This is a genomic window from uncultured Aquimarina sp., assembly GCF_947492965.1.
In the GTDB taxonomy this organism is placed as follows: domain Bacteria; phylum Bacteroidota; class Bacteroidia; order Flavobacteriales; family Flavobacteriaceae; genus Aquimarina.
On sequence record NZ_CANLOZ010000012.1, the window covers coordinates 1 to 57,671 of the forward strand.

Annotated in this window: 48 protein-coding genes and 1 tRNA gene (1 of these 49 running past the window's edge); 20 read left to right on the forward strand and 29 right to left on the reverse strand. The window is 33.3% G+C overall.

Annotated elements, in window-relative coordinates:
• Positions 1-232: 232 nt before the first annotated feature.
• From Q1B37_RS21480 to mce, 3 genes are all read right to left on the reverse strand, one after another.
• Positions 233-535: a GIY-YIG nuclease family protein gene (locus tag Q1B37_RS21480; RefSeq protein WP_299902383.1), complete on the reverse strand. Its 303-nt coding sequence runs from the start codon at positions 533-535 to the stop codon at positions 233-235.
• Positions 536-595: 60 nt separating this feature from the next.
• Positions 596-669 (reverse strand) — tRNA-Ile (locus Q1B37_RS21485).
• A 57-nt stretch (positions 670-726) separates the two neighbouring features.
• Positions 727-1,128 carry a methylmalonyl-CoA epimerase gene (gene mce, locus Q1B37_RS21490; protein WP_299606334.1) on the reverse strand — a complete coding sequence of 134 codons (402 nt, stop codon included), beginning with the start codon at positions 1,126-1,128 and terminating at the stop codon, positions 727-729.
• 125 nt (positions 1,129-1,253) lie between these two features.
• Here mce and rbfA point away from each other — a divergent pair, with 125 nt between their 5' ends.
• Together rbfA and Q1B37_RS21500 are read left to right on the forward strand one after the other, a co-directional pair.
• Entirely contained in the window at positions 1,254-1,646 is a 393-nt protein-coding gene (gene rbfA, locus Q1B37_RS21495) for a 30S ribosome-binding factor RbfA (protein ID WP_299604782.1), read from the forward strand.
• Between the two features lie 92 nt (positions 1,647-1,738).
• Positions 1,739-2,944 carry an FtsX-like permease family protein gene (locus Q1B37_RS21500; protein WP_299902386.1) on the forward strand — a complete coding sequence of 402 codons (1,206 nt, stop codon included), beginning with the start codon at positions 1,739-1,741 and terminating at the stop codon, positions 2,942-2,944.
• 12 nt (positions 2,945-2,956) lie between these two features.
• On the opposite strand, the gene dusB is transcribed toward Q1B37_RS21500, so the two are convergent.
• Positions 2,957-3,949, reverse strand: a complete 993-nt coding sequence (gene dusB / locus Q1B37_RS21505) for a tRNA dihydrouridine synthase DusB (protein ID WP_299604786.1) — start codon at positions 3,947-3,949, stop codon at positions 2,957-2,959.
• Between the two features lie 336 nt (positions 3,950-4,285).
• Here dusB and lepA point away from each other — a divergent pair, with 336 nt between their 5' ends.
• On the forward strand, positions 4,286-6,082 hold the full coding sequence (gene lepA, locus Q1B37_RS21510) for a translation elongation factor 4 (RefSeq protein ID WP_299604788.1): 1,797 nt from the start codon (positions 4,286-4,288) through the stop codon (positions 6,080-6,082).
• Positions 6,083-6,381: 299 nt separating this feature from the next.
• Here lepA and Q1B37_RS21515 read toward each other — a convergent pair whose 3' ends face one another.
• Positions 6,382-7,188, reverse strand: a complete 807-nt coding sequence (locus Q1B37_RS21515; protein ID WP_299604791.1) for an HAD family hydrolase — start codon at positions 7,186-7,188, stop codon at positions 6,382-6,384.
• A gap of 99 nt (positions 7,189-7,287) precedes the next feature.
• Between Q1B37_RS21515 and Q1B37_RS21520 the strand changes: the two genes are divergently transcribed.
• The gene (locus Q1B37_RS21520) at positions 7,288-7,710 is read left to right on the forward strand and encodes a secondary thiamine-phosphate synthase enzyme YjbQ (RefSeq protein WP_299902389.1); all 423 of its coding nucleotides are present in this window, start codon (positions 7,288-7,290) and stop codon (positions 7,708-7,710) included.
• On the opposite strand, the gene Q1B37_RS21525 is transcribed toward Q1B37_RS21520, so the two are convergent.
• The 10 genes from Q1B37_RS21525 to uvrC form a co-directional block, all read right to left on the reverse strand.
• Positions 7,707-8,144, reverse strand: a complete 438-nt coding sequence (locus tag Q1B37_RS21525; RefSeq protein WP_299902390.1) for a hypothetical protein — start codon at positions 8,142-8,144, stop codon at positions 7,707-7,709. The two genes, Q1B37_RS21520 and Q1B37_RS21525, sit on opposite strands and share 4 nt — an antisense overlap.
• A 90-nt stretch (positions 8,145-8,234) precedes the next feature.
• On the reverse strand, positions 8,235-11,462 hold the full coding sequence (locus Q1B37_RS21530) for a TonB-dependent receptor (RefSeq protein ID WP_299604798.1): 3,228 nt from the start codon (positions 11,460-11,462) through the stop codon (positions 8,235-8,237).
• A gap of 174 nt (positions 11,463-11,636) precedes the next feature.
• Positions 11,637-13,274, reverse strand: a complete 1,638-nt coding sequence (gene pgi / locus Q1B37_RS21535; protein ID WP_299902392.1) for a glucose-6-phosphate isomerase — start codon at positions 13,272-13,274, stop codon at positions 11,637-11,639.
• A gap of 4 nt (positions 13,275-13,278) precedes the next feature.
• Positions 13,279-14,535, reverse strand: coding sequence for a peptidoglycan DD-metalloendopeptidase family protein (locus Q1B37_RS21540; protein ID WP_299902395.1), 1,257 nt, complete (start codon positions 14,533-14,535; stop codon positions 13,279-13,281).
• Positions 14,536-14,543: 8 nt separating this feature from the next.
• A complete protein-coding gene (locus Q1B37_RS21545) occupies positions 14,544-15,509 on the reverse strand; it encodes a tryptophan 2,3-dioxygenase family protein (RefSeq protein ID WP_299902397.1) in 966 nt (321 codons plus the stop codon).
• Positions 15,509-16,285, reverse strand: coding sequence for a DUF3108 domain-containing protein (locus tag Q1B37_RS21550; RefSeq protein ID WP_299604807.1), 777 nt, complete (start codon positions 16,283-16,285; stop codon positions 15,509-15,511). Before Q1B37_RS21550 ends, Q1B37_RS21545 begins: the two co-directional genes overlap by 1 nt.
• A gap of 403 nt (positions 16,286-16,688) precedes the next feature.
• Complete coding sequence (hppD, locus tag Q1B37_RS21555; RefSeq protein ID WP_299902399.1) at positions 16,689-17,828, reverse strand: 4-hydroxyphenylpyruvate dioxygenase; 1,140 nt, start codon at positions 17,826-17,828, stop codon at positions 16,689-16,691.
• A gap of 150 nt (positions 17,829-17,978) precedes the next feature.
• Positions 17,979-19,136, reverse strand: a complete 1,158-nt coding sequence (locus tag Q1B37_RS21560; protein ID WP_299902401.1) for a homogentisate 1,2-dioxygenase — start codon at positions 19,134-19,136, stop codon at positions 17,979-17,981.
• A gap of 178 nt (positions 19,137-19,314) precedes the next feature.
• On the reverse strand, positions 19,315-21,564 hold the full coding sequence (locus Q1B37_RS21565) for a patatin-like phospholipase family protein (RefSeq protein WP_299902404.1): 2,250 nt from the start codon (positions 21,562-21,564) through the stop codon (positions 19,315-19,317).
• A gap of 43 nt (positions 21,565-21,607) precedes the next feature.
• A complete protein-coding gene (gene uvrC / locus Q1B37_RS21570; protein ID WP_299902407.1) occupies positions 21,608-23,407 on the reverse strand; it encodes an excinuclease ABC subunit UvrC in 1,800 nt (599 codons plus the stop codon).
• A 162-nt stretch (positions 23,408-23,569) separates the two neighbouring features.
• Between uvrC and Q1B37_RS21575 the strand changes: the two genes are divergently transcribed.
• The 4 genes from Q1B37_RS21575 to Q1B37_RS21590 are packed head-to-tail and all read left to right on the forward strand — an operon-like array spanning position 23,570 to position 26,435.
• A complete protein-coding gene (locus Q1B37_RS21575; protein ID WP_299604819.1) occupies positions 23,570-24,001 on the forward strand; it encodes a RimK/LysX family protein in 432 nt (143 codons plus the stop codon).
• Positions 23,998-24,870 carry a 30S ribosomal protein S6--L-glutamate ligase gene (rimK, locus tag Q1B37_RS21580; RefSeq protein ID WP_299902410.1) on the forward strand — a complete coding sequence of 291 codons (873 nt, stop codon included), beginning with the start codon at positions 23,998-24,000 and terminating at the stop codon, positions 24,868-24,870. The genes Q1B37_RS21575 and rimK overlap by 4 nt, the downstream gene beginning before the upstream one ends.
• 6 nt (positions 24,871-24,876) lie before the next feature.
• Entirely contained in the window at positions 24,877-25,857 is a 981-nt protein-coding gene (locus Q1B37_RS21585) for a succinylglutamate desuccinylase/aspartoacylase family protein (RefSeq protein WP_299902413.1), read from the forward strand.
• A gap of 5 nt (positions 25,858-25,862) precedes the next feature.
• On the forward strand, positions 25,863-26,435 hold the full coding sequence (locus Q1B37_RS21590) for a 5-formyltetrahydrofolate cyclo-ligase (RefSeq protein ID WP_299902416.1): 573 nt from the start codon (positions 25,863-25,865) through the stop codon (positions 26,433-26,435).
• 42 nt (positions 26,436-26,477) lie between these two features.
• On the opposite strand, the gene Q1B37_RS21595 is transcribed toward Q1B37_RS21590, so the two are convergent.
• From Q1B37_RS21595 to ileS, 8 genes are all read right to left on the reverse strand, one after another.
• On the reverse strand, positions 26,478-27,089 hold the full coding sequence (locus tag Q1B37_RS21595) for a lipoprotein signal peptidase (protein ID WP_299902419.1): 612 nt from the start codon (positions 27,087-27,089) through the stop codon (positions 26,478-26,480).
• Positions 27,090-27,132: 43 nt separating this feature from the next.
• Positions 27,133-27,753, reverse strand: coding sequence for a hypothetical protein (locus Q1B37_RS21600; RefSeq protein ID WP_299902422.1), 621 nt, complete (start codon positions 27,751-27,753; stop codon positions 27,133-27,135).
• Between the two features lie 118 nt (positions 27,754-27,871).
• Positions 27,872-28,573: a DUF4097 family beta strand repeat-containing protein gene (locus Q1B37_RS21605; protein WP_299902425.1), complete on the reverse strand. Its 702-nt coding sequence runs from the start codon at positions 28,571-28,573 to the stop codon at positions 27,872-27,874.
• Positions 28,574-28,606: 33 nt separating this feature from the next.
• Complete coding sequence (locus Q1B37_RS21610) at positions 28,607-29,365, reverse strand: DUF4097 family beta strand repeat-containing protein (RefSeq protein WP_299604837.1); 759 nt, start codon at positions 29,363-29,365, stop codon at positions 28,607-28,609.
• A gap of 32 nt (positions 29,366-29,397) precedes the next feature.
• Positions 29,398-30,189 (reverse strand): HEAT repeat domain-containing protein, encoded by a 792-nt coding sequence (locus Q1B37_RS21615; RefSeq protein ID WP_299902429.1) that lies wholly within the window; start codon positions 30,187-30,189, stop codon positions 29,398-29,400.
• 10 nt (positions 30,190-30,199) lie between these two features.
• Entirely contained in the window at positions 30,200-30,733 is a 534-nt protein-coding gene (locus tag Q1B37_RS21620) for an RNA polymerase sigma factor (RefSeq protein WP_299902432.1), read from the reverse strand.
• Positions 30,734-30,856: 123 nt separating this feature from the next.
• The gene (locus Q1B37_RS21625; protein WP_299604843.1) at positions 30,857-31,240 is read right to left on the reverse strand and encodes a TraR/DksA C4-type zinc finger protein; all 384 of its coding nucleotides are present in this window, start codon (positions 31,238-31,240) and stop codon (positions 30,857-30,859) included.
• A 4-nt stretch (positions 31,241-31,244) separates the two neighbouring features.
• Positions 31,245-34,649, reverse strand: a complete 3,405-nt coding sequence (gene ileS, locus Q1B37_RS21630) for an isoleucine--tRNA ligase (RefSeq protein ID WP_299902435.1) — start codon at positions 34,647-34,649, stop codon at positions 31,245-31,247.
• Positions 34,650-34,869: 220 nt separating this feature from the next.
• On the opposite strand from ileS, the gene Q1B37_RS21635 reads away from it, so the two are divergent.
• Positions 34,870-35,331, forward strand: coding sequence for a hypothetical protein (locus tag Q1B37_RS21635; RefSeq protein WP_299902438.1), 462 nt, complete (start codon positions 34,870-34,872; stop codon positions 35,329-35,331).
• A gap of 45 nt (positions 35,332-35,376) precedes the next feature.
• A complete protein-coding gene (locus Q1B37_RS21640) occupies positions 35,377-36,177 on the forward strand; it encodes an amidohydrolase (protein WP_299902441.1) in 801 nt (266 codons plus the stop codon).
• Here Q1B37_RS21640 and Q1B37_RS21645 read toward each other — a convergent pair.
• Both Q1B37_RS21645 and Q1B37_RS21650 read right to left on the reverse strand, forming a co-directional pair.
• Positions 36,152-37,765 carry an Ig-like domain-containing protein gene (locus tag Q1B37_RS21645; RefSeq protein ID WP_299902444.1) on the reverse strand — a complete coding sequence of 538 codons (1,614 nt, stop codon included), beginning with the start codon at positions 37,763-37,765 and terminating at the stop codon, positions 36,152-36,154. The genes Q1B37_RS21640 and Q1B37_RS21645 overlap by 26 nt on opposite strands.
• 58 nt (positions 37,766-37,823) lie before the next feature.
• Positions 37,824-38,504 (reverse strand): ComF family protein, encoded by a 681-nt coding sequence (locus Q1B37_RS21650; protein ID WP_299902447.1) that lies wholly within the window; start codon positions 38,502-38,504, stop codon positions 37,824-37,826.
• A gap of 78 nt (positions 38,505-38,582) precedes the next feature.
• On the opposite strand from Q1B37_RS21650, the gene Q1B37_RS21655 reads away from it, so the two are divergent.
• From Q1B37_RS21655 to Q1B37_RS21665, 3 genes are all read left to right on the forward strand, one after another.
• Positions 38,583-39,464 (forward strand): hypothetical protein, encoded by an 882-nt coding sequence (locus tag Q1B37_RS21655; protein WP_299604856.1) that lies wholly within the window; start codon positions 38,583-38,585, stop codon positions 39,462-39,464.
• 139 nt (positions 39,465-39,603) lie between these two features.
• Positions 39,604-41,139: a glycine--tRNA ligase gene (locus tag Q1B37_RS21660; protein ID WP_299902450.1), complete on the forward strand. Its 1,536-nt coding sequence runs from the start codon at positions 39,604-39,606 to the stop codon at positions 41,137-41,139.
• Positions 41,140-41,453: 314 nt separating this feature from the next.
• Positions 41,454-44,438 (forward strand): GEVED domain-containing protein, encoded by a 2,985-nt coding sequence (locus Q1B37_RS21665; RefSeq protein WP_299902453.1) that lies wholly within the window; start codon positions 41,454-41,456, stop codon positions 44,436-44,438.
• Here the strand turns inward: Q1B37_RS21665 and Q1B37_RS21670 are convergent.
• Together Q1B37_RS21670 and Q1B37_RS21675 are read right to left on the reverse strand one after the other, a co-directional pair.
• Positions 44,435-44,803 (reverse strand): hypothetical protein, encoded by a 369-nt coding sequence (locus tag Q1B37_RS21670; protein ID WP_299604865.1) that lies wholly within the window; start codon positions 44,801-44,803, stop codon positions 44,435-44,437. The two genes, Q1B37_RS21665 and Q1B37_RS21670, sit on opposite strands and share 4 nt — an antisense overlap.
• Before the next feature lie 48 nt (positions 44,804-44,851).
• A complete protein-coding gene (locus tag Q1B37_RS21675; protein WP_299902456.1) occupies positions 44,852-48,268 on the reverse strand; it encodes a hypothetical protein in 3,417 nt (1,138 codons plus the stop codon).
• Positions 48,269-48,426: 158 nt separating this feature from the next.
• Between Q1B37_RS21675 and Q1B37_RS21680 the strand changes: the two genes are divergently transcribed.
• The 4 genes from Q1B37_RS21680 to Q1B37_RS21695 all read left to right on the forward strand — a co-directional run bounded on the left by Q1B37_RS21680 (position 48,427) and on the right by Q1B37_RS21695 (position 54,068).
• Positions 48,427-48,855, forward strand: coding sequence for a cytochrome c oxidase assembly factor Coa1 family protein (locus Q1B37_RS21680; RefSeq protein ID WP_299902459.1), 429 nt, complete (start codon positions 48,427-48,429; stop codon positions 48,853-48,855).
• An 81-nt stretch (positions 48,856-48,936) separates the two neighbouring features.
• The gene (locus tag Q1B37_RS21685; RefSeq protein WP_299902462.1) at positions 48,937-52,218 is read left to right on the forward strand and encodes a CHAT domain-containing protein; all 3,282 of its coding nucleotides are present in this window, start codon (positions 48,937-48,939) and stop codon (positions 52,216-52,218) included.
• 11 nt (positions 52,219-52,229) lie between these two features.
• A complete protein-coding gene (locus tag Q1B37_RS21690; protein WP_299604871.1) occupies positions 52,230-52,994 on the forward strand; it encodes an exodeoxyribonuclease III in 765 nt (254 codons plus the stop codon).
• Between the two features lie 114 nt (positions 52,995-53,108).
• The gene (locus Q1B37_RS21695) at positions 53,109-54,068 is read left to right on the forward strand and encodes an OmpA family protein (protein ID WP_299902463.1); all 960 of its coding nucleotides are present in this window, start codon (positions 53,109-53,111) and stop codon (positions 54,066-54,068) included.
• Positions 54,069-54,139: 71 nt separating this feature from the next.
• Here the strand turns inward: Q1B37_RS21695 and Q1B37_RS21700 are convergent, their stop codons facing one another.
• Complete coding sequence (locus Q1B37_RS21700) at positions 54,140-54,547, reverse strand: hypothetical protein (RefSeq protein WP_299902466.1); 408 nt, start codon at positions 54,545-54,547, stop codon at positions 54,140-54,142.
• 331 nt (positions 54,548-54,878) lie between these two features.
• Between Q1B37_RS21700 and Q1B37_RS21705 the strand changes: the two genes are divergently transcribed.
• Positions 54,879-55,499 carry a hypothetical protein gene (locus Q1B37_RS21705; protein ID WP_299604877.1) on the forward strand — a complete coding sequence of 207 codons (621 nt, stop codon included), beginning with the start codon at positions 54,879-54,881 and terminating at the stop codon, positions 55,497-55,499.
• 134 nt (positions 55,500-55,633) lie between these two features.
• Positions 55,634-55,930 carry a hypothetical protein gene (locus Q1B37_RS21710; RefSeq protein WP_299604878.1) on the forward strand — a complete coding sequence of 99 codons (297 nt, stop codon included), beginning with the start codon at positions 55,634-55,636 and terminating at the stop codon, positions 55,928-55,930.
• Positions 55,931-56,239: 309 nt separating this feature from the next.
• Here the strand turns inward: Q1B37_RS21710 and Q1B37_RS21715 are convergent, their stop codons facing one another.
• Positions 56,240-56,458 carry a hypothetical protein gene (locus Q1B37_RS21715; RefSeq protein WP_299902469.1) on the reverse strand — a complete coding sequence of 73 codons (219 nt, stop codon included), beginning with the start codon at positions 56,456-56,458 and terminating at the stop codon, positions 56,240-56,242.
• 489 nt (positions 56,459-56,947) lie between these two features.
• On the opposite strand from Q1B37_RS21715, the gene Q1B37_RS21720 reads away from it, so the two are divergent.
• On the forward strand, positions 56,948-57,671 hold the 5' portion of the coding sequence (locus Q1B37_RS21720; protein WP_299902472.1) for an aldo/keto reductase. Its footprint extends 308 nt past the window's final position; 724 of the gene's 1,032 nt are visible here — the first part of the coding sequence; its start codon is at positions 56,948-56,950; its stop codon lies beyond the right edge, outside the window.

Below are 57,671 nucleotides of genomic sequence, written 5' to 3' on the forward strand. Positions count from 1 at the left end.
TACTTGAGCAACTACTGATAATTTAAAGCCTAAATTATAATCTCGTTGTGTACGCTTCTTCCTTGGTTCTTCTGAATATGTCATAAATAAGTCTAAATTACGTCAACTTATTTCAGGACGAGACAATATAAAAACTAAAAAAGCCCTAGTTTTCACTAAGGCTTTTGGGTGGTCCCACTTGGGCTCGAACCAAGGACCCCTGTCCCGATAGCTATCGGGAGAGTCAGGTGTTCTATTTAGATTTCATGATTTTTTCAATCATTTCAGGATACTTCTTAAGGTTTTCAATGTACTTCCTGCTTTTCATAGATTTTATTTTGCGTTCTATTGCTAGTGCTTGCTGATGATTGGCTGCAGGAATAAATAGATATAAAGTCCAATTATTATCAATAATCGTATAACTCTTTTTACCATAAAAGCCGTTGTTGTGTTTGTCTATTCTTTCAGATAAGTTTTCTTGCGTTACTCCGATATAGTATTTATTTACTTTTTTACTATAAAGAATGTAGCAACCTATTTCTTTCTGTTGTGACATAATTTGGTTAATTAAAATAGAAGTATAAAAAAAGCCCTAGTTTTCACTAAGGCTTTTGGGTGGTCCCACTTGGGCTCGAACCAAGGACCCCCTGATTATGAGTCAGGTGCTCTAACCAGCTGAGCTATGGGACCTAAAACGGAGGGCAAATTTAAGTAATTGATATAAACACGCCAAACATTTTTTGTAATTTAATTAATCTCTTGACAAAGCTCTACCAAAACACCATTTGTTGTTTTAGGATGTATAAAGGCAACTAGCTTGTTGTCAGCACCTTTTTTAGGGGTTTTGTTGATCAATTGAAATCCTTCTTTTTCGAGTCTTTCTAATTCTTTTTCAATATCATCTACATCAAAAGCAATATGATGAATGCCTTCGCCTTTTTTGGTAATAAATTTTCCAATAGGGCCATCTTCGCTGGTGCTTGCCAAAAGCTCGATCTTGTTTTCGCCAACTTTAAAGAAAGAAGTAATCACCGCTTCACTTTCTACTGTTTCTTCTTTATATGGAGCAACTCCTAGTAATTGTTCGTAAAGTGTATTGGCTTTATCAATATCTTTTACAGCAATACCGATATGTTCAATTTTGTTGATATGATTCACAAGTGTAAATTTTATTAATTATTAGATAATGAGGATAAAAGTACAAAATAGCTATGCGAAAAGGATTTTCTATTAAAAGAAAATCAACACATCACATAAATAGCTATTTTTGCACCATGGAAACAAACAGACAGAAAAAAATAGGAGGCGTATTGCAACGTGATGTGGCAGATGTAATACAGCTTGCTTTGCGTGAAGCTGGAGTACAAGGGATTTTGGTTTCTGTTACTAAGGTAAGTGTTACTACAGATCTATCCATTGCTAAAGTATATATGAGTGTATTCCCTCATAATGAAGGAGAAAAAGTATTACAAGAAGTAAATGCGGTAAAATCTCAAATTAAACATCAGGTGGCGCAGCGTACAAAAAATCAATTACGTCGTATGCCCGAGTTATCCTATTTTATTGATGATTCATTAGAATACATAGACAATATCGAGAAAGCAATTAAGGGAGAAGACAATCCTTTAGAGAATCCTGATTTATTGCCAAAACGCAAGAAAAAGTAATTATTTAAGTTAATTTAAATAAAATCGGTCATAACAACATATTCTATTATCTTTATTAAAAAAATATTTGATTAAGATTTTGTACTAAAAATTTGAAGTTTCCTTTTTACATAGCAAAACGTTATTTGTTTTCTCCTGGTAGTAGTAATGCAATTAATATTATTACTGGGATTGCAGCAGCGGGTGTGGTTATAGGAGCTATGTCGTTGTTTCTGGTATTGTGCGGCTTTGCTGGGCTTAAGGATTTTAGCTTGCAATTTTCTTCTTATTTTGATCCAGATTTGAAGTTGTTTCCTTCTAATGGAAAGACATTTACATTTACAGAAGATCACAAAAAGAAATTATCTGATCTGGAAGGTGTTCTAAGTTTTTCGGAAGTTATAGAAGAGCGTGTTCTCTTAGAATTTAAAGACAAACAAAAAACAGGTTTTATAAAAGGTGTAGATACTAATTATAAAGAAGTCATTGCTACAGATAGTATTATGGCATATGGCGAATGGTTAAGCGGAAATGATGCTCAAGTAGTTTCAGGCTACGGAATAGGAAAAGAGCTAGGAATGGGAGTGGAGCAGATTTATACAAACTTTCTAAACATATATGTTCCTAAACCGGGAAAAGGTATTCCGAAAGATCCTTCTAAAGCGTTTAGAAAAAAAGCTGTAGTAAATACTGGAATTTATACGGTAAATGAAGACCTCGATAAGAAGTATGTTTTTGCTACTATTGGTCTAACAAGAGAGTTGCTAAACTTACCAAAAGATAGAGTGACTAATATAGAATTGAAACTATCTCCGGAAGCTGATGAAGATACCGTTCGGGAACAAATGATTGCACTTTTTGAAGATAAGGTTGTCGTAAAAAACCGGATTCAATTAAACGATACCTTATACAGAATGCTAAATACGGAGAATTTAGCATCTTATTTAGTAATCACTTTAATAGCAATCATAGCTTTATTTAATGTAGCAGGAGCGATTATTATGATGATCATCGATAAGAAGATGAATATACAAACCTTATATAATTTAGGAGCAACTTTACCTAAAATCCGACAAGTATTTCTGTTTCAAGGTTCTTTAATGACAATTTTAGGAGCATTATTGGGTCTGCTTTTAGGCTTTATCATTATTATTTGTCAACAGCAGTTTGGGTTATTGATGATTACTCCTTCTCTTCCGTATCCTACTAAAATTACAGTTATGAGCTTTATCATAGTCTTTCTTACCATTACTGTAATAGGTATCATAGCATCGTTATTAGCTTCTAGTAGAATCAACCAACGTTTAGTGAGTTTCTAATAAGAATTGCATTTACGCAAACTGGAATCCTGCAAATTTTTCCTGTACTTCATCAAAAGCAGCAAATACATCTTTGGAATCATCGCTGGTTACCATTTTAGTGCGATATTCTTTGAAATGTGGAATGCCTTTAAAGTAATTGGTGTAATGTCTTCTTGTTTCAAAAACTCCAAGTTTTTCACCTTTCCAATCGATCGACATTTGCAAGTGTCTACGTGCTGCAATTACGCGTTCTTCTATAGTCGGAGGTGGTAGATGTTCTCCTGTTTTGAAGTAATGTTTTACTTCTTTGAAGAACCATGGATATCCGATACTGGCACGACCAATCATTGCGCCATCCAGTCCATATTGATCACGCATTTCTACTGCTCTTTCAGGGCTATCTACATCTCCATTTCCGAAAACAGGAATATGCATTCTAGGATTGTTCTTTACTTCGGCGATAGGTTTCCAATCTGCATTTCCTTTATACATCTGCGCTCTTGTACGTCCGTGAATGGAAATGGCCTTACAGCCTACGTCTTGCAAGCGTTCGGCTACTTCGACAATTTTTATAGAATTATGATCCCAACCTAATCTCGTTTTTACTGTTACGGGTAGTTTGGTATGCTCAACCATAGCCTTGGTTAGAGAAACCATTAGATCGATATCTTTTAAGATACCAGCGCCAGCTCCTTTGCTTACCACTTTTTTTACAGGACATCCAAAGTTAATATCTATGATATCTGGTCCTGATGCTTCTACAATTTCAACGGATTTAAGCATAGAATCTAAGTTGGCTCCAAAAATTTGAATACCAACCGGACGTTCTTTTTCATATATATCCAACTTCATTACACTCTTTGCTGCATCTCGAATTAATCCTTCACTAGATATAAATTCGGTATATACAACATCTGCTCCTTGTTCTTTACATAATGCTCTAAATGGTGGATCACTCACGTCCTCCATCGGTGCTAATAGTAAAGGAAATTCTCCTACATCAATGTCTCCTATCTTTGCCAAAACCTTTGTTTGATAAATATTAAACGTAATTCTTTGCAAAAGTACGAATTCTAACGAATCTTCATTGTAAGATTGAATCTGAGGTTAGAATCATTTAAAAATCAAGTATTGATGACATAAACCTTCTAAAATCGATTATATTTGCAAACTCAATGATTTATTCACATTATGGAGTTTAATTCTCTGTAAATTGAACGGATATTGTACTTATAAAGCATTGAATGTATTCGGGCAGGGATAGAAGTGACATCCTTTTTTGTTTTGAAGAGAAATAAGTGATGGGAAACAAAAAAGATATAACGGATAGCCCGTTTTAGCCCGCCAAAAAAAAGAATGATGAAGAACATAAGAAATTTTTGCATTATTGCGCATATTGATCATGGTAAGAGTACGCTTGCTGATCGATTGTTGGATTATACAGGTTCTGTTACCGCTAGAGAAGCTCAGAATCAGTTGTTGGACAATATGGATTTGGAACGTGAGCGTGGAATTACGATTAAGAGTCATGCAATTCAGATGGAGTATACGTACAAAGGTGAACAGTATATTCTAAACCTCATTGATACTCCTGGACACGTAGATTTTTCTTATGAAGTTTCTAGGTCTATCGCGGCCTGCGAAGGTGCTTTGCTTATTGTAGATGCTGCGCAAAGTATACAAGCACAAACGATATCCAATTTATACCTTGCACTGGATAATGATTTAGAAATTATTCCTGTTTTAAATAAAATTGATTTACCAAGTGCAAATCCAGAAGAAGTTACTGATGATATTGTAGATCTATTGGGTTGTGATCCTGAGGAGGTGATACCTGCCAGTGCTAAAACAGGAATTGGAATCGAAGAAATTCTAGAAGCCATCATCGAGCGTGTTCCAGCACCAGAAGGAAATCCAAATGAACCTTTACAAGCATTGATTTTCGATTCTGTATATAATCCTTTTAGAGGAGTAGAAACATACTTTAGAGTAGTTAATGGTGAAATTAAGAAAGGGCAACAGATTAAGTTTGTAGCTACTAATAAAAACTATTTTGCGGACGAAATAGGAACTTTGAAATTAAATCAAGTTCCAAAACAAATTATTAAAACAGGAGATGTTGGATATCTGATTACGGGTATTAAAGATGCGCGTGAAGTGAAGGTAGGAGATACGGTTACGGATGCTAAAACTCCTACTCAGAATGCGATTGAAGGTTTTGAGGATGTAAAACCAATGGTATTTGCGGGTATTTATCCAGTAGACACAGAGGACTATGAAGAACTTCGTGCTTCTATGGAAAAATTACAGTTAAACGATGCTTCTTTGGTGTTTACACCAGAAAGTTCTGCTGCATTAGGTTTTGGATTTAGATGTGGATTCTTGGGAATGTTACATATGGAGATTATTCAGGAACGTTTGGAGAGAGAGTTTAATATGACTGTAATTACTACAGTACCTAACGTATCTTACCACGCGTTTACCAATAAAGAACCTGATGAGGTTATTATCGTAAATAATCCTTCGGATCTTCCTGATCCTTCAAAAATGAATAGGGTGGAAGAACCTTATATCAAAGCATCGATTATCACCAAAGCTGATTTTGTAGGGCCTGTGATGTCTTTATGTATAGAAAAACGAGGTGAAATCACGAATCAAACCTATTTAACCACAGAGAGAGTAGAGCTTACTTTTGACATGCCACTTGCCGAGATTGTATTTGATTTTTATGATCGATTAAAAACAGTGTCTAAAGGATATGCTTCTTTTGATTATGCACCTATTGGAATGCGAGCTTCTAAACTAGTAAAAGTAGATGTATTATTAAATGCGAATACGGTTGATGCTTTATCTGCTTTATTACATCAGGATAATGCATATGATATTGGTAAAAAGATGTGCGAGAAATTAAAAGAATTAATACCGAGACAGCAATTTGATATACCAATTCAGGCTGCTATAGGTGCTAAAATTATTGCTAGAGAAACGGTAAAAGCCCTTCGTAAAGATGTAACAGCAAAATGTTATGGAGGTGATATTTCTCGTAAGCGTAAGTTATTAGAAAAGCAGAAAAAGGGTAAGAAGCGTATGAGAGCTGTAGGTAACGTGGAAATACCGCAAGAAGCGTTCATGGCAGTTTTAAAACTGAACGATTAAATCAGGAAAAGTAAGAAAAAGACTTCTTTTTAATAATAAAAAATATCGACAAAACGCATTTTTTTAAGCCAAAATGCGTTTTTTTGTTTTCTTTTTATATCTTTGTCGACGAATATGGATTACTAATATGTTTCTATATTCATTAAAACTTAATTAATATAACCCCTATTATTATGCAGAAGTTTTTAGCAAAACAACCGATATACGTCTACTTCTTTATTATATCTATTGTATTAGCTTGCATATCCTAAGATCGATTATACCAGATAATCTTATCAAAATCTATTTTGTAGTGTAGTTTATTTTTTAGCTTCTATCATTTTAGAGAGCATATATTCTACGCCGTTCTCATCGTTACTTTTAGTCATGTAATTCGCCACTTCCTTTACATTTGGATGAGCATTTTGCATAGCGAAACTATATTTGGCTCTAGACATCATTTCTAAGTCGTTATTGTAATCTCCAAAAACCATAGTTTCATCTGTAGAGATGTCTAAGCTTTTTTGAACATTCTTTAATGCGTGTCCCTTATTCGCGTCGTTATGGGATAAGTCCAGCCATACTTTACCGGATACTTTTACTTTTAATCTGTTTTCTAGATGTTTTAAAGCAGGATATAAATATTGTTCGGAACCTTTTTCATTACAAATGGCAATTTTTAAGTATTGATCATCAATAACTTCAGACAGATCTTTTACAATCTCATATTTACCGTAAAATTCATTGAGCATATTTTCAAAAGGTTTTCCATAATCTTCGATATAAGCTTTTTTACGACCACATAATATTACCTGTGATCCTTCTAGTTTTTGGGTGATTTCTAATAGTTCTAAATAGGTGTCTCTATCAATTTCGGTTGTTTGTAATTCCTGATCTCTATGCATTGTCAAAGCACCATTTTCTGCAATAACAATCATGTCATCTTTGATGGCGTTTAATTTATGCAGAATACTATAATATTGTCTCCCGCTGGCAGCAACGAAGGTAACACCTAGTTCTTTTAATTCATCAAATAGATAAAAGAAAGATTGGCTTACTTCTCCTCTTGAGTTAAGAAGCGTACCATCCATATCTGTAGCTACTAATTTTATTTTAGATAAGTCCATACAAGATTTTTAAACTACGTAAAGGTATTAGAGTTTGCAATAAGGCGTTCGATTATTACTGTAAAATTTATATTAAATTGCTTTTTTAATCATTAACCTATGAAATTCTTTCAAAAAGAAATTAGTCTGAAGCCTTATCCAAGAGGTTTTCATTTAATTACAGAAGAAGTGCTTTTGGAAATTCCTGAGATTCGTAAAATAGCTATTGGACAATTACAGGTTTTTATTAAACATACTTCTGCTAGTCTTACCATTAATGAAAATGCAGACCCAACAGTTCGACAGGATTTTGAAAGTCATATGAATAAAATGGTTCCAGAAAATGCACCCTACTATCTACACACCTATGAGGGAGCAGATGATATGCCTGCACATATTAAAGCCTCGTTAATGGGAACTTCTGTACAGTTACCAATAACGGCAGGCAAACCAAATCTAGGAATATGGCAAGGAATCTACCTTTGCGAACACAGAGATTATGGTGGCTCCAGAAAATTAGTGCTTACCGCTTTTGGTTCTTAGAACCAATTTGCCCAAGGAATCATATATAACATTGCTGCAAACGCTATCGTGTAGAAAATGGCTAGCATTTTAAACTTCGGCGTAGAGGTTAGTTTCTTTTTATGTTTAGAATATCCAATTGTAATTAACGTAACAACCAGTATCATGGTAAACGGATGTTCTACATTATACAAACGAACCAAAGGGTCTCCCATAATATCTTTTACAGGAACATCTTTAAACCACATAATAGTAGGAGAAACAAAAAATATAACAATTCCTATTAATAATTGTATGTGTGTAACGATTAAAGCAAAAAGAGATATTCTAAAGTCTTTTGGTGCATACTCTCTTTTGGTAAAAAAACCAATTAAGGCATTAAAAGTTGCTAAAGTTACAACAAGAACGACTAAGTAAGCCCAATAGGAGTGAACGATTTGTATTGCTTCGTACATAATGATATGTTTAGTTTATCCAAAGGTAAACATTATGTATAAAAAAACCTCGCTCAATTAGAGCGAGGTTTTTATTATGGTATTTAAAAATTAGTTAAAGATATATCTTAAACCAACTTGCATTTGCCATCTTGATGATTGTAATCCGCTATCATCTAATTGTTCAATTCCATCTTCGAAAGAAGCAGGGTTGAAACTAAACTCAGGATTTGGTCCTGCTTGCTCAGTTTCGATCAATCCAATATTACTTGGAATGAATTTTCTTTGACCCCAATCTTTGTTAAGAAGATTTGTAAAATTGAAAATATCAAGAGAAAGCTGAAGCGTGTTCTTATGATCTCCAGTATTGATGTAAAAATCCTGTAAGAATTTTAAATCCACAGTGTGACTCCAAGGACCTCTATCTCCATTTCTTTCTGCATACTGTCCTCTTCTGCTTCTTAAGTAGTCATTTCCTTCGATAAAAGCATCTAAAGCATCCCACTGTTGCTGAGAGCTAAGTCCGTTTTCTCCATCAACTAATACAATTTCGCTTTGGTTTGCAGGAATATAAATTAATGCGTTGTCTCTAGAATCATCATTAAGAAGATCCGCTCCCTCTCTATATACGAAAGAGTGAGGAGCTCCTTGATTACCTTCGTAGAAAAGAGCAATAGTAGATTTCATAAATCCTAAATACTCTTTTTCATAGCTTACATTAGCAGTAAAACGAGATCCCTGAGAGAAATCAGATCTTCCTAAAGGTATATCTGAATTTTTACCGTTTACTGTTTGTATATTTCTCCATTGAGAACTATTCTGAGAAGAGGTTCCGTCAAAAATTGATTCAGCTTCTCCATAAGAATAAGAAACACTTCCTTGGAAACCGTTAGAAAATGGCTTTCTTAAGGTAACAGAAGCGTTATATGAAAAACCTTCACCTGTATTAGTTCCTAATGTAATTCTTCCGTAAGTGTTGTCAATAAGATCACCAAAGCTATCACTATAGAAAGGTCTGTTGTCAGCACCGTTTAAGAAACCTTCTGCTTCTGCAATGTTTAAGTTTTCATAATAGATATTAGTAATTACATCAGTATATAAGAAATCTGCACTTGCAATTAATCCCCAGAAAGGAAGTTTTTGGTCAATTGCAATGTTGTACTTCATGAACTGAGGTAATCGAAGATCTGGTGTAAAGATATCAATATTACCAGCTAAACCACCAGTTCCAGGCTCAACAGCTACTGGTTGTTGATTAATATCAGGATTAAAAGTAATTGTAGAGGGATCTAAATTAAATCCAGCTGTAAAACCACCAGTAATACCATTATTGTTATAAGATCCTCCAGGCCATACTAATGGAATTCTTGAGGTAAACATTCCTAAACCACCACGTACTTGAGTAGACCTATTGTTTTTAACATCCCAGTTAAAACCAATTCTTGGAGATAGATGTGCTTTAGGATTAATCGCTTTACCAACTCTAGCACCTTGAAGATCTTTTCCTGCAGCTTCTAAGATTGGAATTGTTCTATTATTAAAGTCATCATTAACAGGTCCATCTTCGAAAATAGGAACATCTACTCTTAAACCAGCTGTGAATTTAAAGTTTTCAGCAATACTCACTTCATCTTGTATATATACACTTGGTTGGTATAATTTAAATTCTGAAGCTCCATCAGATTCATCACCTACAGCAGTACCACCTACTAGAGAGTAACCTCTTTGGTATTCATCAATAATTCCAGCATAGAAATCATTAACACTATTGAAAGTGTAATCTCCATAGTTAAATGCAAAAAATAGGTTCTTGATTTTAGAAAATTCATGTTGCGTACCAATCGTTATAGTGTGTTTACCACTATAGATTTCAAAATTGTCTGCAATATTTAAAATATCTTGATCTAATAAGTTTGCAGTAGAAAAAGGTTCTGCACCAAAAGTAATTGTACCGTTACCATCTCTAATATCTACAGAAGGAAATGGATCACCAGATGGATCTCTATCATCTCTTACTGTTTTATAACCTACTAAAAGGCTATTTGATGCCCAGCTACCAAAAGAAGAGTTAAGCTCTAAAGTCGTTTCGTTCTTTACACTTTCAAACAGCTCTGAACCATTGATAAAACCAATTCTAGTATTGCTACTATTTCTTGCTTCTAGATTATCCGCGCTAACATAATTATGTTTTACACTTAATTGGTTATTTTCATTAATATTCCAATCTAATCTTACAGTAAATTTGTTACTTTCTAATGTTCTTGTATTGTTGTCAAAGCCACCTGGATTAAATCCGTAAGTAGTTTGTAAGAAGTTCGAAAGATCTTGAATTTCAGTTAAATTAGAATCTCCTTGGTAATTACTAAAATTAAATGGTTGAGGAGTTTCAGTTTCTTCTCTTTCGTAATTTACAAAGTAAAATAATTTGTCTTTTACAATTGGACCACCAACTCTAACCCCATAGATATTAGATGAAAAATCTGCTAGTTTTTCTCTAGACTCTCCATCACCTACAAGACTAGGAGGAGTTTTTCCAGCTAGATCTTGATTTCGGAAATATGTGTAAGCCGATCCTTCAATCTTGTTTGTCCCTGATCTGGTAATAGCGTTAATTGCACCTCCCGCAAAACCAGATTGTCTTACATCAAAAGGAGCAATGTTAATCTGGAACGTTTCGATAGCATCGATAGAGAAAGGATTTACTCCTGTTTGTCCACCATCTGTACCAGAACCTGCTAAACCAAATACATCATTACTTACACCACCATCGATGTATAATGCATTATATCTGTTGTTTTGTCCAGCTAAAGAAACTGAGAATCCGTCATCTCCTTCAGAAATCTGTGCCTGTGGTGTAATTCTTACGAAATCTGCAACGGATCTTGAAACCGATGGTAAAGAGTTAATCTGTCTTTCTGTTACTGTAGTTTCGGTTCCCGTTTTTCCAGAATCAAATACACCGTTATTGGTAGCGGTAATTACAACTTCTTCAAGAGCATTAGCTTCTTCTTTCATTTGAGTGTTAATGCTTTTTGAATCTCCTAACTGAAGGTATACATCGTCTTTAACGAAACCTAGAAATCCTACATAAGAGATTGTTACTCTATAAGGACCTCCGGTTCTCATGTTAGCAATCCTGTAATAACCGTCGAAATCAGTAATTGCTCCATACTTTGTCCCCGATGGTGTATGAATTGCAACTACATTGGCACCCGGCAGTGGTGCCCCAGTATTATCTGTCACTTTTCCATTCATGGAAGATTTTGTAACCCCTTGTGCAAAAGTTTCTGCAACTGTTGCCAAAAGAATTACAACAAATAAAAATGTAATCTTTTTCATTATAATGAATTAAGTTAATTGTTGGCGCAAAAGAACGAATCTTTGTGCAATCTAAGTTTATCTAAACGTTAAAATTTTTACATAAAGTTTTAACGGTTTTAAGGTAACTCAAATTTTTATATCATTGGTTTTCAAGTGATTGAAAATATTAAAAAGTTGTTAACCGGAAAATATCTAGCTTAGGTACTTTTTAATTAACATTTTCGTAGACGAATCATGGTCAGAAATCTGCGAATTATCGATTTCATCTAAAATTTTTGTAGCTAATTGCTTACCTAATTCTACACCCCATTGATCATAACTAAAAATATTCCAAACAACTCCCTGAACAAAAATTCGCTGTTCATACATAGAAATAAGAGCTCCCAAACTTTTTGGAGTAAGTTTGTCAATTAGAACTGTAGTTGTAGGTTTGTTCCCAGAGAAAACTTTGAATGGAACAAGTTGTCTTAATTTTTCTTCAGAAAGATTTTTAGATTGTAGCTCTTCTAAGACTTCTTCTTTACTTTTTCCGTTCATAAGAGCTTCTGTTTGAGCAAAGAAATTGGCCATTAATTTATCCTGATGACTTTTGTCACCAAACAGAGGGTTTTTAAACCCGATAAACTCAGCAGGAATCAATTTAGTACCTTGATGAATAAGTTGGAAAAATGCGTGTTGGGCATTGGTCCCTGGTTCTCCCCAAATAATAGTTCCTGTTTGGTAATTGATAGGGTTTCCTGCACGATCCACACTTTTACCATTACTTTCCATGATTCCTTGTTGCAGATACGCTGGTAATCTATGAAGATATTGAGAATAAGGGATTATTGCTTCGCTTTCTGCTTCAAAGAAATTGTTGTACCATATACTTAATAGTCCTAGAATTACAGGAATGTTGTCTTCGAAATTTGTTGTTCTGAAGTGTTCGTCCATTTGGTGAGCACCCTCTAGTAAGGAATCGAAATTTTCATATCCTATGGATAAACTTATAGATAGTCCAACGGCACTCCATAAAGAGAAACGACCACCTACCCAATCCCAAAGAGGAAAAATGTTAGTTTCTTCTATTCCAAAATCTACGACTTTTTGCACATTACTAGAAACAGCAACAAAGTGCTTGCCAACCGCAGATGAAGAAGCCTGGTTTATAAACCAGTTTCTTGCTGTAATTGCATTCGATAATGTTTCCTGCGTTCCAAAACTTTTAGATACTACAACAAACAAAGTAGTTTCTGGATCTAATCCCTTTAGTCTCTGATGTACATGATCACCATCTACATTAGATATAAAATGAAGGTTTAAATGGTTTTTATAGTATTCTAAAGACTCAGTAATCATAGCAGGGCCAAGATCGGATCCTCCAATACCTATATTAACAATATCTGTAAAAGGTTTATCGGTATATCCTTTTAGATCTCCGTTTATAACTTGATCACAAAATTCTTTGATTTTGTTCTTTACTTCTGATACTTCGTTTACAACGTTTTTGCCTGCGACTTCAACAGCTTGATCAGAAGGAACGCGAAGTGCAGTATGTAGAACTGCTCTTTCTTCGGTTTCGTTAATAATTTCACCTCCAAAATAACTTTGTATAGCTTTGTCAAGCTGTACTTCTTTTGCAAGATCTATTAATAATTTTTTAGTTGTTTCATCGATTCGATTTTTAGAATAATCTATATAAAAATCATTCCATTCTATCGAAAGCACATCAGCTCTATTAGGAGCTTTTTCAAAAAGATCTTTTAGATGAGTGTCTTTAATTGTCTCATAATGGTTTTTAAGTGCTTCCCAGGCTTTTGTGGTGGTGGGATTAATAGTTGGTAATGCCATGTGGTTACAATATTTCTTGTTTTGGTTTAAAAATGATACTATCTAATTTTGTTTTCATCGGTTCTATATGCTTGAAAAAAGCAGGTTTTAGACTGTCTTGTAGGGGTTTAGAAGCTGGTAGATCCTCTCTAAACGGATCTACTTCTCTACCATTTTTCCAGAAACGATAACATACGTGAGGACCACTGGTATTACCTGTCATACCTATAAACCCAATCACTTCTCCTTGTCGGACAAATTCACCTACTTTTACAGCTCTTTTGCTCATATGAAGATATTGTGTTTCATAAGTAGCGTTATGTCTAATTTTTACATATTTACCATTTCCTCCTCTACGTTCAGATTTAGTAACAGTCCCATCAGCAGTGGCCAAAATCGGTGTTCCTATAGGCGCGGCAAAGTCGGTTCCTCTATGTGGTCTAATCTTATTTCCGTAATATTTTATTCTACGCTTAAGGTTGTATCTAGAAGAGATTCTACTAAATTGAACAGGTGCTCTTAAAAAAGCTCTTCTTAAGTTATTAGCTTCCTGATCAAAATAATCTGACGAGTTATTAATAGTGTCATCTTTAAATCGAAATGCATAAAGGGGTTTGCTTCGATGCTCAAAGTAAGAAGCTTTGATCTCTCCAATTCCTGCAGGGATGGTGTCATTGATATACTTTTCTGTATAGATAACTTTAAATCGATCTCCTGCTTGTAATCTGGTAAAATCTATGGTCCAGGCATAAATGTCAGCCATTTTATATGCAACGAGAAAGCTTAAATCCATATCATCAAAAGTTTGAGAGAGGTTGCTCTCAATAGTCCCAGAGGCTATTCTTTCAACGATTTTAACAGGTTTGGCACTTTTTCTAGCAATAATACTATCTCTAAAATCTACAACCGTATAATCTATTAACCCATTTTGATACACAAATACTTGTGCTTGTTCTGCGGTATCTTTTGATTTTAGAACGGTATAGGCTTTACCTGCGGTAATTCTTGCAACGTTAAAAGTATCTTTTATTTTATTTGAAATTTCAAAAACCTTAGCTCTAGAAATTCCATGACTATCTAAAATAGCTCCAAAACTATCTCCTGGGCGAACGGTATCTCTAACAACGGTAAAGTCGTTTAGATTATATCCAAATTCTTTGATGATAGGAGGTTCTACTATTTCTTTACTTGTTTCTGGAACAACAACTACGGGTTCTTTCTTTTCTTTTTGGCATGAAATAAATACTACCAAAATAAGTAGTATACAACCTAAATTCTTCAACTCTGACTTTATTTTGTGGTATTAAATTGATGGGTAACCCATTGCTGACCCCAATTTTCTTTTTCCTCTGTACTCCATAGATTAGGAAAAAACATAATTCTTTGAAAACTTGGGGGTAGAAACTTTTTCCAGTTAGTTCCTCCTGTAGCCAATACCTCACCTTTATCTCTGTTAAGATACCTGTAGGCGGCTCCCATATGCATCAATAACCAATTAATATTTACATTGATGTCAAAAGTACGCAATGCATTAATAAGGTGCACATTATTTTGCTCTTTTTCTGGAAGTTCCAGATATCTATGGTAAATGGTACTCTGTTTTACTTGATGCGCAATTCGCATCATTCTTGGAGTATAACGATATTCAAATTGTTTGAGCGTTAAGGTCTTTTCGCCTGTTTTTATGTCTGTTGCTCCGGATTTCCAATATAAATGTTCGTAAACATCTTCTAAGGGATCGTCTTCAGAAAATTGTGCTCTTTCTTTGGCATTTACAAGATTTACCAAAGGAGTTGCGTATATTTCAATCATTCTAAATTGAACCGACTGAAATCCACTAGCTGGTAATAAAGACATTCGGTACTTTAGGAATTGATCCTTATCCATTCCTTTAATCATCACATCAAAAGAGTCGATCAATACTCTAAAATACCTGTTGATTCGATCTAATTTTTTGGTAAAAAACTCAGCTGTTTGTAATTTGTCATCAATGATCTGTTTTAGTTCGTGTATAATCAACTTAAAATACAATTCAGTGATCTGATGATACATGATGAAGATTTCTTCATCAGGAAAGTGAGTTCGAGGTATTTGTAAACTTAGTAAGGTATCTAAATGGATATAATCCCAATACGTGAGGTATCGATCATGCAAAAGACCATCTAGATAAGATCCTAAATCTTGACCAGAGTTTTTAAATTTCTTTTCGAGTTGCTTTATTTTTTCAGCAATTTCTGGTTGTATGGATTCGTCCATTAATCTATAACAATTTTAAGAGGATGTTTCAATCCTTTATACGCTATCAAATCTGCATTAATAGATCCTACCAGAATGTCTGCTTTTATTCGAATTGGCATACGATTATCGTCATCACTTACCCATACCGTTAGACTTTCTTCTTCTTTAAAAACTCGTTCTGCCTGAACTATTGGACGAAATTTTAAACAGCGTATTTTGTTACCATTCATTTTTACTGTTTCTCTTCCTAAAAAGCGTAGCTTGAACAAGTAGTTTTCATTATCGAAAAACATATTTACAAATTGTTCATCGCCAACTTTAAGCGAAGATACGTCAATATTATTTCTTAAATAATAAAAGGAAGACATCATATCCTGTATGTTGTCTTTAATGGTAAACGTATTTTTGGTATTATACTTTTTGTTAAAAACTAGAGCCTTTTTGCTTTCGTGATCAAAGTCAATTTCTATGTCTTTGATATGTCCTCCCTCATTTATTTTACGAATAAAACGATAAGGTTTTACTTCATTTCTGTCTATATAAGTTTCATAGTAATCTTCTACTTTAAAAAACACACTTAAAAGTCCAGATGATTTTCCGGTACCAACAATATGATGTACTGGCTTTCCTTTAAACATTTCATTCTTTACTTCTAAGGTTGCATAGCTGGCTGTAAAGACTCCATATCTGATTTTAAATTTAAACCATTCTCCATCATCAAAAGACTTATGACTATCCTGAGCGTTTAAGATACATGTCGATAAGACAACCAATAAAAGAATATATCTTTTCATAACTAATTTTTGGGTGTTGTTTAATTGCATATAGGCACTACTAATGAGACTTTTACAATATCCGTTCCAAAAGTACTACATAATATAAACAGATAAAAGCAAGGAGTATTACTAAATATTGAAAAAAAAGTAATAAAAAAGAGAGCCACCACAGCTCTCTTTTACTTTTATTAACCAACTAAAAACTTAAATTATGAGAATAATTATTGTTTTTGGTATAAGCGGTAACCACTCCGCTTATAATACAAACATCCGCTTTTTTTGCATAATTATCAAACGAAAACGTTTTTTTATTATGATATTTAACAAAAATTTAGGCAGAAATCCATTATTTTTCAATAATCTCAATTTATTAACATAGCTTAACTAAAATGTTCAAAGGAAATTGACGAAAAATCTGAATTTATAAAGTACCTCTTTGTTCTTGCTCTCTTTCGATAGCCTCGAACAATGCTTTAAAGTTTCCTTTTCCAAAAGATTGAGCTCCTTTTCGTTGAATAATTTCGAAAAACATTGTTGGACGATCAAGAACAGGTTTGGTAAAAATCTGTAATAAATACCCTTCATCATCACGGTCTATTAAAATACCTAGTTCCTTTAAAGGTTCTAGATCTTCATCAATTTCGCCAACTCTATCCAAAACGGTCTCATAATAGGTAGCAGGTACTGTTAAAAACTCTACACCTCTATCCCGAAGAGAAGATACTGTTTCAATGATGTTATCAGTGGCCAAAGCCATATGTTGTACACCTGCACCGTTATAGAAATCGATATATTCTTCTATCTGAGATTTTTTTCTTCCTTCAGCGGGTTCGTTAATCGGAAATTTAATTCTTCCATTTCCATTACTCATTACCTTACTCATCAAAGCTGTGTATTCTGTAGAAATATCTTTATCATCAAAAGATACTAATTGTGCAAACCCCATAACTTTTGCATAAAACTCGCACCACTTATTCATTTCGTTCCATCCTACATTTCCAACCATATGGTCAATATATTTCAGACCAGTATCTTTGGTAGTGTAAGGTTTGTCCCAAGCTTTATATCCTGGAAGAAAAGCTCCGTTGTAATTTTTGCGTTCCACAAATATGTGAACAGTTTCTCCATAAGTGTGTATACCAGAAAAGACAACAGTACCATCTTTATCTTCTTTAGTAGTAGGTTTCATGTAAGATTCTGCTCCTCTTTTGGTGGTTTCTTCGTAGCTTTTTGTAGCATCATCAACCCAAAGTGCAACTACTTTTACACCATCTCCATGAGCATTGATATGTTTGTTGATTTCTCCATCTGGTTGTAATGGTGAAGTGAGAACAAGGGTGATTTTATCTTGTCTTAGAACATATGAAACGCGATCCTTTAAACCTGTTTCCAATCCTGCATATGCAATAGGTTGAAAACCCCAAGCAGTTTGATAGTAATAAGCAGCTTGCTTGGCATTACCTACATAAAGCTCTACATAATCAGTACCTAAAAGTGGTAAGAAGTCTTCTGCGTCTGGGATTATTTTTTCTAAATTTTGTGAGGTTATATTTGTTGACATAATATTGTTTTAAATTTTAATTAGAAATTTTTGGGTGTACCTTCTTTGATTCAGATTTTTTGATTTCCAAATACTTTTTACACTACCACATTGCCCTTAGATGGGCAGAAATATCTATTCTATAATTCAACATAAAGACCTAAACATAAATTATTCTAACCAAGATTTATGATAATCTTCGTCGGCTATTTTCATTGCTTCTTTAGTAACCATAAGAGGTTTAAAAGTATCTACCATAACAGCTAGTTCATCTGTTTTGGTTTTTCCAATACTTCTTTCTACCGCTCCAGGATGTGGTCCGTGCGGAATTCCTGCGGGATGTAAAGAAATATGTCCTGCTGCAATATCGTTTCTACTCATAAAATCACCATCTACATAGTATAAAACTTCATCACTATCTATGTTACTATGGTTGTAGGGAGCAGGAATACTTTCTGGATGGTAATCGTACAATCTTGGAACAAACGAACACACTACAAAGGCATCTGTTTCGAACGTTTGGTGTACTGGTGGTGGTTGATGAATTCTTCCGGTAATTGGTTCGAAATCATGAATAGAAAATGCATACGGGAAATTAAATCCGTCATATCCTACGACATCAAAAGGATGTGTAGCATAAATCATATCAAAAATTTCGTCTTGCTTTTTTACTTTGATCAGAAAATCACCTTTTTCATCATTACTTTCTAGTTCATAAGGAGCACGAAGATCACGCTCGCAAAAAGGAGAATGTTCTAATAATTGCCCAAACCAATTTCTATATCTCTTTGGAGTGTAAATAGGTCTTCTGGATTCAACAATAAATAAACGATTGTCCGAGGTGTCAAAATCTAATTTGTAAATCGTTCCTCTGGGTATTAGGATATAATCTCCATACTTAAAATCAATATTTCCAAGATGACTTCTAAATTTACCGGTTCCTCTATGAACAAAAATTAATTCATCTGCATCCGTGTTTTTATAAAAGTACTCAGAGGTAGATTCTTGTGGAGAAGACAGAATAATACTTACATCGCTATTAGTAAGTACATTTTTTCTACTTTCTAAATAATCTTTTTCTGGATGTACTTTAAACCCGTGTAATCGATATGATTTGATGTTATTATGAATGGCAATTTCGGGAGCTACACTATAGCTTCCTTTAATTTCTTTTACTTGAGTAGGTCGATGATGATGATATAGATTGGTAGACATTCCATCGAATCCAATTGTTCCGAATAATTGTTCGTAATAAAGATTTCCATCTGGTTTTCTAAAGATGGTATGTCTTTTAGGTGGTATAGTACCCAAAGAGTGATAAAAAGGCATGATTTTTAAGATTATATTGTTAACTAATAAGTTTGAAAAAGTAATGCAATAGTAATCTGATACCTTATTCCGGATTACGTTTAATAAGGTAGTGTAAAAGCAATAATAAATCCTGCCAATACAAAGTCATAGTATTACAAATATCGTAAATATTTATTTTCTTTTATGGTAATTCTTACTAAAACCAGAAACCAATACTAAAATACCATTCTCCTTCTTTTTGTTCTGGAGAATATGAATATTTAACTTGGATAGGACCTGCAAAAGTTTCTAAGCCATAACCTAAGGCATATCCAGAATATTCTGGAGATTCAAACCAACCTCCATTATCAAATAACCTTGTCCCCACATTGGCATAATTTGCTGCTATATTGAGATGATTTTTTGGAAATATTTCATAATCCAGGGACATATTTGCTTTAATAAAGCTGTCGCCAACAATACTTAAGAAATCATAACCATAAAATGGGATATTATTGTTAATCATTCTTGCACCAAAACCTCCAACAAAAAAGTTAAGACTTCTGATGTTTTGTTCCTCCCATCGATTACCAGCACTTAATCCAAGGTTAACCGAAGTTTTATTAAGAAGTTTAAAGGCATAACCAAAATCAGCTTTGGCAATTACAAAATTACTATCCTGACTATTTGGGTTATCATCAATCAAATAATAATTAATATTTCCATCAAAGAAAAAACCCGAAGAAGGAAAATACTTGTTGTCGTAACTGTCAAATTTTAAATAGGACAAAACACTCCAATAATTACTATTGTCAAAAACCACTCGTGGTAATTGATCTTCATCCTCTCCAATAGTTTCTGAAATAAGTCTAAATCTTCTATATTCTGCACCAAGACCTAAAGAAAAGGTCTGGTTTAGAAGTGTTTCAGCATAAACTTGTGTTTTGAAATCTAAATAATCTAAGTTGATTTTATTTACTTCGATATCTGGCAAATTAAAATCTTCTCTTACCAATTCGTATGCTACGTTTCTATTAAACCTATTGAGACTGTTTTTGACACCAATACTCCAATAAAAACCTTTGTCTATATAATAATCTAGGTTGTATCTTATATTGTCTCCTAATGCAACATCTAATGAAAGAACATCATTGTTAAATAGTAGACTTTTTTTAGTAAAGTTTACCAAGGCTGCGGTTTGATATAAATCATCATAATGTAGCGCGAACCTCAATAGCATAGTGTTATCTGATTCTTTCACGTTAAGAACTAGTTCTTTACCGTCTTCTTTGTCTATTAAACGATGACTGACTCTATCAAAATTTCCTGTAGCAGATAGGTTATTGATGCCTTCATACAACTTTTGATAAGTGGTAAGTTTGGGGTTTTTTAGTTTTAGTTTAAGCTTCCCTTTTATATAGGATCTGGTATAGCGTTCGTTTCCATAAATTACCAAGCTATTTATAAGAAGTGTGTCTGAGTTTTTAGGAATTACAGTTCTAGGTTTTGATGATTTCTGCAGTCTTTTTATAGCTCTTAATTTTTCGTAATTCTCAAATGCCGCTTTTTCTCCATTGGCAATAATTTTATCAGCTTGGTCAAATGATATTAAGTTAAAATCCGTAATAGAAGGTTTTACATACACATCCGTTTCGGGTTTTTTAGTTTTCATGGCATTGATCGTCCTGAAATTACTGATTTGTAACATGATGTTCGTAACCGAGGTAAGTTGATTACGTGGGATAAGACTATCCTGTACATCTATACCAATTACAATATCAGCTCCTTTTGCGCGGATTTCTTTAATAGGATAGTTATTAGAAACTCCACCATCGGTCATTAAAACTCCATCTAATTCTATGGGACTAAAAATAGAAGGTAATGCGCCACTTGCTGAAACTGCTTCGGGTAGATAACCTTTGTCTAATAAAATTTGCTCTCCAGTAGCAATATTTGTAGACATACAGAAAAAAGGAATAGGAAGTTTGCTAAAGTCATCTATTTCATGGACATGAGATGTTAATCGAGCAAATTCATTAAAAAAATTCTGTCCTTTGGATAACCCTTGCGGCAATCCAATTTTAAAATCATCAAATGGTAATGTTAATGCATATTTTTCAGAATCTTCGCGTTCATAGAAGGTTTTTGCTTTTCTTGGTAAATCATCCTGAATTAATACATTAAAATCAACTGTTTTAAAAATAGAGTCTAATTCTTTGGCATTATATCCAGAGGCGTATAAAGACCCTATAATGGCACCCATGCTTGTTCCTCCGATATAATCTATTCTTATTCCGGCTTCTTCGATTACTTTTAAAGCTCCGATATGAGCAAGTCCTTTGGCACCACCTCCACTTAGTACTAATCCAACTTTAACATCTTGATCTTCCTTAATATTAGAAACAATAGAATCATTTACTTCTTGCGAGGATATATTTTTGGAAGCAAAAAGTAGAGTAATCAGCAATGATATGTTTAGGATCTTATTTGAGGTACTCCAGATCAAAGGTTTATTCTTTTTTAGAAAGATAGTAATTATACACTTTGGTTGCGCGAGAATTACCAACTACTTCTACAAGTTCTTTTTTTGTGGCTTCGCGTATTCGTTTTACTGATCTAAAATGTTTCAGTAATTCTACAACAGTTTTTTCTCCAATTCCTGGGATGGTATCAAGTTCTGTGTCTAAAGCAGCTTTACTTCTTTTTTGTCTGTGAAAAGTAATTCCAAAACGGTGCGCCTCATTTCTGAGATGCTGAATAATTTTTAAAGATTCTGATTTCTTATCTAGATATAATGGTATCGAATCACCAGGATAATAGATCTCTTCTAATCTTTTAGCAATTCCAATAATGGTTATTTTTCCTCTTAGATCTAAACTTTCCAAAGCTTTTAATCCAGAAGACAATTGCCCTTTTCCACCATCTACAATCACAAGTTGTGGTAATGGTTGCTCTTCATCTAGCAGTCTTTTATATCTTCGGTAAACTACTTCTTCCATAGAAGCAAAATCATTAGGTCCTTCTACTGTTTTGATATTAAATTTTCGATATTCTTTTTTGCTAGGCTTCCCATTTTTAAAGACTACACAAGCTGCGACTGGATTGGTTCCTTGGATGTTAGAATTATCAAAACATTCGATATGTCTTGGTTCTTCAGGTAGTCGAAGATCTTTTTTCATTTGAGCCATTAATCGTTTTACATGTCGATCTGGATCTATGATTTTAATTTGTTTAAATCGCTCTTGTCTATAATATTTGGCATTACGTAATGATAAGTCTACAATTTTCTTTTTATCACCAAGCTGAGGAATTGTAATTTTTAGATCTTCGCCCAAATCCACATCAATGGGTACAAATATTTCTTTAGATCTCGAATTAAATCGTTGTCTTAATTCGATGATAGCAAGTTCTAGTAGTTCTTTATCAGTTTCTTCTAACTTCTTTTTAATTTCGGTAGTATGAGATCTTATGATAGATCCATAGGATAATTGAAGAAAATTGACATAGCCATAGGATTCATCAGAAATAATAGAAAACACGTCTACATTGCTAATTTTTGGATTCACCACAGTAGATTTCGCTTGGTATTTTTCTAAAACTTCAATTTTTTCTTTTATCCGTTGTGCATCTTCAAATTCCATTTTTTCGGCATGCATCACCATTTGTTTACGAAACCTATTCAGAGAATCTTTAAAATTACCTTTTACAATTTGTCTGATGGCCTCAATATTTTCATGATACTCTTTTTCATCTTGTAATCCTTCACAAGGTCCTTTACAATTTCCTAAATGATATTCGAGACATACTTTATATTTACCACTTTCAATTTTTTGCTGGGATAGATCATAATTACAGGTTCTTAGTTGATAGAGCCCTTTAATAAGATCTAATAAGGTATTTACTGTTTTAAAATTTGTATAAGGTCCAAAATACTCAGAACCATCTTTTATAAGGGTTCGAGTAGGAAATACTCTTGGAAAACGTTCTTTTTTAATGCAAATCCAAGGATACGTTTTGTCATCCTTGAGCATTACATTAAAACGAGGTTGATGTTTTTTAATGAGGTTGTTTTCTAATAGTAATGCATCGGTCTCCGTTTCTACAACAATATGACGTATAGTACAGATCTTTTTAACCAATACCTTTGTCTTATAATTATCGTGATTTTTGGTAAAGTATGAAGTAACTCTTTTTTTGAGGTTTTTTGCTTTTCCAACATATAATAAGGTGTCATCTTTATCGTAATATTGATAAACTCCTGGCCCTGTTGGTAAAGTTTTAAGTTGTATTTCTAGTGAGGGTTGTTGCATATTCTAAATGTAAATTTAATGCTTTGTTAGCATTAATAAATACGGTTCATAATATTATTATGTTAAAAACGAGAAATGAATTTAAGTATTAAAAGTGTTATCCTATAAAATGAATCTGGTTTTTTATTACTTTAGTATTTATATTGTTTTAAAGGTACTTTTTTGAAAGATCAGAAAAAAATAATTGGAAGAACAGATAAGGTGGATTTTCCGCTTTTAGATTTGTGCGACATCGATGTAAAAGTCGATACTGGTGCGTACACTTCATCCATTCATTGTAAAGAGATTAAAGAAGTCGGTCAAATTTTAGAATGTCGCTTTTTGGATCCTACTCATCCAGAGTATAATGGTAAAAAATTCACTTTTAAGAATTATGATATTACTGCTGTAAAAAGTAGCAATGGAAAAGTAGAAGTGAGGTATGCTATTAGAACTAAAATCACATTATTTAATAATACAAACCCTATAACACTAACATTATCTTCTCGAGACGATATGCGTTTTCCAGTTTTAATTGGACGTAAATTTCTTAGTGGAAAATTTTTGGTAGATCCGCAATTAGAAGATCAGTCTTATAATCTAAAATCCAAATGAATATAAAAATTTTATCCCGCAGTGCTAGTTTGTATTCTACTGATGCATTAGTTCAGGCGGCGATTAAGCGAAAGCATAATGTACAAGTCATTGATCCTTTAAATTGTGATATTATTATTGAGAAGAAAAAGCCTGAGATTTATTATCGTGGTAAGAAACTGGATCATGTAGATGCAGTAATTCCACGAATAGGATCTTCCATTACTTTTTACGGTACAGCAGTAGTGAGGCAATTCGAAATGATGAATGTTTTTACTACCGTACAATCACAAGCTCTGGTAAATTCCAGAGATAAATTACGAAGTCTTCAGATTCTATCTAAAGCTGGTTTGGGATTACCAAAAACCGTATTTACAAATTACTCCAAAGATGTTTCGGAAGTGATTTCCCATGTAGGAGGAGCACCGTTAATTATAAAATTACTTGAGGGTACACAAGGTCTAGGGGTTGTTTTGGCAGAAACTAAAACGGCAGCAGAATCGGTGTTGGAAGCTTTTAATGGTTTGCAAGCAAGAGTAATTGTTCAGGAATATATCAAGGAAGCTAAGGGAGCAGATATTCGGGTATTGGTAGTAGATGGTCAGGTAGTAGGCGCGATGAAAAGACAAGGTAAAGAAGGTGAGTTCCGATCCAATCTTCATAGAGGAGGAAGTGCGAAGATTATTCAGTTATCCGATGAGGAAGAGAACGCAGCTATAAAAGCAGCGAAAGCTTTAAAACTTGGTGTAGCAGGAGTAGATATGCTTCAGAGCGAAAGAGGCCCTTTAATTTTAGAAGTGAATTCCTCTCCAGGATTAGAAGGAATCCAAACAGCTACTGGTAAAGATATCGCAAAATCAATTATTCGATTTATAGAACGAAGTGTTTAGAATTACATGAAAAAGATTAAAGAAAAAGATGTGCTAAACATCTTAGGTGAAAATATTCCACTAGGCACTAGTAAGACAATTAACTTTAATATAGCTAAACTTTATACATCTACTAAAGTAGAAATACCGATAATAATAGAGCGTTCCAAATATTCAGGTCCTACCGTTTTGATTACAGCAGGAATTCACGGAGATGAAATTAATGGTGTAGAGATCGTAAGACAAATTATTTCTAAAAAAATCAACAAACCAGTTAAAGGAACTATTATTTGTATTCCTCTGCTTAATGTTTTTGGTTTTTTAAGTATGAATCGTTTTTTTCCAGATGGAAGGGATCTTAATCGAGTATTTCCTGGTACTAAGAATGGTTCTTTGGCAAGTCGTTTTGCATATCAGTTTGTCAACGAGATTTTACCAGTAGCAGATTTTTGTTTGGATTTTCATACTGGTGGAGGCAGTAGGTTTAACGCTCCCCATATAAGAGTAGATGGAAAAAATAAAAGATTAATGGACATAGCAAAAGTCTTTAATGCTCCTTTTACTCTATTATCCAAAAATTTGGAGGGATCGTATCGTGGTACTTGTGCAAAAAAAGGAGTTGATATTTTATTATTCGAAGGAGGGAAATCCCAAAATAGTAATAGGGATATTGCCAAAGAAGGGGTTTTAGGAGTGATTAGAATACTTAATCATTTAGAAATGTTGAAACCTTCTGTAGAACTGCCAGACCCTGATAAAAAGGATACAATTATTGTAGAAAAAAGTTCTTGGATGCGAGCAAAATATAGCGGATTACTACATATTAAAATACCTTATGGGAAATTAGTCGAAAAAGGAGAGCATCTTGCTACAATCACAGATCCTTATGGTAAAATGAGACATGTGGTAAAGGCTCCAAATCAGGGTTATATTATTAATGTGAATGAAGCTCCTATTGTATATAAAGGAGATGCTATTTTTAGAATTACGACACAATTAGCTTCTTAGAAAGGATGAGTAAAAATGAATTGAGAGCAAAATACAAAGCGCTGAGGTCTAAGTTAGAAAATGATCAGATAGATGACCTTAGTTTAGATATTTCGAATCATTTACTACAGTTAGATATATGGGAAAAATCATTTTACCATATTTTTCTTTCCATTCAAAAACAGAAGGAAATTAACACAGAATTTATATTACATATTCTTCAGGGAAAGGATAAGAATATTGTGGTTTCTAAAAGTAGTTTTAAGGATAATAGTTTGGAGCATATGTTGCTCACGGATAATACTGTTCTAAAAGTAAATGATTGGGGGATTCCAGAACCGGTAGATGGCATTCCTATTCCAGAATCTAAGATTGATGTAGTTTTTGTACCTCTTTTGGCTTTTGATCAGCTAGGAAATAGAGTTGGTTATGGTAAAGGGTTTTATGATAAGTTTTTATCTAAATGTAGTCCTGAAACTATCAAAATAGGGCTTTCTTTTTTTTCTGCTGAAGAACTAATAGAAAACGTATTGCCAACTGACATAGCATTAGATTTTTGCGTTACACCACAAAAAATTTATGACTTCAATAAAAAATGAGAAGGCTAATACCTAATTGATGGAATGAAGCTAAAATGAATTTTAAGCTTCTTCTTTCTTAGGAAAAGCTTTCTTGTTAAAGACTAGTAATAAGAAAACACCGATACTAATTGCTGAATCTGCTATGTTAAAAACAGGATCGAAAAATGAAAAATGCTTTCCTCCCCAAAAAGGAATCCATTCAGGTAGGATGTCGTCATAAAACGTAAATTGTATCATATCTACGACTTTACCATAAAAAACACTTTCATAACCACCACCTTCGGGCATGAATTGTGCTATTTGTGTGGTAGTACTTTCGTTAAAAATAATACCGTAAAATATAGAATCAATAATATTACCAAATGCTCCGGCAAATATTAAGGCAATGCAAAAGGTTAAAATTTTAGGACTGTTTTTACGAACGGAATCATAAAGCCAATATCCAATACCAGTAATTGCCACTAATCTAAATAAAGTAAGTACGAGCTTACCATAATTACCTGGAAGTTCAAACCCCCAAGCCATACCCTTGTTTTCTACAAATACAATTCGAAACCAACTAAAAACAGGGACTTCTTCATGTAATGAAAAGTTAGTTTTGATATATATTTTGGAAATCTGATCAATTAGCAGAACCACGATAATGACTAAAATAGATTTCTTTAAAGACATAAATTTCTTTGATTTCGGAATAGTGACGGACAAAAATAGTGTTTTATTTTGTTTTGTAGACACTTATATTTCCTGTTATGGATTTTAGCTCAATTTGATGCTTTCCAGAAATTTTATCCGAGGAAATCACACCGGATTTTGTTACCGCTTTGACCTTTGCATTTTTTGTGTGGAGTTCGATATTTCCTGCCAAGGTGTTGATTACAGCATTTCCTGTAAAATTTTGTATTAAACAATCTCCAGAACTTAGTTCTACAAATAATGATTTTAATGAACCATTTAAGTCTAAAGACGCCAGTTTTGAGGTAATAGTAGTATCTAAATAACTCGGCAACTGTATCTTAACTTTTAGGGCTATCACCTTATGTGCGCTTAATTTATCATTATGTTTTTCGGAAAATGGTTGGATATCATCCTCTATAAACAAGGTGTTCTGAGTGCGTTTTACGTTGATTAGTACATTGTTTTGATATTCACCTTCTGAAATGGCACTAACGATAACTTTATTTTCGGAGGTATTAATAACTTCTATCTGAAAAGTATTGTCCAAGACAATAAAGATTTCAGATATATCTGTTACATCAATTGTTTTATCAAAGGTGGATTGGGATAATCCTGTTATCCAAAATAATTGTAGTACAAAAAAAGAAAAAAGCCGCCTCATACATTTCCAAGGTAGCTTTTTTCTTGATGCAATCAGTATTGCTAAACTTTAATTTTTGATGTTTTACTGTGTTGTTTTGTAAGTATCTTACAATCAGTGTTTTTGTAAAGAAGGTCGACTATTGTTTTCGTATAAAAATATCACCACTTACAGTTTTGAGTTCCAATTCACTTTTAATATCTCCAAAAGTTCCGGTTACTTTACTACCTACAACTCGATTTTTTCCTTGATCAAACTCTAAATCTTTATCTGAATAGATCATTCCTGTAACAGTTTCTGCTCTAAGTCTCGACTTGGCAATGTGCACATCGATAGTACCACTGATTGTTTTAAGAGTTAAATCTCCTTGATACTTTTTGATATCTATATTTCCGCTAATGATATCTATTTCAAGCTCACCTCTATAGTTTTCAGAAGCTACACTTCCTGAGATGCTTTTAACACGTAAACTCATATTCTCTGGGATATACAGAGTATAGTTGGCATCCATCTCTAAGTTATTGCAAGGTCCCCAATTACCTTTTTTATTTTTATTCCATTTTTTGAATAAATCACCATAACTAGATTCGATATTTAAAACAGAAGAGGAGTTGTCTATAGTAAGTTCGAAATAATCATTAAACTCTCCATCGTTAATGTCTACTTCTGCTTTTACATATACGTTGCTTTTATCCCAAGTTTTAATGACGATATCATCAGCGAACTTGAATTCTATACGAATTTGATCAGAAGACGTTGTTATTTCTTTTTCAATTACTTTTTGTGCATTTGTTTGAATAGCTATGAAACAAAATGCGATAAGGATTACTAAATTTTTCATGATTATTGATTTTTTGATTGATGTTTGACCTCTTTATTGTTTTCTTAGGTAAATATTTCCGGTGGAAGATCTAAGGCTAATTTCTACACCACCATTGTTAAGTTCAGTTTTTATTGTTCTTTTACCGCTAACTAGTTTCATATCGCTTTCTGGAACTGGAAATTTTATATCGAAATCTGTAAAAATTTCTCCCATAGTTGTTTTGAGTTCCAAATTTGCTGCTGTATTGGATGGAAGGCTAACATCAATGGCACCCGTAGCAGAAACTAATGAAATAGGAGAACTTTGGCTCACTTTGTCAAATACAATATTAATTTCTCCAGTGGCCGTTTTGGCTACGATAGGACCCGTTACATTTTTGAATGTAATGTTACCTACATTTGTTAAAGCTTCTATTTCCGAAGAAAATCCTTCTGCTACAATCCGTCCAAGATTGCTTTTTTCTATTTTAATATTGATACTTTTTGGAAGAAAGATTTCTAAAATACCAGTATAAGCACTTTTAAGATTTCTGATCACTAAGGTACCTCCTTCTTTTTGGACATATACTCCATATCCAGTATTATCGCTTCCACCTGCATAAACAGCTTTTAAGCCTCTAGCTTTTTCTGGCATCTTTCTTCCCTCTCCAACGATAATAAGTTCGTTTTTGTCGTGTGATTTGATGATCACACCTGATGCCGAACCAATAACAGCTGTTTTTACTCCTTGTAAAGATTGAGTATAGTTTTCTTGTGCTTTTAATTGTCCAATAGTAATAAAAAGTACTATTGCGATTGCTATATGTTTCATCTGTTCTTTTTTAATGTCTTTTGATTGAAATTTTAAATTAAATTAGGAAGACCAATGGTTACTTGATCTTTTACATAACTGGGTGTTTCTTCATTTTGAAGTAACTTTTCCATAGAAGGAACTGCGCGTTTTTCCTGAATGGAAACTAATATTTGAATTAATTCAATTTGCATGCCTGGATCTTTTTCAATATCCAAAGCGTCTATAAATGATTTACGAACCATTTCTGAGTCTGAGAACTTAGCCAGTGCTTCTGCTGCAGCCAGTCGCACATTGATATGATCGTCATAAAACATTTTATTTATTAAAGCTTTTAGTATATCATTACTAGGTTTTTCGAATTCTTCAGCATAGTTAACAGCTTGTAAACGCTTACTGGCAGATTCGTTTTCGATCAGTGATATAGTAACTTCTTGTTTTAGTTGTTTTTTTTCTTTTTGCAACACTGCCATTTCCTCATAAAATGATTCCTGATTTTGCTGCTTTCCGAAGAAGTATGCAGAAACTATTAATGCAATTGTAGCTGCAATCTGAATAACTGCTTTCCAATTCGATTTAGAAGGTTGATGTAATGAAACTACTTTTGGCTCTTGTAGTAAAGCTTTTTCGGTAAGTAGCATTTCTTCAAAACTAGTTTTAAGGCTTTGATCAGGTATTTCTTCTTTTTCATTTTCAATTCCCTTAAAAATTTGTTCTAATTCATTTAGGGATTCTTGGCAGTCAGGGCAAGAAGAAAGATGTGCTGTAATGGCATCATACTCTTTTGGATCGAGATTCTTATCGATATAATCGATCAACTTTTCTTCTATTTGTTTACAGTCCATATCCATGGTGTTATATATTTTGTAGGTAATGATCTTTTAGTTTATGAATCGCACGATGTACTTTGGTTTTTACTGCTCCAGTTGTAGAACCTGTTATTTCTGCAATCTCCTGATATTTGATTCCTTGATAACGACTCATGATCACTAATTCTCTATCACTCTTATTTAATTTTTTTAAAGCCTGGTTTAGTTGTTCTTTAATTTCGTCTTTTTCGATTCCGTTAGATCCTTCTTGTTCTGTTTTATATTCAATTTCATCCAATCGTTGATCCTTATTCTTTTTACTTTGATAATGATCAGAAAAAATATTTCTAGCGATCGTGTAAATCCAAGATGAAAACTTTCCTTTCTTATAAGATTTTCTATATTTGATTGCTTTATAGAAAACCTCTTGAGCAATATCCTGACTGGCATCTCTATCGTTCGTCATTTTTAGTAAAAAATTAAAGATTCTAATATGGTATCGTTCGAACAGGATACGCATCATATCTAAATTGTCTTCAGATACCAGAATCATTAATTCTTCATCAGTTAAATTTTTCAAGATGTTACTCTTTTTGGTTAGCTTCTATTATTAATACCTGTCTTTTTTAAAAAGGTTACATTAGGACATAAAAAAAATGCTTTCCAATTTGGAAAGCATTTTAAATGTACAATATTTTGATATTTATTTCTGCATATTCTTAGCTTCGATACTAAGTGTAGCATGCGGAACAAGCTTTAATCTTTCTGGGTTGATTAACTTTCCTGTTACTCTACAAATACCATATGTTTTGTTTTCAATACGTAGTAATGCGTTTTTTAAATCACGCACAAATTTCTCTTGTCTAATAGCCAACTGCGTATTTGCTTCTTTAGACATAGTCTCGCTTCCTTCTTCAAAAGCCTTGAATGTTGGGGAGGTATCATCTGTACCGTTGTTACCATCATTCTTGTAAGCGCTTCGAAGTAATTCCAAATCTTTCTTAGCTTTCTCCATCTTTTCCACAATGATTTCTTTAAACATTGCTAGATCGGAGTCACTGTACCTTACTTTTACATCTTCTGCCATACAATTACTGTTTTTTTATTACCAATTGGGTTGCAATGTCGTCAAACGCAATTTCTGTACCATTTATTACATCTGTTGCAAACTCAATTGTATCGGTTAAGGTTTCATTCTTGATGTAGGTCTCATTGGTCGCTACGGCTTCTTGTATAGATTTATTTTCCTTAATTACAATTTCTATACGATCAGTCACCTCTAATCCGCTATCCTTACGGATATTTTGAATTCTGTTTACAAGCTCTCTTGCGATTCCTTCTTTTTTAAGTTCTGGAGTAATGGTAATATCCAAAGCAACGGTAAGGGATCCAGAATTTGCAACCAACCAACCCTCAATATCCTGGGAACTGATTTCTACATCATCGGTACCTAAAGTAATAATTTTATCATTAATTTCTAAGTCAAAACTACCAGTTTGTTCAAGAATTTTAATGGCTTCCTGATCAAAAGACTGTATCTTACTGGCTATCAACTTCATATCTTTGCCGAAACGAGGGCCTAAATTTTTAAAATTTGGCTTAATTTGTTTTACTAATATCCCTGAAGCATCGTCTAATAACTCTATCTCCTTTACATTTACCTCACTTTTAATCAAACCTGCAATGTCGTTGATCTCGGCTTTATCTGCATCATTAAGAACAGGAATCATAATTCGCTGTAATGGTTGACGCACTTTTATTTTTTCTTTCTGACGTAACGAAAGAACCAAAGAGCAGATAGACTGTGCCTTTTGCATTTTATGTTCTAAAGCTTTGTCTACGTAGCTAGCATCAAATGTTGGGAAATTTGATAAATGTACACTCTCAAAAGATTCTCGTGCGCAATTAGCAACAAGGTCTTTATATAAACGATCCATAAAAAATGGTGCTACTGGCGCTCCCAGTTTTGCAACTGTTAGCATACAAGTGTATAATGTTTGATATGCTGAGATTTTATCTTGTTCGTAATCACCTTTCCAATATCTCCTTCTACTTAAACGTACAAACCAGTTACTTAAATTTTCCTGAACAAAATCAGAAATAGCTCTTGTTGCTTTTGTAGGTTCGTAATCATTATAGTATTCATCGACACTTTGGATTAGTGTATGCAATTCGCTTAAAATCCAGCGATCTATTTCCGGACGATCTGCTAATGGTATTTCTGGTTCGGAATAATTGAAATTATCAATATTCGCGTACAGTGTAAAGAACGAATAGGTATTATATAGGGTTCCGAAGAATTTTCTGCGCACTTCACCAATTCCTTCAGAATCAAATTTAAGATTATCCCAAGGATTTGCATTGCTAATCATATACCATCTGGTAGCATCTGGACCATAGGTTTTCAATGTTTCGAAAGGATCAACAGCATTACCAAGTCTTTTGGACATTTTTTGTCCATTTTTATCTAATACTAAACCATTAGAAACAACATTTTTGTATGCGATATCATCAAAAATCATTGTTCCTATTGCATGTAGTGTATAGAACCATCCACGAGTTTGATCCACACCTTCTGCAATGAAATCAGCTTTTCGCTCTCCAGCTTCTACCTTTTCCTTATTCTCAAAAGGATAGTGCCATTGTGCATAGGGCATAGAACCGGAATCAAACCACACATCGATAAGATCGCTTTCGCGTTTCATTGGTTTTCCGGAAGGAGAAACTAAAACAATCTTGTCTACAACATTTTTATGAAGATCTATTTTATCATAGTTTTCTTCACTCATATCACCCACAACAAAATCTTCGAAGATATCTGCTGTCATGAAACCAGCATTTACTGCTTTCTGCATCTCAGATTTTAATTCCTCAACAGATCCTATCACCATTTCTTCTTTGCGATCTTCTGTTCTCCATATTGGTAATGGAATACCCCAAAAACGTGATCTGGATAAGTTCCAATCGTTTGCATTTGCTAACCAGTTTCCGAAACGTCCTTCTCCGGTAGCTTTTGGTTTCCAGTTAATTCCCAGATTTAGTTCATGCATGCGATCTTTAAAATCTGTTACTTTGATGAACCAAGAATCTAAAGGATAATATAAAATAGGTTTGTCTGTACGCCAGCAGTTTGGATAACTATGTACATACTTCTCTACTTTAAATGCTTTATTTTCTGTTTTTAATTTGATCGCAATTTCAACATCTACTGATTTTTCAGGAGCTTCTCCATCATTATAATATTCGTTCTTTACATATTTCCCACCTAGTTCACCCACATGTTTGGTAAACTTACCTTGTAAATTAACTAAAGGAACTAAATTATCGTTGTCATCCTTTACCAATAAAGGTGGAATTTCTGGAGTTGCTTGTTTAGATACTAAGGCATCATCTGCTCCAAATGTTGGTGCAGTATGTACAATACCCGTACCATCTTCGGTAGTTACGAAATCACCTGATATTACTCTAAAAGCATTTTCAGGATTGTTATACGGAAGAGCGTAATTCAACAATTGTTCATATCGGATTTCCACAAGGTCTGTTCCTTTGAATTCCTTTAATATGTAATAAGGGATTTTTTTATCTCCTTGTTTAAAGTTGTTTACTTCTTCTTGGTTTTCTGCTAGAACAAACTTTCCACTAAACTGCTTTCCTACCAGATTTTTGGCAAGGATCACATGGCTTGGCTCAAATGTATATTGATTGAATGTTTTTACTAAAACATAGTCAATTTTTGGCCCTACTGTTAATGCAGTATTAGACGGTAATGTCCAAGGTGTGGTCGTCCAGGCTAAGAAATAAATATCCTCTTCAATATCTGTTAAAAATGAAGGTAGTGTTTCTTTTTTAGCTTTAAACTGAGCTACTACAGTAGTATCCGTTACATCCTGGTAGGTTCCAGGTTGATTTAATTCGTGAGAACTTAAACCTGTTCCTGCTTTTGGGGAATAAGGTTGTATGGTATATCCCTTATAAAGTAATCCTTTCTTATAGATTTCAGAAAGTAACCACCATACCGTTTCCATATATTTGGATTTGTAAGTGATATAAGGATCTTCCATGTCTACCCAATACCCTATTTTCTCTGTAAGATCATTCCAAATATCAGTATAACGCATTACAGCTTTTTTACAAGCTTCGTTATATTCTTCTACGGTGATCTTTTTACCAATATCTTCTTTAGTAATTCCAAGTTCTTTTTCTACACCCAATTCTACAGGAAGTCCATGCGTATCCCATCCAGCTTTTCGTTGTACCTGAAAACCTTTTTGTGTTTTATAACGACAAAAAATATCCTTAATAGCACGTGCCATTACGTGATGAATTCCCGGTAATCCATTTGCAGATGGAGGTCCTTCAAAAAATACAAAAGGAGTCGCATCTTCACGCTCGGAAATACTCTTTTCAAAAATATTATTCTGCTGCCAGAATTCTAGTATATCGTCTGCCACTTTTGGCAAGTCAAGTCCTTTATATTCAGGAAACTTCGTGCTCATTTGATCGTTCTTTCTATTAAGTCTGCGAAAATAACGATTTTCTCGAAAAATGACGAGTGTAAATCGTTCAAATATTGTGTATTATTATTAGGTGAAATTTCGGATATCAAAACTACAATAGCTTTTGTTTTGCACTTTTTTGATCATGAAAGCAAAAAGTAATTGTGATAGATGATCTATTCTCATATGAAAAGTTATTTTTGAAGTATAAATCACAACTATGAGTTTAAAACGTTCGATTCTGAAAGTGCAGGCAGCTCTAGGTAATATTAGAGCGATGGAGAAATTGCATGTGGATACCCATACAGAAAATATAATTATACAGGTAAACGGAACCAAGTTTGCACAATCTTCATCGAATGAGATTTATATGGATATCGTGGAATTGGCGGGGTATTATTATGTGAAAACGATTATTATAGGAAGTTTTCATATAAAAACCTGGAAAGGAGCTGAACTGTTAATTTTAGGAAAGGATTTTGAATTAAATTTAGCTTCTGATATGCAGGAAATAGAATCTGATTTTTCTAACGTTTCTAACAAGAGTATTACTCAAGTAGATTTTATTATAGAAGAACAAGACATCCACAAAATTGATAGATCGGTAATCGAAAAGATTACAGTTTCTTCAAAAAAGAAGACTGCCCATTTTGAGATAATGGTACATGAAGAAGAAGAGTAAGGAAGTTGATGTTGTATATTTTTTAAGTTTAATTGTCTTTAGGCTATGAGTGCTACTTTACAAATTGCGTTAATTCAATCTCATTTAGCATGGGAAAATCCAATCCAAAATAGAGCGGTATTTGAACAAAAAATCAAAGCCGTGAAACCCAAAACAGATCTAATTATCCTTCCGGAGATGTTTACCACAGGTTTTACAATGAATGCTGCTGAAGTTGCAGAAACTATGCATGGAGAAACGATAAAGTGGCTTCAGGAACTAGCTAAAGAAAAAGACTGTGCAATAGCGGGTAGTATCATTATAAAAGATAATAGTGCTTATTACAATCGTTTTTTGTTTGTGGAATCCAATGGAACTATTCAGAAGTATGATAAACATCAATTATTCACTTTGGCCAAAGAAGACGAAGTGTTTACGGCTGGTAATGAAGAGGTTATAGTTGTATATAAAAATTGGAAAATTAAACCTCAGATTTGCTATGATCTTCGATTTCCTGTATGGGCAAGAAACACGGTTGAATATGATTTACTTTTGTATGTAGCTAGTTGGCCCAAACCTCGTATAAATGCGTGGGATGTCCTTTTGCAAGCCAGAGCTATTGAAAATATGTCCTATTGTGTGGGTGTAAATCGTGTCGGTCTAGATGGAAAAGGCTATGAGTACAATGGCCATTCTGCGGTATATGACGTGCTCGGTAATTCTGTTTTAGAAGAAAATCCTGTAGAAAAAGAAGTTGTTTTATATGCAACCTTAGATAAAGAGCATATCGAAAAAACTCGTAAAAAACTACCTTTCTTGCAGGATGCAGATCCTTTTAGAATTATTCCAAAACAAAAGTTTGTTTGAGTTCCCAGTTAGCCCGAACTTCTAGGACTTCTGGGAAGTAGATTACTTTTTCTGCTTGTAGGCCTTTTAGGAAATTACCAGTATCCCATTTCCCGTTTTTATTATTATCAAGGATTACACGTAAATTGTATTTTCCTGGATCGAGATTATCAAAAACAGCAGTTTCTTGTTTTGTGACAATTTTTTCATCAATAAACTTTCCTTTTTCGTCAGTAGCTTGGATGATAACAGGATATTGTTTTACATTCTCTAAAGTAAAAAAGATGGTGCCGTAGTCTGCTAATTTTTTGGTTCTAAAATTAATACTAATACTATCATTCACATTTCCAATAAAATCGGTCACTGCTTCTGGTAACAACTCTAGTTTGTATGCATTACTTTCAGTTCTTTCAAAAGTAAATTTAGCTTCATTCTTAGTTGTATTTAACGCAACAGAAAATGGAACTTCTAGTGTGTCTTTATCTACTAACTTAATAAGCTTGTCATCAATTTTCTCCAGTGGTGTATTAGAATAAAGTGTAAAATCTTCATCAAATGCCAAACTTCCTTTAGCATTACTACTTAATTTGATAGAATCTTTATACTGGTCTTTGAACCTGGCAACTAACGTATCTCTAAAATTTTTACTGTTAGCAACTTCAAAAATTAAAGAATCTGCTTCAAAGAAAGGTCTAAACCAATAATGTAAGGTGTCTTTTTCTCTATCCGGAAAGATGCGAGTTTCAAAGTTTTCTGGAGTATTACTAAGTAACTTTATTTTCATTGAATCTAATTCCCCTTCATATCCAAAAACGAAAGAGTTTTTAGAAAGCTGTTTTGGTTTAAGTGCTTTAAAATCCAAGACTTCTTTAAATAAATTGATGGTAAATACCTTTGCGGTGTCTTCTGGTAGTGTTACTATTTCTTCGTAAAAACCAATTTTATCTTGCTTTGGTTGATAGGTATAATTAGAAGAAGCGTCTTTTAGAGCAATAAGTTTATATTTCCCTTCTTTTAAATTGTCTAGGTCAAAATTTATACTGTCTAAAGTGCTGGTAACATATCTTGGTACTTCATTAAAAACAAGAGAGTCAGAATAATTTTCATTGATTTCATATAAGGCAACGCTTATAAACGGATCTGGCTTTTTTTCAAGAGCGTCTGCCACTACACCTTGTATTCTTAGTGAATCTAATGAATCTCCCGTAGAAAAAACGTATCTAAAAAAAGGATTAGGATTTCCTTCATTATTGTCTACAATACTTTGTCCAAAATTTATACTGTATGTTGTATTTTCTAATAAAGTGTCTAAAAATTTAATCTTGATGTATTTATTGGCAGCACCTAATGGAGTAATTTCGGGTTTAGGATCCATCGGTGGAGATATAATAATCTGTTTTTGAGCGTCTTCTAGCTTCACATATTCATCAAAATAAATTCGAATTTCTTTTCTATTAAAATTTGTAGAATAATTAGGAGGAGTAGCTTTCACAAATTTTGGAGGAATTTCATCTTTTTCACCACCAGTTATTGTACCTTTTTTTGCACAACTGATAATTAATAATAAAGAGAAAATAGTAAATAGTACTGTATAGGATCTTTTATACATAGCTCCGTTACGATTTTTAAAGACACAAAGAAACGACTATTTATAACAAACAAAAAATCTATACGGTGATCGCCATAGTGGCAATACTTATTTTAATACCTGGTATGGATTTCAAAACTTGAATACATGCTTCTAGTGTTGCTCCTGTAGTTACAATATCGTCTACAATTAATATATGTTTATCTATTAATAGAGACTCATTTTCGATTGCGAATGTTTCAGAAGTATTTGACCAACGAGAAAAACGATTTTTCTTTGATTGTTTCTCGTTGTAAGAATTTTTTTTCAAAACAAAATCGATATAATCCGCCTGTAATTGGGTGGCAATTTCTCTTCCAAATTTCTCCACCTGATTATAACCTCGCTCTCGTAATCTTTTAGGATGTAAAGGCACTGGTATGATTGCGTTAATATTCTGATATGCATCTGATTGCAGTAGTTCTTGGCCTAGCCATATCCCTAGCTCTTTTCCAATTTCTTGTTGTCCTCGATACTTTAAATTATGCATAAGATTTTGCACCAAACTATCTTTTTCAAACACGAACAAAGAGGTCGCATTTTCTATTTTAGCACGCCCATAAAATACTTTTTCGATCTTTTTAGCGTTAACCTTATGGAAATTACCCAACGGAAGCTTGTGTCTGCAAGAGGAACATAAGACCTTTTCGTTTTTATATAATGGACTGTCGCAAGCAGCACAATATATAGGGAAAAATAAATAAGCTAAGTCGCTTAACATATTAGGTGAATTAACATTAATTATTATATTTAACTAAATTTACTATATAACGTAACCATCAAAAATTAGAAATTTATTATGACAACTCAAAACAATAACTTGACCCTTAAGATACTAATCGGTGTTCTGGGAGCTCTTTTATTAATTCTGGGGATCTTCACGTATAAGTTTTACAACGAAGAAAAGAGAGAAAAAGCAATTTTGCAACAAGAAAAAGATTTAATTGAAAGCGAATTAGGAGAATTAATAACAAAGTATGATAATGCTATTGCTCTTAATGAAGTGATGGACGATCATTTATTAAAAGAAAAACAACGTGTTGTTGTTTTATTAGATAGCTTAAAAGATTATGAAGCTAATGTTGCATTAATCGCACGTTACAGAAGAGAAGTTAGTAAGTTGAAGAAAGAGCGTGAAAGATTATTCAAATTAGCGGATAGTTTAACGACTGCAAATGCTCAGCTAGCAACAGATCTTGATAGTACTTCTACAGCACTTTCTGAAAGAATCGTATTCTCAGATTCTCTTGCAAATCAGAATAGTAAACTTGCTGAAATCGTAGAAAGAGGTTCTGCATTACAAGCTTCTGGTATTAAAGCAGAAGGAGTAAGAGTTCGTAATAGCGGTAAAATAGTTACAACTTCTAGATCTAGTAGAGCAGAAAAAGTGAGAGTATGTTTTACATTATCACCTAACAAGTTAACAGAAAAAGGTGATAAAGAATTATTCGTTCAGGTAATTAATCCTGAAAACAATCTTATTGGAGATAAAATTTCAGTAAACTTTGATGATGCTGTATTAACCTATAGTGGTCGTAATAAAGTGTTCTATGAGAATGATGCGCTAGACGTTTGTGTATTAGTGGATGCTGAAGAAGGAGAGTTGATGAAAGGAAATTATGTAGTGAATTTATTCTCTGGACCAAGAATGATTTCTAACACTCAATTTGAATTAAAGTAAATAGTTCTTATTGCATATATAACCACCATATTTTGAGTAATATGGTGGTTTTTTTATGTTTTTGTGAGAAATTACTTTGTAAGCACATTAATTGAATAATTTCGTTTTCAATTGTGGTAAATTCAATTATTTTTGCGCCATGGCAAATCAAGAAGATAAATTTAAGAAGGTAATAGCCCATGCCAAGGAGTATGGGTATATTTTTGGTTCTAGTGAAATCTATGATGGATTGAGTGCTGTATATGATTACGGACAAAATGGGGCTGAACTGAAGAAAAATATTAGAGAATATTGGTGGAAAAGTATGGTTTATATGCATCAAAATATTGTCGGTTTAGATGCAGCAATATTTATGCACCCTACTACTTGGAAAGCATCAGGCCATGTAGATGCGTTTAATGATCCATTAATTGATAACAAAGACTCTAAAAAAAGATATAGAGCAGATGTATTGTTGGAAGACTATGCTGAAAAACAATATCAGAAAGCTCAAAAAGAAATCGCAAAAGCGAAAAAGCGTTTTGGAGATGATTTTGATGAAGAGCAATTTGTTACTACAAATCCAAGAGTTGTAAAATATCTTTCAGAACAAAAAAGAGTACTTCAACGAATGGCGAAATCTTTGGAGAATGAAGATTTAGCTGATGTAAAAGCATTAATTGAAGAACTGGGTATCGCTGATCCAGAAACAGGCTCTAAAAATTGGACAGACGTTAGACAGTTTAATTTGATGTTTGGCACAAAACTGGGTGCTTCAGCAGAATCAGCTACTGATTTGTATTTGAGACCAGAGACGGCTCAGGGAATCTTTGTGAACTTTCTTAATGTTCAGAAAACAGGTAGAATGAAAATACCTTTTGGTATTGCACAAACGGGTAAAGCATTTAGAAACGAAATCGTAGCGAGACAGTTTATTTTCAGGATGCGTGAGTTTGAACAAATGGAGATGCAATTTTTTGTAAGACCAGGAGAAGAAATGAAGTGGTATGAATACTGGAAAGAAACCCGTTTGAACTGGCATTTATCATTAGGATTAGGGAAAGAAAACTATCGTTTTCATGATCACGATAAATTAGCACATTATGCGAATGCTGCTGCGGATATAGAATTTAATTTTCCTTTCGGATTTAAAGAATTAGAAGGGATTCATTCTAGAACAGATTTTGATCTTAAAGCGCATGAAGAATATTCTGGTAAGAAACTTCAATTCTTTGATCCAGAATTAAAAGAAAGCTATGTTCCTTATGTAGTAGAAACATCAGTAGGATTGGATCGAATGTTCTTAGCGGTATTTTCTACGGCTTTACAGGATGAGGTATTAGAAGATGGTTCTAGTAGAGTAGTATTAAAACTTCCTGCGGTTGTAGCACCTGTAAAAGCAGCGATATTACCATTAGTGAAAAAGGATGGTTTGCCGGAAGTAGCCGAAAAGATTGTAGAAGATCTAAAATGGAAATTCAATGTAGCTTACGATGAGAAAGATGCAATTGGAAGACGTTATAGAAGACAAGATGCTGCAGGAACTCCAATCTGTATTACGGTAGATCACGATACGCTAACTGATCAAACGGTTACCATAAGAGATAGAGATACCATGGAACAAAAACGAGTTACTATCTCTGAATTAAAGTCTATTATTTCAGAAAAAGTAGATGCAGAAAATTGGTTGAAATAAAACTGAATTGTAAATATATAAAACCACCTAGAAACGGTGGTTTTTTTATGCGTATCAAAATGTAGTAGTTTCTTAGTAGGGTTTTATTAAACAAGCTTGTTTATTATTTAGAACTAACTTGATAGGATTATTTAAATAATTTTATCAATTTAACGTTACACTATAGTATAAGGAGATTTCATTTGTAAGAAATCTCCTTTGTTTTCTGTAGAAATGATAGATTAAGTGCTTAGTTTTTACCATTTTTTGAAGTTTAATTGTATTTTAGACCAGAAATCGAAAACAAACTCATCTTAAAACTCTCTGATTAAGCTATGAAAAGGATTCTTTTCTTTTCTTTTATGTTGTATTGTATAGCTGGTTTTACTCAAAATAAAAAAACCAGTAATGCGACCTTGGTTACTTCTTCCAGCTATATGAAAGAGGTGGGTCCTTTAATAGGTAAAAAATTAATACCTGAAGAGCCTAGAGAGGGTGAAGTAAATCCAAAAAGAACAGATGCTAATAAAATAGTGCCTGGCAAAGGTTTACCAAGACAACAGGATGCGTTAATTGCTCAACAAAAGAGAGCAGGAGCTTTTAGAAATAGTAAAACACCTTCTTTAGTATTTGAGACTAATTCTAGTACAGTTTCACCCTCGGACCCATCGGGTGCGATAGGACCTAATCACTTCGTAAGCGCCAAGAACTCGGCATTTGCTATTCATGATAGAAATGGGAATGTGCTCGTGCCATCAACTTCATTGGCTAATATTTTTCCAGGTGAAACCTTAGGAGATCCCATCGTTTTTTATGATAGTTTTGCAGATAGATTTGTGATTACGCAATTTAGCGATACTCCGAACGGGTTTTTAGTGGCTGTCTGTAGAGGTTCTGATCCAGTGAATGATGGATGGTTTACATATAGATTTAATACAGGTAGTTTTCCAGATTATACAAAATTCTCTATTTGGTCAGACGGTTATTATGTAACAGCCAATAAAGATCAAGGACAACAAATGACAAGTGAAGTTGTTTTTGTTATTGATAGAGAGCAAATGCTTGCTGGAGCTAATACTGCACAAATGATTGGTTTTCCATTACCAGGAGCAAGAATAGGTGGTTTTTATAGTCCAGCGTCTTTTAATGCGATAGGAAATACTTTACCGCCAGAAGGGGATGCTAAAATAATTTATTTTCAGGATGATGATTGGGAGGGAGTGAGTGAAGATGCCTTAAAATTGTGGACCATCAATGTGGATTGGGTGAATCCTGACCTGTCAACAATTACAGAGGCAGAAGAATTAACAGTTAGTAATGGAAATATTACCCCTTTTGATTCTACTTTTGATGGAGGTTCTTTTGCGAATTTACCTCAACCTGGAACTGGTGGTCAAGACATAGATGTTTTACAAGGAACAGTAATGTATGCCACCAATTATAGAAGATTTTGTGATTATAATTCGGTGGTACTTAATTTTCCTGTAGACATAGATACCCGGCAAAATTCTGATAATATTTCCGCTATAAGATGGTATGAACTTCGACAAAATGGAGATGGTCAATCATGGTCTGTTTATCAGGAAGGAACATATACTTCACCAGATGGTAAAAGCGCATGGTGTGGTAGTATGGCAATGGATGTCTTTGGTAATATAGGAATGGGATATACTACTATGGGTACAGTTGCAGATGGGGCAAATCAGGATAGTTTTGCTTCAATAAGGTATACTGGACGATTAGCAGATGATCCTTTAGGAACCATGACGTTTGTAGAAGAAACTATCGCTGTTGGTACAGATGTAGATCAAACGACTCGAAATCGTTACGGGGATTATGCTCAGATAACAGTAGACCCAAGAGATGATCAAACTTTTTGGCATATTGCTGAATATTTTGAGAATTCTGGTAATAATGCGAGAAATATTGTAGGGGTATTTAAAATTGCTGAAAATGTTAGTAATGATGTAGGAGTTATTCGCATTGACGCTCCAGAAGATGCAACGTTTACCACTTCTGAGACAATTACAGTAACCCTTAAGAATTTCGGGACTACTACCCAAAGTAATATTCCTGTTAGCTATTCTATAAACGGAGGAGCTTCAGTAAATGAAATTTTTACAGGAACTATCTCTCCAGGACAAACCGCATCGTTTACATTTAATACTACCGCAGATCTAACTAGCGGAACAGTTTCTACTATTGAAGCGGAGACTAATTTAGTTGGGGATATAACTCCAGAAAATAATTGTGCAAATAGAGAAGCTAATAATTTATTTCTTAATGATGTTGGAGTGATTAGTTTAGTATCACCTGTTTCTGGAGGTGGAATTTCTTCGGCTGAAACAATTACCATACTCATTAGAAATTATGGAGGTTCTGTTCAATCTAATATTCCAGTATTTTATGCTATAGACGGAGGAGATGTGATTAGCGAAACTTTTACTGGATCTATACCTGTTGGAGAGTCTGCAGAATATACTTTTACTGCTACAGCCGATTTATCAGCTTTTGACAGTTATAACTTTCAGATAGGTACTTCGTTAACTTCTGACCAAGATACAGCTAATGATGTTATTTCCAGAGTGGTTGTACATCAACTTTGTGCGCCAACATCCGATTGTTTGAGATTTGGAGATGGATTATCTTCCTTTGTACTTTCTAATATTTCAAATAGAGACATTCAATGTGGTAACGGTTATGAAGATTTTACAGATCTGGTAATTAATCTAGATAGATCTTTAGGTGTTTATTCGCTTACAGTTCAGGCTGGTTTTGCTGAAGGTGATGCAGAACAGCTTTCTTTGTGGATAGATCTGGATGATGATGCAGTTTTTGAAGATGAAGAGTTAATCATAAGTAATGAAGTAATATCTCAAGAGAATGTGGATCAAACATTTCTTTTCTCCTTGCCAAGTGATGCTCCGTTGGGCACACATATTTTAAGAGTAAGAGCTGGTGATACTAATACAAACAATGGAGCAAGGCTTAACGAGCCTTGTGGATCAATGCAATTTGGAACTACGCATGATTATACTGTAGAAATTGGAGAAAATACCAATCCAAATTCAGACCTTACAGTTTTGAGCCAACCGAATAACCAGTTTTTGATTACTATGAGCGATAGTAATGCAGATGATAGACTTAGGTTGAGTATTTACAGTATTACAGGTAAAACAATTGTTTCTAATTTTGTAGATAAAGATGCTAATAGCAGATTTACCTATTTGTTAGATATGTCTTTTGCCAGCACAGGTATTTATTTTGTTAGATTAGGAAGTGGTAAAACTGGAAAGTCTGCAAAATTCTCAGTAAACTAATCTGTACGCTTACTAATTTCTATGATGGTTACAGGTCTAGCTTCTATACATCTGTTTCGCATTCTTAAATTACCATACTTTACCCATACTTTTTCTGGAACCTCGTTTTCAAAAAAGTCTAAAAGATTTATAGGATCTAATTGATCTTTAGCATCATCTACCGTAAGTATATATGGACAATCTTTCGATTTAGAAGTCTTTAAGGTTGCTTTTTTAAGTCCTTTTTCTAGCATATCTGTTGCACTGATGTTTTGAGTACTTTCTTTTCCATTCTGGCCATCTTTTCCGTCTGCAGCTTTAGTAGTAATGCAGCTATAAAAAGAAATGAGAAGAATAAACAGGCAAATTTTTAAGGCATTTTTCATGGTAATTAAAGAATTAAGAGATTTGTATTTGTAAAGATGAGAAAAATATTAGAAATAGGCTCTTAGTTGAATACTTCCTGTATGAATGGTATCATTATTTTCACTATTTCTTCCTAAATAAGAGACGTTTAGATCTAAATATTTGGTTAGTTTTTTTTGGGCTAAAAGAGACCAGGTGTAATTATCTCCAGGCTGTAAACCACTTAGCAATTGATAACCTACTGGAGAAAATGCATTTCCAGTAAAATCATTTTTGAAATAGTTAAATTCTCCACTTATCGATATCTGTTGTTTATTGGCATACATAAAAGAAACTCCTAGTTTTTGTTGAGTCAGTATTTCTTCTCCAGATATGTTTTCCTGATCATTTAACAAATAAAATATACTTAACTGTGTTTGCGGTGATAGCAAATAAGAAAGTTTAGGTTCAATCTTATAACCTTCTAAGACATAGTTTCTATTGGTAAAGTTTTCTGAAATACTTTCTGTTGTGATCAGTTCATTTTTTAGGTCAAAAAGCCATGTTTTGGCCATTTTATGAGCAAATGTTAGTTGATGGCTATCGATACTATTTTCCTGAAGTCCAGTTACCTGTAAGTTTGTGTTTGTGGAGGACAGAAATGTGTACGATGTGGTATAGCGTTGTTTTCCACGATTAAAAAATAATGTATTTCTAAAACTTAAATTTAGTGCCAGCTCATTCTCATCCTTACGGAATGGATTGATGTCAAAGGAATTATTATCTCTCAAATTTTTACGATCTACGATATAAGAAGTTTGATTGTAGAAATGAGATAATAGTTTTTTAGTTTTATTTTCAGATCCTGACCAGGAAAGAGGGTTTAGAGTAATAATCTGACTAAGTCGATTTTGATGCGTTTTTACAAAAACCTGATTAGGTAGTAAAACCCTAAGGTAGATAGCTTCATCTGTAAACTGAGCAATTTCGAATTCTTCTAGTTCTTGCACACCGTTACTATTATAATCATTCCAGGTATGAGTTCCTTGTCCAGGATCTACTTGGATATAAGTAAATTCCTGCTGTGGTAATGTTCCGCTATTGGTTTCTAAAACAGTGTTCCAATTGATTTTACTTCCAAAAAATCGCTGATTATACAGCAATCGAGAGTTTAGCGACTGCTCATCTTGTCGATTTTGATCTTCATTATCTAAGGTTCTGTAATTAACAAATAACGAAAGTTGCGTGTTTTTTGTGTTCAATAAGTTGGACTTTAAAAAGTAGGTGTTAGAGGTGCTCACTTTGTCCAGTCTATTGTTTCTTACACTGTCATTTATACGATGTCGATATCCTATTTCTGCATAAATTTTGGTGCTATCACCTACTCCACTATATATTTCGTAGGATTTAAATCGTTGGGTATTTAGGGTAAATGTCTGATCTCCGACATTAATTTCTTTGTTCTCTTCAGTAGCCATTTTAGCACCTATCCAGTTTTTGGGAAAGCTATAGGTAATGTTGCTGTACATTCTAAAGAAGCGTGAGTCTAAAGTCTCATTTTTACTATTTAACAAACTTGAAAACACTCCAATACCTAATTTGTTAATTCGTAGTTCAGAATTCAAAAGATGCCTGTTTCCGTTATAATTTTCGGAAAAATTTAGGTGTTGAAAAGAGTATCTTGTGTATCCTTTTTGGGGATGTAGTAGTTCTAAACCAGCGGTAAAAAATTGTTGATCCCCAAGAGGATTGTTCAAGTTCCAATCTCTATTAAACTCTACATTATAGATTCTTTCAATGCTTTTAAATTCTTTCTGGATGTAATCACCATTAGCAAAAGCATTCATGGTCCAGCTACTATCTCTGGAGAAAATATTTTGTTGTATCTGCAGTCTTCCAGCTACGCCATCATTATTATCATCATCAATATCCGAAAATAAGTTGAGGTCATTTTTACTACCAGAAATTTCAAATGATACTGCTGTTTTTTTTGTTGGTACATAAGAACCTTGTACCACAGCAGTTTGTAGTTTGGTAGGCGCTACAAGTTGTACAACAGGTGCATAATTACCTTGCGGAATACCATTAACAGGTGGTGCATATTCAAAAATTCGACTTATTGTATTTACATCACCAACGATATAGTCTCCTTGATTGTCACCTACCAACGAAAAACGTACATTAAATAATTCATCTTCTGGATTATTTGAAAATATAAATACTTCTTGTCCATTGATTGTTTCTCTTCTATAAAGGATTTTGTTTTCACTAAAAATATCAGGTACAGCTGATGGAGATATCATTTGAGTAGGATCATCACCAGCGTTGGATAGAATTTCTTTTTGAGGATCACTTAAGTTTTGTTGTAAAGGTTGATTTTTTGCATCATTTTCAGAATATACAAAAGCACCAATTTTTAGTTTGTCACTTGTGTGTTCTCCGCCACCATAGACTATTATTCTAGAATAATTTCGTTCTGTAGTTTGGTATTCTATAGATATCCGCATATCCGAAGTAATGGGATAAGTTGGATTAAAACGTACTTCTCCTGCATTATAATCGATAATATAGTCTTTGTTCTCTCCCCGTTCTAGTAATAAACCATTTACATATACGCGCTCGCTACCAGATACAATAAGAATAAATAGTTCACCGTTAGGACCTGTTAATTTATATGGACCTTGATTACCTTCTTGTCCAGTAAATTGACTACGGGTAAAAACACCTCTGACCAATGCTCCAGATGCGAATAAATTCGTGTTTGATTCTAGATGGTTCAAAGTTCCGTTAATGGATATACCTTGCACATTTTTGGTAAATCTGTTAAAATAACTAGTATTGTTTTGTAGTTGTACATCGCCTGCTCTTACATTCCAGTTTTTACTGTAGAGTTCAATAAATACTTGATCAAATTCATCTAGATTTTGCGAATATCCACTTTGTTGTACTGGCACATTGGCATCCTGAATAGAAGCTCTAAGCGAAATGTTATCACTAATCTTGCCTGAGATTTGTAAATCTAGTTCAGAGTTTAATACCGTATTTTGGTTGCTGCCTACGGTAACACCTCTAGAGATACTACCATTAGTGGTAAGCCCATCAAAAGGAGTGAATTCTTTTTTGTTATTAGCTTCGGATAAGCTGTATAGCTTTTGTAGATTCCCATTTTCCTTTACAATTAGAGATGGATCAAACTCAAAATACTTTTTGGTTAGAAAATCGGGATAACGATAATATTGTAATGTAATCGAATCATTTTGTGCTTGAATCTCTGGAGATAAAATTACAGACGCATTTTCAAAATTCACCTTGTAAAAAGTACTGTCTATAGCATTCCCTTGTTTTGAAAGCAATTTAAATTTAAAAGGATTGATGCTCACAGAATCAATGCGTATGGTATCGGTAACGGGTACTTTTTTACTTCTGAAATTTCCAGAAATATCCTGCCCGTATATAGTATAGGTACTAAGAAGTAATAAAAAACCTAAAACCGTAAAAATACGCATCGATACAAAACTAAAGTTTTTCAGAAACAGAGGCACTCCAAGCCCTTAAATTACTATGATTTGTGCAACAATTATTGATTGGATAGGTTTTTATAATAGCGATAACGATAAATATAGTGGTATGTTTTGTGATTTCGCATTTATTTAAGCAAAAATTTATGACGGATTATTTAGACAATAAAAGTTGGTGGCGCAAAAGTAGAAGTTGGATTCTAGGTTTTTTCGCATTGATAAGTGGATTTGTACTTACAATGTTGGTACTGCTTGGTAAGCCAATAGGCGATTTTACAAAAGCAATGGTAGATCCGACGGTATATACGACTGCTTTCGAAATGGTGGAAGATGATCAGCGTGTGATAGCACTCTTAGGCGAAGTAAAGCCTATTAGTGTTTTTGAATTGCTGGAAGGTGAAGTTCGGTATGAGGAAAAGAATAAGGCTGTTATGACTGTCGGAATCAAAGGTTCTAAGCAAAAAGGGAAATTAGATATTATCGCCAATAAATGGAATAATACTTGGCATTATGAATTAGTACGAGTACGAACTAAAAAACCCAAAAAAATAATTGAAGTCTTGGGGAATGAATAGTGTTATCTATTTTGTTTGGATATAATTATCATAAGAAAGAATTTTAAAATATTTTAGTAATACCCTTATAAACCAAACCCCATGAAACTATTAAAAACCATCGTCATTTTTGTGTTTTCCACACACGTTATTTTTTCTCAAAATACAACTAGACAAGATACATTGCAAGCTGCTAAATATTTTAAAAAAGCGGATGCATTATTAGAAGATAGAAAGTTAGATAGTGCTATCGTGTATTTTGAAAAGGCATTGCCGCTATACAAAAAAACAAAAGTTTGGGAGCGAGTTGCAGGTTGTTATAATGGGATTTCCGAAAGTTATTTTGAATATTCAAAATATGAAGAGTCATTGAAATCTGCTAAGGTAGCATTAAATATTTGCAATACTTATTTAGATGCATATAGCCTTCAAAAAGCAAAAGCCCTTGATTATATTGGATTATACTATGAATTTGAAACTTTTGATTATAAAGCTACTATAGAATATTATCAAAAAGCACTATCAATCAGACATAAATTAGTCCCTGAAAATCATCTTGAAATAGCAAAATCCTATGAAAATTTAGGGTTTGTTAACAGAAAAATGGCAAATTTTACTAAAGCATTAAGTTATCAAAGAATGGCTTTAAAAATTTACACTGAAAATTTAGGTAATATTAATTCTAAAGTAGCAGCTGTTCATCAGAATATAGCCCAGGTCCTTCAAGATAGAGGAGAATATAATACGGCTTTAAAAAGCTATATTCAAGCACTTACAATTCGAATGGATTTGGGGAAAGAAAATGATTTTAATGTTGCTGCTCTTTTCTTTAACATAGGAACAATTTATGAGGATAAGAGGCAGTATGAAAAAGCAGCATATAATATTGAAAAATCTATAAAATTATTTTCAAATATACAAGGCAGAGGTAAGGTATATATTCCATACTGTTATAATAGTCTTGGAAATATATTTTATTATCAAAATAGGATTAATCAAGCATTGAGTTTTTATAAAAAAGCGCTTACATTACAGGCGGGAACAAAGGCTGAAAACTATTATTTAATATCTGTCTTATATAATAATTTAGGATCTTGTTATCAAAAAAAAGAATTATATGAGAAAGCAACAGAATACTATGAGAAAAGTCGTAATAATAAAATAAAAGTATTTGGAAAAAACCATCCTTCTATAGCAACGCAATATCATAACATTGGTAATATTCTGGAAATCAAAAAAAAACATGATGAAGCAATAAATTACTACGAAAAAGCTTTGGAGATAAGAATTCGTACTCAAGGAGAAAATCATCCTGAGGTTGCGAGCTCTTATAATAGCCTTGGAGATTGTTATTTTGAGTTAGGTTTGGATAAAATCGCTCTGGAGAATTATAAAAAAGCTTTGGATGTTTTTAGCGTCTATTCTAAAAAAAATCATCCGGAACTTTCAAGATCCTATAGTAATATATCAAAAATATTTATGAGAGAAGGGAATTACAAAAAAGCTATCAATTATTATAACAAAGCTTTGACTTCCAACTTAAAGTTAAATTTTAAAAGTAAATCAATTTCTAATCAGTTTTTAGATTTAGAGATGGCATTAATAACAATTAACAGAAAAGCTAAGGCTTTAAAAGCTCTTTATATTCAGAACAACAATATTAATAATCTTGAAAAAAGCATAACGGTTTTCAAAAAAGCTGATACCTTACTTAATTTAATAAAAAAGATAAACGTTCAGTACGAAGATAGGGTAGATTTTGGAAACAGAATCAAAGAAACTTATAAAGGAGCAATCGAATGTCACATTTTATTAAACGAAAAAAGAAAAAAAAATAAAGATTTATATCAAGCCTTCTACTATTCGGAAAAAAGCAAATCCAATATTCTGAAAGATTTGTTAAATAATACCAATGCCAAAAGCTTTTCCGAATTATCATCTGATCTTATAATATTAGAAAGAGATCTAAGAATTGATAAAGCCTATTATCAATCCAAAGTAAATGAACAGTTATCTAGTAAAGAAGTAGATTCTTCCAGACTTTCAAGGTATGAAAATAAACTCTTCGATATTTCTCGTCGGCAAGATTCTTTAGTAGAGGTTTTAGAAAATAACTATCCTAAATACCATCAGCTTAAATATGATAATAACGTAATTTCTGTAGCAGAAGTACAACAAAAACTGGATGACAAAACGACTTTATTAGAGTTTTTTACTGCAGATAGTACTACCTATGCCTTTACTATTTCAAAAAACAAGATTGCTATAAAAGAACTATCAACTCCAAAATTAGAAGAGCAGGTTAAAGAATTTCAAGGAGCTATTACCAAAGATTATGAAGCGTATAAGGGTATTTCATATAATCTATATCAAACCCTAGTAGAACCGATTAACAAAGAATTAGTAGGTAATCAGTTAATTATTGTACCAGATGGTCCACTTTGGCATCTTAATTTTGATTTACTACTAACTCAAGAAGATCCTTCTAACAATCCTAAGAATTGGCCATATTTGCTTAAGGATTATGCTATATCCTATGCCAATTCTGCTACCTTATTATTTAGAGATAGTTTAGAGCAAGAATCTGAGACTAATCCTTTGCAAGAATGCTTGGCATTTTCTTTTTCAGGAGAAGAAAATACAGAGATAGCCTCTACCAAAGTACGTTTAAGAAGTTTACGAAGTGTAGGTGTAGATTTACCAGGAACGCGAGAAGAAATCGGTGCGATAGCAAATATTGTAGATGGTCAATATTTCTATGGTTCAGAAGCAACAGAACAAAATTTTAAACAACACGCAGGAGCTTATAATATTTTACACCTTGCTCTGCACGGAGATGTTGATAATGAACGACCAGAAAATTCAAAATTATATTTCACCAAAAGTAAGGATACCCTAGAAGATAATTATCTGTATAGTCATGAACTGTTTGCGTTAGATATTCCAGCAGAACTTACTGTTTTGAGTGCATGTAATACAGGAACTGGTAAAATTGCCAAAGGCGAAGGCATTATGAGCTTAGGAAATGCTTTTCAGTATGCTGGAACCAAAAGTTTACTATTAACCAACTGGGAAGTTTCTGATGAAACCACCCCTAAAATTATGGAGTATTTTTATCGAAACTTAAAAGACGGTAAAAACAAAGCAGAGGCACTACAGCAAGCAAAATTGCAATTTCTTAACACTACCAATGAAGAAACGAATCATCCCTATTATTGGGGTGGATTTTACCTATTAGGAGATACAGCTGTTATAGAGTTGAAAAATGACAGTTCAAAATATTGGTGGATTGGGTTTGGTGTTTTAGCACTGATCTTAGTAAGTTTGTTTTGGTACAGAAAAAAAGAATGCTTTGATCAGTGGTCAGGCATAATCATGAATTAAAATAGAGATACGTGAAAATAATATCATATAATGTAAACGGAATTCGTGCAGCCTTAAAAAAAGGTTTTATAGAATGGTTACAACAAGCAGATCCTGATGTGATTTGCTTACAGGAAATCAAAGCCAATAAGGAACAGCTAGAACTCGATGTTTTTGCCGAAGCAGGATATTCCTATAATTATTGGTTTAGTGCACAGAAAAAAGGATATAGTGGTGTTGCTATCTTATCCAAAACAGAACCAAACCACATAGAATATGGTACTGGAATCGACTATATGGATCATGAAGGGCGTAACCTGCGAGCTGATTTTGATGGAGTATCTATCATGAGTATGTACCTGCCAAGTGGAACTAATTTAGATCGATTAGAGCATAAGTTAAAATATATGGCAGATCTACAAGAATATGTTGATGAACTTAAAAAAACGTATCCTAATTTGGTTATTCTAGGAGATTACAATATCTGTCATCAGGCAATTGATATTCATGATCCTGTTCGTAATAAAAATGTATCAGGATTTTTACCAGTAGAAAGAGAATGGATCGGTAATTTTATAGAGAGTGGATTTATTGATTCCTTTAGGCATTTTAATTCAGAACCTCATAATTACTCTTGGTGGAGCTATAGAGCTAACGCCAGAGCGAATAATAAAGGTTGGCGATTAGATTATGGAATGGTAGCAGAACCTTTAAGAGATAAACTAGAACGAGCTATCATTTTATCCGAAGCAAAACATAGTGATCATTGCCCAATCATGGTAGAGTTAGACGTATAAAAAACTTAGAATTGACATACCAAATTGTCACACTGACCTTGTCGAAGTGTTATATTAGTATAATGAGATCTTATCAGTCTTCGACTTGCTTAGACTAACAGAAAAAACAAAAATATGATACAAAGAATTTTAATAATCATTTTTATTGGAGCTTTTGCCACTTCTTGTGTTTCTTCTAAAGTACATAAAGAACTAGAAGGAAAATATGCACGATTAAAAAGAGAAAATCGTTCTCTGCAAGATAAATATAAGGCATTACAAAAGGAAAGCGATGCTGATAAGTTAGCTCTGGATAAGTTAAATGAAGCATATGACAAAACAAAGACAGAGAGAGACGAGTTACGAACTAAATACGATGCGCTTTCTTCAAACTATGAAAACCTAAAGAATTCCTATGACGCCTTAGGAAAAAATAGTGCAGAGGCTTTGAATGCAAATAACAAGAGAAATCGAGAATTGTTATCTCAATTAGAAGAAAAGGAAAGAACCTTAGCAGCTGAGCGTAATCGATTAGAAAAACTACAGAGAGATTTGGATAGCCGTTCTAAACGTGTAGATGAGTTAGAAGGGCTAATTGCTGCTAAAGATGCTAAGATGCAAGCGTTAAAATCTGCTATTTCTAAAGCACTAAGAAATTTTGAAGGAAAAGGACTAACCGTAGAAGAAAGAAATGGAAAGGTGTATATCTCTATGGAGAATAAATTGTTGTTTGATTCTGGTAGTTGGGCAGTAGGTACCCAAGGAAGACAAGCCGTAAAACAGTTGGGATCTGTTCTTGGAGAAAACCCAGATATTGCTGTATTGATAGAAGGACATACTGATAATGTGCCTTATACTGGTAATGGACAGTTAAAAGGAAATTGGGATCTTTCTACCAAAAGAGCGACAGCTATTGTAGATTTATTACTAAAAAATCCACGAATAGATGCGCAAAACCTTACCGCTGCCGGAAGAGGAGAATACTCACCAGTAGCATCTAACGAAACATCTGCTGGTAAAGCTAAAAACAGAAGAATAGAAGTGATTCTAACACCTAAGTTAGATGAAATTTCTAAGTTATTAAATGATATATAAGGTTAGTGTAACCGCAAAAAAAAAGCGCTCGAATGGAGCGCTTTTTTATGTACTTTATATTATTTTAAATTTTACAGACCATCTAGAATTGCTCTAATTTCTGCATTACTATTTTGTTTAGCACCTTCTTTTACTTTTGTAAGTACATTAAAAAACTTATCTACTACCTTATTTAGCATTAAATCATCTTCTAGTGCTATAGATTTTCCATTAGAAGTAAGTAGCTTAAATTTATAGTGCTCTATATCAACAGGTAAACTTTTATCTCTTTCTCTTGCTAACGATACAGTTCCTTTACTTTTGTGAATTGAAATGACACCTCCTTCAGCAGTAACTTGATCTGTCATCTCACCAACTTCTGTTGCAAGTTGATACAATTCTTTAACAAATTTTTCATTAATCTCAGCATCTGTATATCTTTGAGCGTTTGCAGTTACTCCTGCACCTACTAAGAATAAAAGTAGCATTAGTTTTTTCATAATATTTGGGTGTTATAAATTTAGTATCAAAACTACGTATTTGATTTCACGTATTCCTAACGGAATAATTATAATTTTATTATTAAAGTTATCTTAAAAACTTGGTTTAAAATAACCAATTTAATTTGAAGTTTCCAAAAAGTGTGCCACGAATTTAGCAAACAAAAAATAAAATTCTTAAATATGCATAGAAGTGCTGTAAATTTTCATAACAAATTGAAAAAGTTTACATTGCTTCCTGTTATAAAAGCGTAAAATCCAGTAAAACAGATAACAAAACAGCAGTATCAGACGTTTATAATACCCAAATCAAATAAAAACTATGAATAAAATGAAGCAGTTACCTATTTTTATACTACTACTATTTTTTGTGTGTAAAGGAGTAAGTCAGGAAAGTGAAGAGGAGTACTATGAGGAAGAAGGAACAGAAAGTGATGAGTACTCGGAAGATGGAGAAGAGCAGAAAGAAGATCAAGGGAGTTACTTCGATTTTTATCAATATTTCGATTTTACTAATGATGAGTACTCTAACGTATTGGATAAAGTAAATGATATGGAATCCGAAGACGAAAACTTATTGTACAAGTTTATCGTGGAGGTGCAGCAAGATAGAGTGCTCAAAGGGCGTTTATTTAATGAGTTGGTTACCAAGCCAAAGAAAAAAAGCCGTTATAAAGGAAAGGATAGTCCTGGTTTCCCTTGTATTTTAAGAGGACTTATAGAAAATAAATCGGTGTACGATGCCATCATGAAAGATGGTCGTACTTCTGAAAGTCATGCAAGAAACGCCGCAACACTTTCAGAAAGAATTGTTCGCAGAAAATGTGGGGTTACCAAAAAAGCGAATAAACGAAGAGATGAACAACAAGATAAACAGGATGATTATCAAGAGGATTATGATGATGAAGATGACTATGATGAAGAAAATGACTATGATGAAGATGACCAGTAGTATTCTTGTCTAATCTATATAATAAGAGAGCTTTAAAAAAATAGTTATATTTGCAATGTACATTAGTACGAGTTCTTTGTAATATCCATACTCCATAGTTTTTGAATTATGTATTAATTTTTAAAACTATGATTATGAATTGGAAAATTCAAAAACTATTGAATGGAGAGACGATTGTCTCCAAAGAACCAGGTAATTCTATGTTACCTATTTTACAATCTAAACAACCTGTTATTCTGGAACCTGTTAATTGGGAAGACTGCGAAGCAGGAGATATTGTTTTTTGTAAAGTAAGAGGAAACTGTTTTACACATTTAGTTAAAGGAAAAAATGTAAAACGAGGATTACTGATCGGTAATAACCGAGGTCGCATCAACGGATGGACCAAAAACGTATACGGCAAAGTGATAGAAATATTACCGATGTCGTAAATTTATGTAGCGCAATAAGCGCTTTTTTTGTTTTATACAATTTCTCTAGACCTACATATTTAGATTTTATCTTCTATTTTTTAAATACAAGTCATTAAGAAGACATTGGTAATAGCTCCATAAGAAAATATATTATTTCCCTCACTCAGAATGCGGTTTCCCTCATTATCGGTTTCATAACAACCATTTAGATCATACTTTTATATCAATCTAAAAAGATAATATGGTTGGATGGGTGAGGAATTAATTTTTTAGGTTGGTTAGTTGTGAAACGGATGTAGTTATGGGGTAAAACTGCATCCGTTTTTTTTAGGTGGTCACCAAATATTCTTTATAAATTTCTCGTACAAGTCTATGATATGAGTTTTTATGAATCACCACTCTATTCTTCTGAATTTCAATAAGAGGATTATAACGATGTAAAACTCTTTCCACAATTTTTTCCGTAAAAGCGGTTTTGAATGCAATCCGTTGTATGGCTAGTTGTTTATTTTCTTTAGTTAGATTTTTGTAATACGTATTAAGCATATTGTATTTTTATATAAAAAAGTGAGTGAAATCTTCTTTAAAGATATAAAAATATATATAAAAAACGTTATTATTATATATTATTATATATTATTATATATGTTTTTTGTATAAACGATTTTTAGACACAAAAAAAGAGCTTCTTAAAATAGAAGCTCTTTATCAGGTTATAAGAGTAGTGAGTTGAAAAAAGAAACAACTCTGTTTTTTTGGTTGGTATTATTATTAGTGCTTTTTGTTCATCATTGCTAATGTTCGAAATATGTATAGAAACAATAATACCAAAATAATAAAAATTTCATAAGTAACTGTTATTCAGTGTTTTGTTTTTGTTTGGATTTTGTTTCACCAGATGAAATTGTAGATTATTTGGTCAATATTGTAGAGAAGATCCTCAGTTCAGAGTTTAATTATGATAATTTTTAGAATATCTAATAAGAGACTTTTTAATTTTGAGTCTTTATATTTCCAAAAAATTAAGTCGATTATATGAAGTATACTACGTTACCGAATACGGATATAAAAATTAGTAAAATATGTTTGGGATCTATGACTTGGGGAGAACAGAATTCTGAAGCAGAAGGTCATGAGCAAATTGATTATGCTATTGATAAAGGTGTAAATTTTATTGATACTGCCGAATTGTATTCCGTTCCTGCTAAAAAAGAAACTCAAGGAAGTACAGAGCGAATCATTGGTAGTTGGTTAAAGAAATCTGGTAAAAGAGATGATGTAGTAATCGCTTCTAAAATTGTAGGACCTGCAGAATTCTCCAAGCATATAAGAACAGGTGGATTTAGTAAATCAGAGTTAGAAGATGCGATTCATAAGAGTTTGGAAAGGTTACAAACGGATTATATCGATTTATATCAATTACATTGGCCAGAAAGACAGACTAATTATTTTGGGAAACTAGGATATACTCATGATGAAAATGATCCTTGGAAAGATAATTTTGCTGAGGTTTTAGGGTATCTAAATGATTTTGTAAAACAAGGTAAAATTAGACAGATCGGTGTCTCTAACGAATCTGCTTATGGTTTAATGCGTTATGTAGAAGAAGCAAGAAAAGGAGCTCCTAAAATGATTACGGTACAAAATCCTTATAACCTTTTGAACCGTAAGGATGAAATTGGGCTTGCTGAGATTCTACACAGAGAAGATATGGGGCACTTACCATATTCACCATTAGGTTTTGGTATGCTAACAGGAA

Bases quoted from the DNA above. Each gene is read 5' to 3' on its own strand.
- Q1B37_RS21480 (WP_299902383.1), bottom strand. From the start codon at position 535: ATGTCACAACAGAAAGAAATAGGTTGCTACATTCTTTATAGTAAAAAA.
- rbfA (WP_299604782.1), top strand. From the start codon at position 1,254: ATGGAAACAAACAGACAGAAAAAAATAGGAGGCGTATTGCAACGTGAT.
- lepA (WP_299604788.1), top strand. From the start codon at position 4,286: ATGAAGAACATAAGAAATTTTTGCATTATTGCGCATATTGATCATGGT.
- Q1B37_RS21515 (WP_299604791.1), bottom strand. From the start codon at position 7,188: ATGGACTTATCTAAAATAAAATTAGTAGCTACAGATATGGATGGTACG.
- Q1B37_RS21520 (WP_299902389.1), top strand. From the start codon at position 7,288: ATGAAATTCTTTCAAAAAGAAATTAGTCTGAAGCCTTATCCAAGAGGT.
- Q1B37_RS21525 (WP_299902390.1), bottom strand. From the start codon at position 8,144: ATGTACGAAGCAATACAAATCGTTCACTCCTATTGGGCTTACTTAGTC.
- Q1B37_RS21530 (WP_299604798.1), bottom strand. From the start codon at position 11,462: ATGAAAAAGATTACATTTTTATTTGTTGTAATTCTTTTGGCAACAGTT.
- pgi (WP_299902392.1), bottom strand. From the start codon at position 13,274: ATGGCATTACCAACTATTAATCCCACCACCACAAAAGCCTGGGAAGCA.
- Q1B37_RS21545 (WP_299902397.1), bottom strand. From the start codon at position 15,509: ATGGACGAATCCATACAACCAGAAATTGCTGAAAAAATAAAGCAACTC.
- Q1B37_RS21550 (WP_299604807.1), bottom strand. From the start codon at position 16,285: ATGAAAAGATATATTCTTTTATTGGTTGTCTTATCGACATGTATCTTA.
- hppD (WP_299902399.1), bottom strand. From the start codon at position 17,828: ATGTCAACAAATATAACCTCACAAAATTTAGAAAAAATAATCCCAGAC.
- Q1B37_RS21560 (WP_299902401.1), bottom strand. From the start codon at position 19,136: ATGCCTTTTTATCACTCTTTGGGTACTATACCACCTAAAAGACATACC.
- uvrC (WP_299902407.1), bottom strand. From the start codon at position 23,407: ATGCAACAACCCTCACTAGAAATACAACTTAAAACTTTACCAACAGGG.
- rimK (WP_299902410.1), top strand. From the start codon at position 23,998: ATGAATATAAAAATTTTATCCCGCAGTGCTAGTTTGTATTCTACTGAT.
- Q1B37_RS21585 (WP_299902413.1), top strand. From the start codon at position 24,877: ATGAAAAAGATTAAAGAAAAAGATGTGCTAAACATCTTAGGTGAAAAT.
- Q1B37_RS21590 (WP_299902416.1), top strand. From the start codon at position 25,863: ATGAGTAAAAATGAATTGAGAGCAAAATACAAAGCGCTGAGGTCTAAG.
- Q1B37_RS21595 (WP_299902419.1), bottom strand. From the start codon at position 27,089: ATGTCTTTAAAGAAATCTATTTTAGTCATTATCGTGGTTCTGCTAATT.
- Q1B37_RS21600 (WP_299902422.1), bottom strand. From the start codon at position 27,753: ATGAGGCGGCTTTTTTCTTTTTTTGTACTACAATTATTTTGGATAACA.
- Q1B37_RS21605 (WP_299902425.1), bottom strand. From the start codon at position 28,573: ATGAAAAATTTAGTAATCCTTATCGCATTTTGTTTCATAGCTATTCAA.
- Q1B37_RS21610 (WP_299604837.1), bottom strand. From the start codon at position 29,365: ATGAAACATATAGCAATCGCAATAGTACTTTTTATTACTATTGGACAA.
- Q1B37_RS21615 (WP_299902429.1), bottom strand. From the start codon at position 30,189: ATGGACTGTAAACAAATAGAAGAAAAGTTGATCGATTATATCGATAAG.
- Q1B37_RS21625 (WP_299604843.1), bottom strand. From the start codon at position 31,240: ATGGCAGAAGATGTAAAAGTAAGGTACAGTGACTCCGATCTAGCAATG.
- ileS (WP_299902435.1), bottom strand. From the start codon at position 34,649: ATGAGCACGAAGTTTCCTGAATATAAAGGACTTGACTTGCCAAAAGTG.
- Q1B37_RS21635 (WP_299902438.1), top strand. From the start codon at position 34,870: ATGAGTTTAAAACGTTCGATTCTGAAAGTGCAGGCAGCTCTAGGTAAT.
- Q1B37_RS21640 (WP_299902441.1), top strand. From the start codon at position 35,377: ATGAGTGCTACTTTACAAATTGCGTTAATTCAATCTCATTTAGCATGG.
- Q1B37_RS21645 (WP_299902444.1), bottom strand. From the start codon at position 37,765: ATGTATAAAAGATCCTATACAGTACTATTTACTATTTTCTCTTTATTA.
- Q1B37_RS21650 (WP_299902447.1), bottom strand. From the start codon at position 38,504: ATGTTAAGCGACTTAGCTTATTTATTTTTCCCTATATATTGTGCTGCT.
- Q1B37_RS21655 (WP_299604856.1), top strand. From the start codon at position 38,583: ATGACAACTCAAAACAATAACTTGACCCTTAAGATACTAATCGGTGTT.
- Q1B37_RS21660 (WP_299902450.1), top strand. From the start codon at position 39,604: ATGGCAAATCAAGAAGATAAATTTAAGAAGGTAATAGCCCATGCCAAG.
- Q1B37_RS21665 (WP_299902453.1), top strand. From the start codon at position 41,454: ATGAAAAGGATTCTTTTCTTTTCTTTTATGTTGTATTGTATAGCTGGT.
- Q1B37_RS21670 (WP_299604865.1), bottom strand. From the start codon at position 44,803: ATGAAAAATGCCTTAAAAATTTGCCTGTTTATTCTTCTCATTTCTTTT.
- Q1B37_RS21675 (WP_299902456.1), bottom strand. From the start codon at position 48,268: ATGCGTATTTTTACGGTTTTAGGTTTTTTATTACTTCTTAGTACCTAT.
- Q1B37_RS21680 (WP_299902459.1), top strand. From the start codon at position 48,427: ATGACGGATTATTTAGACAATAAAAGTTGGTGGCGCAAAAGTAGAAGT.
- Q1B37_RS21685 (WP_299902462.1), top strand. From the start codon at position 48,937: ATGAAACTATTAAAAACCATCGTCATTTTTGTGTTTTCCACACACGTT.
- Q1B37_RS21695 (WP_299902463.1), top strand. From the start codon at position 53,109: ATGATACAAAGAATTTTAATAATCATTTTTATTGGAGCTTTTGCCACT.
- Q1B37_RS21700 (WP_299902466.1), bottom strand. From the start codon at position 54,547: ATGAAAAAACTAATGCTACTTTTATTCTTAGTAGGTGCAGGAGTAACT.
- Q1B37_RS21705 (WP_299604877.1), top strand. From the start codon at position 54,879: ATGAAGCAGTTACCTATTTTTATACTACTACTATTTTTTGTGTGTAAA.
- Q1B37_RS21710 (WP_299604878.1), top strand. From the start codon at position 55,634: ATGAATTGGAAAATTCAAAAACTATTGAATGGAGAGACGATTGTCTCC.
- Q1B37_RS21715 (WP_299902469.1), bottom strand. From the start codon at position 56,458: ATGCTTAATACGTATTACAAAAATCTAACTAAAGAAAATAAACAACTA.